At 37.5% G+C, this 57,671-nt stretch carries 52 protein-coding genes and 6 pseudogenes (2 of these 58 cut by a window edge); 52 read left to right on the forward strand and 6 right to left on the reverse strand.

All coding sequences use genetic code 11. The features are described from left to right. The 6 genes in view from BFO_RS00200 to murQ are tightly spaced (at most 7 nt apart) and all read left to right on the forward strand, a layout consistent with a single transcriptional unit that may run on beyond the window. Positions 1–411, forward strand: the final stretch of a protein-coding gene (locus BFO_RS00200; protein WP_014223527.1) for an MFS transporter. The gene continues 891 nt to the left of window position 1, outside the view; only the last 411 of its 1,302 coding nucleotides appear in the window; the start codon falls outside the window, past its left edge; it ends in the stop codon at positions 409–411. 7 nt (positions 412–418) lie between these two features. Next, a complete protein-coding gene (locus BFO_RS00205; RefSeq protein ID WP_014223528.1) occupies positions 419–1,657 on the forward strand; it encodes an exo-beta-N-acetylmuramidase NamZ family protein in 1,239 nt (412 codons plus the stop codon). Position 1,658: 1 nt separating this feature from the next. Continuing rightward, positions 1,659–1,976: a hypothetical protein gene (locus BFO_RS15400; protein ID WP_157755256.1), complete on the forward strand. Its 318-nt coding sequence runs from the start codon at positions 1,659–1,661 to the stop codon at positions 1,974–1,976. A gap of 5 nt (positions 1,977–1,981) precedes the next feature. Then, the gene (locus tag BFO_RS00210; RefSeq protein WP_157755330.1) at positions 1,982–3,145 is read left to right on the forward strand and encodes an acyltransferase family protein; all 1,164 of its coding nucleotides are present in this window, start codon (positions 1,982–1,984) and stop codon (positions 3,143–3,145) included. Then, complete coding sequence (locus tag BFO_RS00215) at positions 3,142–3,993, forward strand: ATPase (RefSeq protein ID WP_014223530.1); 852 nt, start codon at positions 3,142–3,144, stop codon at positions 3,991–3,993. Before BFO_RS00210 ends, BFO_RS00215 begins: the two co-directional genes overlap by 4 nt. Then, complete coding sequence (gene murQ / locus BFO_RS00220) at positions 3,990–4,823, forward strand: N-acetylmuramic acid 6-phosphate etherase (RefSeq protein ID WP_014223531.1); 834 nt, start codon at positions 3,990–3,992, stop codon at positions 4,821–4,823. The genes BFO_RS00215 and murQ overlap by 4 nt, the downstream gene beginning before the upstream one ends. On the opposite strand, the gene BFO_RS00225 is transcribed toward murQ, so the two are convergent. Together BFO_RS00225 and BFO_RS00230 are read right to left on the reverse strand one after the other, a co-directional pair. Then, the gene (locus BFO_RS00225; RefSeq protein WP_014223532.1) at positions 4,807–6,039 is read right to left on the reverse strand and encodes a Cof-type HAD-IIB family hydrolase; all 1,233 of its coding nucleotides are present in this window, start codon (positions 6,037–6,039) and stop codon (positions 4,807–4,809) included. The two genes, murQ and BFO_RS00225, sit on opposite strands and share 17 nt — an antisense overlap. Before the next feature lie 32 nt (positions 6,040–6,071). After that, a complete protein-coding gene (locus BFO_RS00230; RefSeq protein ID WP_014223533.1) occupies positions 6,072–6,713 on the reverse strand; it encodes a hypothetical protein in 642 nt (213 codons plus the stop codon). 248 nt (positions 6,714–6,961) lie between these two features. Here BFO_RS00230 and BFO_RS14645 point away from each other — a divergent pair, with 248 nt between their 5' ends. The 7 genes from BFO_RS14645 to BFO_RS00265 all read left to right on the forward strand — a co-directional run bounded on the left by BFO_RS14645 (position 6,962) and on the right by BFO_RS00265 (position 13,502). Beyond that, a complete protein-coding gene (locus BFO_RS14645; RefSeq protein WP_157755257.1) occupies positions 6,962–7,198 on the forward strand; it encodes a TIGR04149 family rSAM-modified RiPP in 237 nt (78 codons plus the stop codon). A gap of 310 nt (positions 7,199–7,508) precedes the next feature. Further along, entirely contained in the window at positions 7,509–9,290 is a 1,782-nt protein-coding gene (locus BFO_RS00240; RefSeq protein WP_014223534.1) for a S41 family peptidase, read from the forward strand. A 7-nt stretch (positions 9,291–9,297) separates the two neighbouring features. Then, positions 9,298–9,546 (forward strand): lanthionine synthetase LanC family protein, encoded by a 249-nt coding sequence (locus BFO_RS16335; protein WP_041590482.1) that lies wholly within the window; start codon positions 9,298–9,300, stop codon positions 9,544–9,546. Continuing rightward, positions 9,534–10,430, forward strand: a complete 897-nt coding sequence (locus tag BFO_RS00250) for a lanthionine synthetase LanC family protein (protein WP_014223535.1) — start codon at positions 9,534–9,536, stop codon at positions 10,428–10,430. The genes BFO_RS16335 and BFO_RS00250 overlap by 13 nt, the downstream gene beginning before the upstream one ends. Positions 10,431–11,150: 720 nt before the next feature. After that, a complete protein-coding gene (locus tag BFO_RS14650; RefSeq protein ID WP_074449228.1) occupies positions 11,151–11,402 on the forward strand; it encodes a TIGR04149 family rSAM-modified RiPP in 252 nt (83 codons plus the stop codon). A gap of 85 nt (positions 11,403–11,487) precedes the next feature. Further along, entirely contained in the window at positions 11,488–12,846 is a 1,359-nt protein-coding gene (locus BFO_RS00260; RefSeq protein ID WP_041590483.1) for a hypothetical protein, read from the forward strand. Next, positions 12,843–13,502: a hypothetical protein gene (locus tag BFO_RS00265; protein ID WP_014223538.1), complete on the forward strand. Its 660-nt coding sequence runs from the start codon at positions 12,843–12,845 to the stop codon at positions 13,500–13,502. Before BFO_RS00260 ends, BFO_RS00265 begins: the two co-directional genes overlap by 4 nt. Here BFO_RS00265 and BFO_RS00270 read toward each other — a convergent pair. Then, complete coding sequence (locus BFO_RS00270) at positions 13,455–14,795, reverse strand: IS1380 family transposase (RefSeq protein WP_014223539.1); 1,341 nt, start codon at positions 14,793–14,795, stop codon at positions 13,455–13,457. The two genes, BFO_RS00265 and BFO_RS00270, sit on opposite strands and share 48 nt — an antisense overlap. Before the next feature lie 61 nt (positions 14,796–14,856). Between BFO_RS00270 and BFO_RS00275 the strand changes: the two genes are divergently transcribed. The 3 genes from BFO_RS00275 to BFO_RS00285 all read left to right on the forward strand — a co-directional run bounded on the left by BFO_RS00275 (position 14,857) and on the right by BFO_RS00285 (position 18,217). After that, complete coding sequence (locus BFO_RS00275) at positions 14,857–15,747, forward strand: radical SAM peptide maturase (RefSeq protein WP_014223540.1); 891 nt, start codon at positions 14,857–14,859, stop codon at positions 15,745–15,747. A gap of 10 nt (positions 15,748–15,757) precedes the next feature. Further along, positions 15,758–16,996 (forward strand): TIGR04150 pseudo-rSAM protein, encoded by a 1,239-nt coding sequence (locus BFO_RS00280; RefSeq protein WP_014223541.1) that lies wholly within the window; start codon positions 15,758–15,760, stop codon positions 16,994–16,996. A gap of 69 nt (positions 16,997–17,065) precedes the next feature. After that, entirely contained in the window at positions 17,066–18,217 is a 1,152-nt protein-coding gene (locus BFO_RS00285) for a 6-bladed beta-propeller (RefSeq protein ID WP_041590485.1), read from the forward strand. 195 nt (positions 18,218–18,412) lie between these two features. Here the strand turns inward: BFO_RS00285 and BFO_RS13915 are convergent, their stop codons facing one another. Beyond that, the gene (locus BFO_RS13915) at positions 18,413–18,952 is read right to left on the reverse strand and encodes a transposase (RefSeq protein ID WP_306766688.1); all 540 of its coding nucleotides are present in this window, start codon (positions 18,950–18,952) and stop codon (positions 18,413–18,415) included. A gap of 674 nt (positions 18,953–19,626) precedes the next feature. Between BFO_RS13915 and BFO_RS14655 the strand changes: the two genes are divergently transcribed. From BFO_RS14655 to BFO_RS00325, 10 genes and pseudogenes are all read left to right on the forward strand, one after another. Next, positions 19,627–19,839: a TIGR04149 family rSAM-modified RiPP gene (locus BFO_RS14655; protein ID WP_074449233.1), complete on the forward strand. Its 213-nt coding sequence runs from the start codon at positions 19,627–19,629 to the stop codon at positions 19,837–19,839. 181 nt (positions 19,840–20,020) lie between these two features. Continuing rightward, positions 20,021–21,640 (forward strand): radical SAM protein, encoded by a 1,620-nt coding sequence (locus tag BFO_RS00300; protein WP_014223547.1) that lies wholly within the window; start codon positions 20,021–20,023, stop codon positions 21,638–21,640. A 27-nt stretch (positions 21,641–21,667) separates the two neighbouring features. Beyond that, entirely contained in the window at positions 21,668–22,189 is a 522-nt protein-coding gene (locus BFO_RS00305; protein ID WP_014223548.1) for a hypothetical protein, read from the forward strand. 138 nt (positions 22,190–22,327) lie between these two features. Next, positions 22,328–23,254 carry an IS4 family transposase gene (locus BFO_RS13920; RefSeq protein ID WP_262508927.1) on the forward strand — a complete coding sequence of 309 codons (927 nt, stop codon included), beginning with the start codon at positions 22,328–22,330 and terminating at the stop codon, positions 23,252–23,254. Further along, positions 23,217–23,495, forward strand: a complete 279-nt coding sequence (locus BFO_RS16340) for a hypothetical protein (RefSeq protein WP_262508928.1) — start codon at positions 23,217–23,219, stop codon at positions 23,493–23,495. The genes BFO_RS13920 and BFO_RS16340 overlap by 38 nt, the downstream gene beginning before the upstream one ends. 188 nt (positions 23,496–23,683) lie before the next feature. Then, a complete protein-coding gene (locus tag BFO_RS16495) occupies positions 23,684–23,938 on the forward strand; it encodes a lantibiotic dehydratase C-terminal domain-containing protein (protein WP_394329992.1) in 255 nt (84 codons plus the stop codon). 65 nt (positions 23,939–24,003) lie between these two features. Further along, entirely contained in the window at positions 24,004–24,138 is a 135-nt protein-coding gene (locus BFO_RS16500) for a cysteine peptidase family C39 domain-containing protein (protein WP_231964124.1), read from the forward strand. Beyond that, a pseudogene (locus BFO_RS16505) lies at positions 24,135–24,392 on the forward strand (hypothetical protein); the annotation flags it as partial. The gene BFO_RS16500 and the pseudogene BFO_RS16505, both read left to right, overlap by 4 nt. A 142-nt stretch (positions 24,393–24,534) precedes the next feature. Beyond that, positions 24,535–25,233 (forward strand): lanthionine synthetase LanC family protein, encoded by a 699-nt coding sequence (locus BFO_RS00320; RefSeq protein WP_041590489.1) that lies wholly within the window; start codon positions 24,535–24,537, stop codon positions 25,231–25,233. Then, the gene (locus BFO_RS00325; protein WP_014223551.1) at positions 25,230–26,474 is read left to right on the forward strand and encodes a TIGR04157 family glycosyltransferase; all 1,245 of its coding nucleotides are present in this window, start codon (positions 25,230–25,232) and stop codon (positions 26,472–26,474) included. Before BFO_RS00320 ends, BFO_RS00325 begins: the two co-directional genes overlap by 4 nt. A gap of 134 nt (positions 26,475–26,608) precedes the next feature. On the opposite strand, the pseudogene BFO_RS14665 reads toward BFO_RS00325, so the two are convergent. After that, a pseudogene (locus tag BFO_RS14665) lies at positions 26,609–27,292 on the reverse strand (IS1 family transposase). Positions 27,293–27,696: 404 nt separating this feature from the next. Here BFO_RS14665 and BFO_RS00335 point away from each other — a divergent pair. The 8 genes and pseudogenes from BFO_RS00335 to BFO_RS00370 form a co-directional block, all read left to right on the forward strand. Next, a complete protein-coding gene (locus BFO_RS00335) occupies positions 27,697–27,948 on the forward strand; it encodes a TIGR04149 family rSAM-modified RiPP (RefSeq protein ID WP_041590491.1) in 252 nt (83 codons plus the stop codon). 248 nt (positions 27,949–28,196) lie between these two features. Beyond that, entirely contained in the window at positions 28,197–29,375 is a 1,179-nt protein-coding gene (locus BFO_RS00340; RefSeq protein ID WP_052299210.1) for a 6-bladed beta-propeller, read from the forward strand. A gap of 73 nt (positions 29,376–29,448) precedes the next feature. Further along, positions 29,449–30,386 (forward strand): annotated as a pseudogene (locus BFO_RS13925) (IS1595 family transposase). Between the two features lie 287 nt (positions 30,387–30,673). After that, a complete protein-coding gene (locus BFO_RS00350; protein WP_041590492.1) occupies positions 30,674–30,922 on the forward strand; it encodes a TIGR04149 family rSAM-modified RiPP in 249 nt (82 codons plus the stop codon). Between the two features lie 103 nt (positions 30,923–31,025). After that, a complete protein-coding gene (locus tag BFO_RS00355) occupies positions 31,026–32,204 on the forward strand; it encodes a 6-bladed beta-propeller (protein WP_014223559.1) in 1,179 nt (392 codons plus the stop codon). Between the two features lie 13 nt (positions 32,205–32,217). Further along, the gene (locus BFO_RS00360; protein WP_014223560.1) at positions 32,218–33,714 is read left to right on the forward strand and encodes a radical SAM peptide maturase; all 1,497 of its coding nucleotides are present in this window, start codon (positions 32,218–32,220) and stop codon (positions 33,712–33,714) included. Positions 33,715–33,716: 2 nt separating this feature from the next. Continuing rightward, on the forward strand, positions 33,717–34,940 hold the full coding sequence (locus BFO_RS00365; protein WP_041590493.1) for a TIGR04150 pseudo-rSAM protein: 1,224 nt from the start codon (positions 33,717–33,719) through the stop codon (positions 34,938–34,940). A 3-nt stretch (positions 34,941–34,943) separates the two neighbouring features. Further along, positions 34,944–35,744 (forward strand): annotated as a pseudogene (locus BFO_RS00370) (cysteine peptidase family C39 domain-containing protein); the annotation flags it as partial. 29 nt (positions 35,745–35,773) lie between these two features. On the opposite strand, the pseudogene BFO_RS15285 reads toward BFO_RS00370, so the two are convergent. Next, positions 35,774–36,947: pseudogene (locus tag BFO_RS15285) on the reverse strand (IS4 family transposase). 558 nt (positions 36,948–37,505) lie between these two features. Between BFO_RS15285 and BFO_RS15410 the strand changes: the two are divergent. From BFO_RS15410 to BFO_RS00465, 18 genes and pseudogenes are all read left to right on the forward strand, one after another. Further along, positions 37,506–37,805, forward strand: coding sequence for a Cys-every-fifth RiPP peptide CefA (locus BFO_RS15410; protein WP_087879726.1), 300 nt, complete (start codon positions 37,506–37,508; stop codon positions 37,803–37,805). A 106-nt stretch (positions 37,806–37,911) separates the two neighbouring features. Further along, a complete protein-coding gene (locus BFO_RS00380; protein WP_014223565.1) occupies positions 37,912–39,207 on the forward strand; it encodes a radical SAM/SPASM domain-containing protein in 1,296 nt (431 codons plus the stop codon). Positions 39,208–39,271: 64 nt separating this feature from the next. Beyond that, on the forward strand, positions 39,272–40,855 hold the full coding sequence (locus tag BFO_RS00385; protein WP_014223566.1) for a S41 family peptidase: 1,584 nt from the start codon (positions 39,272–39,274) through the stop codon (positions 40,853–40,855). Between the two features lie 542 nt (positions 40,856–41,397). Beyond that, positions 41,398–42,615, forward strand: a pseudogene (locus BFO_RS00390) (cysteine peptidase family C39 domain-containing protein); the annotation flags it as partial. A 305-nt stretch (positions 42,616–42,920) separates the two neighbouring features. Further along, entirely contained in the window at positions 42,921–43,880 is a 960-nt protein-coding gene (locus BFO_RS00395) for a TraB/GumN family protein (protein ID WP_014223568.1), read from the forward strand. Between the two features lie 9 nt (positions 43,881–43,889). Beyond that, positions 43,890–45,026 (forward strand): TraB/GumN family protein, encoded by a 1,137-nt coding sequence (locus tag BFO_RS00400; protein ID WP_014223569.1) that lies wholly within the window; start codon positions 43,890–43,892, stop codon positions 45,024–45,026. Positions 45,027–45,332: 306 nt separating this feature from the next. Then, entirely contained in the window at positions 45,333–45,866 is a 534-nt protein-coding gene (locus BFO_RS00405; RefSeq protein WP_014223570.1) for a glycoside hydrolase family protein, read from the forward strand. Beyond that, on the forward strand, positions 45,863–47,077 hold the full coding sequence (locus BFO_RS00410) for a TIGR04157 family glycosyltransferase (protein WP_014223571.1): 1,215 nt from the start codon (positions 45,863–45,865) through the stop codon (positions 47,075–47,077). The genes BFO_RS00405 and BFO_RS00410 overlap by 4 nt, the downstream gene beginning before the upstream one ends. Before the next feature lie 37 nt (positions 47,078–47,114). Continuing rightward, positions 47,115–48,044 carry a LytTR family DNA-binding domain-containing protein gene (locus tag BFO_RS00415; protein ID WP_014223572.1) on the forward strand — a complete coding sequence of 310 codons (930 nt, stop codon included), beginning with the start codon at positions 47,115–47,117 and terminating at the stop codon, positions 48,042–48,044. A gap of 283 nt (positions 48,045–48,327) precedes the next feature. After that, the gene (locus BFO_RS00420; RefSeq protein ID WP_041590498.1) at positions 48,328–48,510 is read left to right on the forward strand and encodes a class I lanthipeptide; all 183 of its coding nucleotides are present in this window, start codon (positions 48,328–48,330) and stop codon (positions 48,508–48,510) included. Between the two features lie 362 nt (positions 48,511–48,872). After that, positions 48,873–50,036, forward strand: a complete 1,164-nt coding sequence (locus BFO_RS00425; protein ID WP_014223573.1) for a helix-turn-helix domain-containing protein — start codon at positions 48,873–48,875, stop codon at positions 50,034–50,036. A 346-nt stretch (positions 50,037–50,382) separates the two neighbouring features. Continuing rightward, positions 50,383–51,573, forward strand: coding sequence for a lanthionine synthetase C family protein (locus tag BFO_RS00430; RefSeq protein WP_014223575.1), 1,191 nt, complete (start codon positions 50,383–50,385; stop codon positions 51,571–51,573). A gap of 23 nt (positions 51,574–51,596) precedes the next feature. Next, complete coding sequence (locus BFO_RS00435; RefSeq protein ID WP_041590499.1) at positions 51,597–51,971, forward strand: hypothetical protein; 375 nt, start codon at positions 51,597–51,599, stop codon at positions 51,969–51,971. Positions 51,972–52,209: 238 nt separating this feature from the next. Then, a complete protein-coding gene (locus BFO_RS00440) occupies positions 52,210–54,480 on the forward strand; it encodes a S41 family peptidase (RefSeq protein ID WP_014223576.1) in 2,271 nt (756 codons plus the stop codon). Positions 54,481–55,164: 684 nt separating this feature from the next. Beyond that, positions 55,165–55,847, forward strand: a protein-coding gene (locus BFO_RS14685; protein ID WP_099046126.1) for an IS1 family transposase whose coding sequence is annotated in 2 segments (ribosomal slippage) — positions 55,165–55,492 and positions 55,492–55,847 — 684 coding nt in all. Because the reading frame shifts where the segments join, the coding sequence is not laid out codon by codon here. A gap of 263 nt (positions 55,848–56,110) precedes the next feature. Next, positions 56,111–56,341: a TIGR04149 family rSAM-modified RiPP gene (locus BFO_RS00455; protein ID WP_041590501.1), complete on the forward strand. Its 231-nt coding sequence runs from the start codon at positions 56,111–56,113 to the stop codon at positions 56,339–56,341. A 106-nt stretch (positions 56,342–56,447) separates the two neighbouring features. Further along, a complete protein-coding gene (locus BFO_RS00460; RefSeq protein WP_041590502.1) occupies positions 56,448–57,632 on the forward strand; it encodes a 6-bladed beta-propeller in 1,185 nt (394 codons plus the stop codon). A 4-nt stretch (positions 57,633–57,636) separates the two neighbouring features. Continuing rightward, on the forward strand, positions 57,637–57,671 hold the 5' portion of the coding sequence (locus BFO_RS00465) for a radical SAM peptide maturase (protein WP_014223578.1). 1,426 nt of this gene lie beyond the right edge of the window; the window shows 35 of its 1,461 coding nt (coding positions 1–35); the start codon lies at positions 57,637–57,639; its stop codon lies off the right edge, out of view.

Genomic DNA, 57,671 nt, shown 5'->3' on the forward strand with positions numbered 1-57,671 from the left:
ATCGTCGTTTCACGGCACGGCTTCAAACGCTGGATATTGCCCATGGCGCTGGCGATCAATCTCCCCGACCTGCTCTACGTGTACCTCTCGGCCGCCACGCCCGATGCATGGCTCGTAATTATGTCGGTAGCCATCGAACAGTTCGGATACGGTTTCGGATTTACGGCCTATACCTTATACCTTATTTACATTGCCGAAGGCGAACATAAAACGGCGCATTATGCAATCGGTACGGGCTTTATGGCCATGGGGATGATGTTGCCCGGTATGGTAGCCGGATGGATTCAGGAACACATCGGATATACGAACTTTTTCATTTGGGTGTGCCTCTGTACCCTGCCGGGCATTATCGCCTCCCTCTTAGTCAGAAACAAAATAGCGCCCGGTTTCGGGAAGAAAATCAAATCATAATCGACGAATGAAACGGATTCATATCATTATATGGTGTTTGTGCACGTTGTCGGTACTGGCAACGCAGGCGCAAAAGATCACGATCAAGACCGGTCTGGAAGTACTGAAAGAGCAACGCTTCCAATGCCTTAAAGGCAAACGGGTAGGACTGATTACGAACCCTACGGGAGTAGATAATCACCTTCGATCGACGATCGATATATTACACGAAGCGCCTGACGTGAACCTCACAGCGCTCTATGGCCCCGAACACGGCGTACGGGGCGATGTGCATGCCGGCGATAAGATCGACAGCGGTACGGATCCGGCAACGGGTCTGCCCGTATACTCGCTCTACGGTGCAACACGGAAACCGACCCCCGAAATGCTGAAAGACATCGATGTGCTGGTGTATGATATTCAAGACATCGGATGCCGTTCGTTCACCTACATCAGTACGATGGGACTGGCAATGGAAGCAGCGGCCGAAAATAACATCGAATTTGTCGTGCTCGATCGCCCGAACCCTTTGGGCGGATTAAAAATAGAAGGCTGTATCGTGGAAGACGGTTTCTTCTCTTTCGTCAGTCAATATAAGATACCGTATGTCTACGGCCTGACTTGCGGCGAACTGGCGCTGATGCTGAACGCCGACAAGCAACCCGGTAAGGCATGTAAGCTGCACGTAGTAAAGATGAAAGGATGGAAGCGAAAGATGGATTATACGCAGACGGGGTTGCAGTGGATTCCGCCGTCGCCCCATATCCCGCATGCACATTCGGCGTTCTTTTATCCCGTTAGCGGGATATTCGGCGAACTGGGTTATGCCTCTATCGGTGTGGGATATACCATTCCGTTCCAGATGTTTGCCGCACCTTGGATCAAGGCGGCAGAGCTGACCCGACGGATGAATGCGCTGCGCATACCGGGCGTCAACTTCCGGCCGATCCACCTCAAGCCGTTCTATGCAACGAACAAAGGCGAATTTATACAAGGCGTACAGGTGCATATCACCGACTATCGGCAGGCGCCCCTGAGCGACATACAGTTCCTCGTTATGCAGGAAATCGCGGCGCTCTACCCCGACCGCGCCGTGTTTGCGCACGCCGACTCCGCCCGTTTCCGAATGTTCGATAAAGTATGCGGCAGCAACCGGATACGTGAAGGGTTCATCCGGCGTAACCGCTGGGAAGATGTACGCCCATACTGGTATAAAGACGTTGAACGATTCAAAAAACAGTCGAAAAAATATTACCTCTATCCATAATATGAATTTAACAATCCATTCTTCATTTCCGGCTTCGCACCGTCGATGTAACGACTCCCCCAACTCAAACCGGCGAGACGGCAGACTTGGCACGGCGAGACGGCAGACTCGGCGCAGCGAGACCGCCGTCTCGAAATATCGAGACGGCGGACCCGAATCATCAAGACAGCCATCCCGAATTGTCGAGACGACAAGGCCGTCCGATCGGGGTCGCCGGCCGGTAACACGAAGACCTTCGTCCGGAGGCGTCGGATTCTCCGGCTTAGCAGCCTTCGTCCGTTCGGAACAACGTAAAACGACGGGAGGGACCGGGTTATGAGTCGCCTGCCGGATACCTCGTCCCGCCGTCTGCTGGCGCTCGATATCCTGCGCGGTATCACGATTGCCGGCATGATCATGGTCAATAATCCCGGATCATGGTCGTTCGTATATGCTCCGTTGGGACATGCGGCGTGGCACGGTTTGACACCGACCGACCTCGTATTTCCTTTCTTTATGTTCATCATGGGCATATCGACTTATATCTCGCTCAAGAAATACGATTTTACATTCAGCTATTCCGCCATGCGAAAGATCATCCGGCGAACGGCGGTCATTTTCGCCATCGGGCTCGGGCTTGCATGGCTCGGGCTGACGTGTCGCACGTGGCATGGTCTGGCCGACGGAGGACTGTCGTTCGGAGCGAGGCTTTGGCAATCGGTATCGAACTTCGGCCATCTGCGCATACTGGGCGTGATGCAACGACTGGCGCTCTCGTACGGAGCAACGGCGCTGATCGCTCTGGCCATACGTCATCACCGTATCCCGTATCTGATTGTCGCTTTACTGGGCGGTTATACCGTGCTGTTGCTGGCCGGGAACGGTCTTGCATACAACGAAACGAATATTCTTTCGATCGTAGACCGTGCCGTGCTTGGCGTAAATCATACGTATAAAGACATGGGCATCGAGCCGGAAGGACTGTTAAGTACCCTCCCCGCCATTGCACACGTACTGATCGGCTTTTGCTGCGGTCGGGCAATGCTCGGTGTGACGGAAGTACGCGACAAGATGCTGCGTCTTTTCCTGATCGGAACAGCCATGGCTTTTGCCGGCTGGTTGCTGAGCTACGGCTGCCCGATCAACAAAAAAATCTGGTCGCCCACGTTCGTGCTGATCACCTGTGGCATGGCATCGGGATTACTTGCTTTGCTCATTTGGATAATCGATGTAAAAAGACATACGAAATGGTGCCGTTTCTTCGAGGCCTTCGGGGTCAATCCGCTGTTCATGTATGTAGCGGGTGCTGTTTTCTCCATTCTGTTAGGCAGTATTTACCTCACATACAACGGCGATCCCATTACACTGAAAGGCTTCTTTTACGATGTGTGTCTGCGCCCTTGGGCCGGAGACTATGGCGGTTCGTTTCTGTTTGCCATACTGTTCGTAGCTTTTAACTGGTTAATAGGATTTATCTTATATAAGAAAAAAATATATATCAAAATATGATACTGATTGCAGATAGCGGCTCGACCAAGACACATTGGAATGTGCTGGATCGGGGTCAGGTGGTTGGAGAAATATTTACGAAAGGAATGAACCCGTTTTTTCAGACGCCGGAAGAGATGGGGCGCGAGATTGAGCGGACTTTACTTCCGCAATTGAATTCGAACCGTTTTTGCGAAGTGCATTTCTTCGGAGCCGGATGTATTCCGGAAAAAGTCCCTATCGTACGCAATGTGCTCAAAGGCTGTCTGGATGTGAGTAGTCTGATTGAAGTCGATACCGACATGCTGGCGGCAGCCAAAGCCTCCTGCGGACGATCGCCGGGCATCGTCTGCATCATGGGAACGGGCTCGAACTCGTGCTTTTACGACGGAGAGAAGATTACGGCCAACGTATCGCCGCTGGGGTTTATCCTTGGCGACGAAGGCAGCGGGGCCGTACTGGGCAAACTGCTGATCGGCGATCTGCTGAAAAACCAGATGGGGGAAGAACTGAAAGAAAAGTTCCTCCGGCAGTACGAACTGACCCCTGCCAATATTATCGAACGGGTATACCGACAGCCGTTCCCGAATCGTTTTCTGGCCGGTATATCGCCGTTTCTGGCCGAAAATATCGAACATCCGGCCATCCATTCGCTGGTGTTGAACGCTTTCAAGTCGTTCCTGACCCGCAACGTGATGCAGTTCGACTATACACGCTACAAGGCTCATTTTATCGGGTCGGTAGCGTATTATTACAAAGATATTCTGGAGGAGGCGGCCGCCGCAACGGGCATCCGTACCGGCACAATCGTCCGCAATCCGATGGAAGGATTACGCACTTACTATTCGACCGTTGCAGAAACCGTATGACATTTATCAAAATAACAGAACAGGATTCGCTGTACAGCGATTTAGAGCAGAAAACCGTCCGGCAGATTCTGGACGATATCAATCGGGAAGACCGGAAAGTGGCATTGGCCGTACAGAAGACCATTCCGCAGGTAGAGAAACTCGTCTCGGAGATCGTACCCCGCATGCAGCAGGGCGGACGCATCTTTTACATGGGCGCCGGCACAAGCGGCCGGCTGGGAGTACTCGACGCCTCGGAGATACCGCCTACGTTCGGGATGCCCAATACGCTGGTGATCGGACTGATTGCCGGCGGAGAGACGGCACTCCGCAATCCGGTGGAGAATGCCGAAGACGATACGACACGCGGATGGGAAGAATTGCAGGCGCACCACATCACGCCGAAAGATACGGTGATCGGGATTGCCGCATCGGGCACAACCCCCTACGTGATCGGAGCCATGCGTGAGGCGCGTCGCCACGGCATCCTGACAGGCTGTATCACCAGCAACCCCGGCTCGCCGATGGCTGAAGAGGCCGACATCGCCATCGAGATGGTGGTAGGACCCGAATACGTTACCGGCAGCTCACGCATGAAATCGGGCACAGGACAGAAAATGATCCTGAATATGATTACAACAACCGTTATGATCAAGCTCGGACGCGTGAAAGGCAACAAGATGGTCAACATGCAGTTGAGCAACCGGAAGCTCGTAGATCGCGGCACACGCATGCTCGTCGATGAACTGGGGCTGCCCTACGATCAGGCTAACGCCCTGCTGCTGCTGCACGGATCGGTGAAAAAAGCCGTCGAGGCTTACCGCAAGCCGGGGCCTACCGCTTCTTCATAACACTGTTCACCACGCGAACGGACGAAACGAGCTTATCCGTCGAAGTAAAGATATCGACATTCCACACGTGCGACGAGCGTCCTTTGTGGATAATCGTCGCCACGGCACGCACCGTATCGCCTTCGTGCGCCGACGAGAGGTGATGACCGCTTACCTGCATGCCAACCATCATCTCGTCGGGTGCGCAAAGCACCATCGAGCCAAGACCGGCCACCGTTTCGGCCAAAGCCAGCGTAGCTCCGCCATGCAGAATACCGAATGGCTGACGGGTACGTTCGTCAACAGGCATAGTCGCTTCGATACGGCCTTCCGAGGCATACGTGTATTGAATGCCGAGATTTCCCATCAGAGCGTGCTTGCCGGCCGCATTCAACCGGTCGAGCGGGATATCGGTGGGGCGTATATCGGCAAGGATCGCTTTTTCGAGCGCGACAGCCACGCCGTCTTCTTCGTTTGAAAGAGTGATGACGTCGGCACAGGCCTTGACCGAGTCCTGCGCATTCCCCATGGCAATACCGAGCCCGGCCAGCTGGATCATGGTCACGTCGCACACCCCGTCGCCTATCGCCACGATATCGGCTGACGGGATATTGAGTTTTTCGAGCAGTACGCTGAGCGTATTCGCCTTATCGATAAACTGCGGAACGACTTCGAGAAAATAGGTCTCGGAACGAAACACATCCAAGGTGCCGGCCAACCGTTTCTTCCAATGCTCTTCGAGGCCGACAAGCGCCTTCTCATCATCGCTCGAAAGCATAACCTTCCACGGATGGAAACTGACTTCTTCCGAGAATCGGTCTGTCTCGCGCAACGGCATACCGTTGAGTCGCGCTTCCTGAAGAACACGTTCGTTCGACGCGTCGTTCGTCAACATCTCATCTTCACGATACGTAAAAATCGCAAAACCGTTTTTTTGTGCTTTCCGTTCGAGGTAAGGGATAAATCCGGGATCGATGCGTTTCTCGAAAAGCAGCTCGTTCGTCTGCACATTGATGATCTGTCCGCCGTTATACGAGAGGATATATCCGCCGTTTTTATCCAGCTCCAGTTCCTTAGCCAGCCCGACGACACCATACGTCGGTCTTCCCGAAGCCAGTACCACCTTGATGCCCATTTGCTGCACCCTGATCAGGGTCGCACGAGTCCGTGCCGTAACTGTTTTTTCGTTCGTAAGCAATGTGCCGTCTACATCGAGCACTACCATTTTGTACTTCATATCTCTTGATCGTTAACGGTTATTATTTCCTGTCAGACCGTTTCCGGACGAAGGGCTTCATGATAAAACCTGCGGCATTGGGCGCGGCTGATGGGTATTTCGTCGAACGAGGCTCTCGTCAGGTCGCAAACAAACAGTTCGCTTATTTGCGAGATGTACATGACGTCATATTTCAATACATTTCCTTCTTGCAGTTCCATGGTGTATTCCATCGTTGAGAAGACGGTATCGTCCGTCAGATTCTCTTTCGAGAAGATATACAGTCCGAACTTGCGGAAATGACCGTAGAAGCCATCGGCAACCTTACGCACCTTGCTCCTGATGATGCGCTGCAAAGGCAAAGCTGCCGCCCAGTATTCGTATTCCATTCGCCCGATGATCGTATCGTTGATGCCGTATCCGTATCCGTATTTCGTCATGTCTATCCAGTCTTCTTCCGAGACCTTCATGACCGGACGTCCGGCAATTTCATTGATCAGCGCATGCGCCACGTCGCGATCTTCACGGATGGCACGTGTCACCTCAATACCGATGTTGTGCGCCTCGTCCTGCAAATCCGGACGGTCGTAATTCTTTAATGCCTCGAAGCGGTCGTCCACCAAATCGATCAGCGATTGGCGGGCATACCGCTCGAAAAATGTCGTATCGTATTTCGTTCTTCTTCGTTCCGTCATGACACTGAAATCAAAATCAATCGGATTTCAAAGATACGGTATTTTTTTCGATTCCGCCCGTTATAATGCCGGAAGAAAAACTTGGGTAAATCTATGAAACGGCAGTCAAGGGCAAATATACCGTTTATCGAAAAAAAACGACCGTTCGTTAGGAAAAATGCTACTGTTCGTTAGAAAAGCGGAGTATAAATTGGAGCAAGAGGGAGAGGATGATTATCTTTGCTCCCGACATATTAAAATTTTATCGTATGAAAAAGTTGAAAAAATTAAGTTTGAAAAAAGAAACGATTGTCAAGTTGGAAAATTCTTCTATGTCTATCCTGAAAGGAGGATGTACAAATTCGGTATCATGTGGCAATCCAGGAACAGATAATTTTAACTGTATTACAAAAGGGGATTGTGACCTTCATACTATTGGACATGATGATGGTTCTAAATGTATTAGCAAAACTGATTGGGGATGGTGCTGGTGTTATGGACTATAACCCCTATGTGATACATGCTATCTATAGAAGATGTGTTATTGTTTGCTGATTTGTAGAAAAAGTCTCTTGGCGACGATGTCCAGATGCGGGGAATATGATGGCAGAAAGAAAAGGAAGAGTACCGTCTCTCCCAGATCAGTCTGAATTCCTTAGACACACATACGGAAACAATGCTTCTCTCCTCGAGTGAAATTGTCTCTAAAGTTCGGGACACTACGCCCCTGTCAATTCCAAGACTCTTGTTTTTCCTATATTTAATAGAATAAGATTCTTTAATATTTGTTTTAACTAAATTGATTTGCTTAGTCAGATGAAAAAAAAACACGTGATTTTAAGTATTATTCTAATATTGGTTGCTATAATCTTATATTATCCCGTTAGCAGCTATACAAAAACACTAAAATTGTATTATAAATTTCATTCTTCAATATCTTTTGATAAAGATTCTATTTTTAAGGAGGATGTTTGCCTACAATCCTACATACCAACAGTGTTTAATGATACGACTCGCTTATTTTATCTGTGCAAAATATGGGGGTTTTTAAAATATCATTATGAAAACACGGATGGATATGTTCCTCCAATAGATTCTCTTTTGCTGTATTATATAGACAAAAGTACAAGCGATAAGCTTGCTTTTCAGTCAGATATTTGTGATCTAATATCAAAAGTTCAAACGACGGAGTTGACTGGTAAAAATCCGTACCCTAACATCAATGATTATCATTTGATCAACAATGATTGGATGAATGATATTATTTGCCTTAACAGTGAGATAAGCAGCAAGCTAAAGTCTATTTTCGATCACAGAAGGGGATTGAAAAATCATTTTATATTTAATAAGTCTGTCGTAGGGAATATAAGATTGATGAATGAAATCGCATATAACGAAAAGGAGCTGCCGGATAAAAATATAAGGCTATTAGGCTTATTCAGATTTTGGAATATCATAAACTACTTTTATGTCAGTAAGAATCTGATGGATGATAATTGGGATAAAATTTTATATGAATCGATTCCTCTTTTTATCAATGCTAAGACTACACGACAATATCATTTGGCTATATACTGGATGATAAGCAAACTGAAAGACACACATGCTTCATATCCACATTCAATAGACCCAGTTACAACAGGTGGCTTCCGACCTAACTTTAGAATGTTGCTTATTGATAGTATGTTTGTTATCCATAAAATACGAGATTCAAACCGCAACGATAATAAATTTCAAATTGGAGATATCTTGTTGGAAATAGACGGACAAGATATCTATAGCTTGTATGACAGCCTGCAACAATATACTTGTGGTGGTAATTATTGGTCTAATCAATCTTTTGTTTGTAATGCCGTGCTATCAAGATTCGACACTATTTCTTCCGTTAAGTTAATACGTGACAATGATACGATAGAAGCAGTATCAAAAAACTATTTAGCCTATGACTTATTTCAGGCACAGCGAAAACAAGAACGATTGGAAGAAGATAGTGTCTTATATAAATGGATTAACGATAGTATTGCATATATGGATTTGACCTCTGCTACAGAAAAAAACTTTAAACGAAATTATGACGTTGTCAAATCTGCCAACGTAATTATCCTCGATTTAAGATGCTATCCAGATGTAGATTTAATATTACCTCTTACCAATACATTTGTTCCTCCCAATTCTTTCTTTGCTTACTCAACTTATCCAGATACAAGATTTCCGGGTATGGTAAGATTCCTAAAATCATCTTCTAATAAAATTGGTAGTAAAAACTATTATAAAGGGGAGATTATTGTTTTGGTTGATGAATGGACACAAAGCTATTCTGAATATATAACAATGGCTTTACAGAGGAATGCAAGAACAGTCACGATAGGCCGTTATTCTTCAGGGGCTGATGGGAACTATTCACTTTTTAATTTTCCCGGAAATGTGAAAACTATTTTTACTGGCATTGGAATATATTACCCGGATTTTACACCTACTCAAAGAAGAGGAGTAAAGATTGATTACATAGTAGAACCCAATATAGAGGATATAAAAAATAAGAGGGATGCCGTATATGAAAAAGCAATTGATATTGCCAAGCAAAAGATTACGAAGTGAAATCTTAATGAAAATCGAAGATATAGCTTCGTTTTTAGCAGCTATATCAGACAAAAAAGGGAATGAAACGATTAAACCAGGATTATTTTCGGGGTATGCAGGCGTTGCATTGTTCCTTTTCTATTATTCCAGATTTAAAAAAGATACTTGTATTGCAGATGTGGCTATGAATTATTTAGAAAATACTGTTACTAGCATTGAGAGTGCATTACGGCATAATTTTTGTGGTGGAATTAGCGGTGTATGCAGCATCTAATAAAAGGGGAATTTATTGATAGAGAAAATAGAGAAATATTAGACCAATTTGATCAATATATAGCAAGGTGTGCTTTACATGACACAGCATTGAATTATTTGGATTATTTGCATGGAGCTATAGGTTCTGCTGTCTATTTACTAAGCAGATTACGAAATAATTATATCAGGAATAAAGAAACACAAATTATTGATTTTATAGATTCTTATAAGGTGGTACAAACAAATACTTATACATGGGAATATAAGATTGGAAACAAATATAATATAAGCTTATCCCATGGAATGTCAGGCACTTGTGTGTATTTAGCAAAAGCTTATTATCATGGTATACATAAGCAGAAGATAAAAGATATATTGAGTAAAAGCATTCAGTTTCTATTAGAACAAGAAATAAAAACTCCTCAATTATCTTTGTTCCCTACTTTTTGCACATCTTATGGAGATCAGGTTAGTAGATTGGGCTGGTGTTATGGAGATATTGGTGTCGCTTTAGCTATTTGGCACTATGCAATCGTTGTTGGTGATAAAAGTCTAAGAAAAAAAGCTATAGAGATATTCTTATTTTCATCTAATAGACGAGATTTGAAAGCAAATGCAATTATAGATGGGAGCATATGCCATGGTACAGCAGGTTTAGCATTGATTTTTAGAAGAATGTATTTGTATACTAATATCGAAGAATTTAAAGAATGCTCCGAATATTGGCTTGAACAAACACTCCTTATAGCTAAATATAAAGATGGTATTATTGGGTATAAATTCAATATGAATGATCTCTCAATTGATTTATTAAATGGTATTTCAGGAATCGGTTTGGTTCTTTTATCATTTTTGTCTGATGATCGTTCTCAGAGTTGGGATGAATGCCTTCTGCTTAGTTAGTCGTCCCTTAAGAATCCTTTTAATCTCTGATATTGAGTAAATTAGTTTTCGAAAAACCTTTGTTAAATCTGCAAGTTTTCTTATCTTTATAGCAAGAAACTTGCAGATTTTCATGATTAAAAAGTTCCATCATAGTCCTTCATTATTCAGCAGTCTATCAGACATGCTGAACCAATCGCACCCACTCTACAAATTGGCCGACAAAATAGATTGGGAGAAATTCGATACGACATTTTTTTCGATTCCGCCCGTTATAATGCCGGAAGAAAAACTTGGGTAAATCTATGAAACGGCAGTCAAAGACAAATATACCGTTTATCGGGGAAAAACGACCGTTCGTTAGGAAAAATGCTACCGTTCGTTAGAAAAGCGGAGTATAAATTGGAGCAAGAGGGAGAGGATGATTATCTTTGAACCAATATTTTTATCTAAAATAGATTTGGTGTGAAATATATGTGAAGTATAAATGTGCGGTGTGCATGTATTATTCGTTAGATATGAGAAATGGTATAAGATATTTGAGCGTTTGATGATCGGTTTGAAAGAGTATGCTACTCCAATTTGATACAAGGTTAAGAATTTGCAGAAGACAAGTTTATCTGAAATCAAAGACAAAAGGCTAATCTGAATGACTGATCATGACAAAGCATCATATATAAATGGGGAGAAGCCGCCCCCCCCCTGAAATATAGTAGGCAATAATATAAATAAACTTTTATCATGAAAGTATTGGGTAAAATAAGTTTACATTCATTAGAGGAAAAGTCTCTATCAGATTATTCTATGAGGGGCTTGAAAGGGGGAGCCACATGCACTTGTGGTTGCCACTACGCAAATGGTGGTGGTTCTTCGTCCGGATGGAATGATGCAACAAACTATTGTGATGGCAAGGAATCATATGGTGGAGGTTCTGAGTCTTGTGGCTGTTGTTCTTCCGAAGGCGTAAAACTCAGTGATTTTTGGAAAGGGTGATTATATCGCTCGAAATAAAGATGTCAAGACCTATTTTGTAAGAAGTTTGTTTTGACATCTTTTGCTTATATAATTACTTTTATTCATGATGAAACATGTATATGGTTACATTGCTGTACTATTTATTTTGATCGCTGTTTGTTGTAATAACCATACAAGAACAGGAAAAGTACAGACGACGACGCAAGAGCCTTACCTTAGAGAGGACTCCCCCATTGTGCTGTCGAATGATGAACCGGAAAGTAAAGATAGTATCTGTCTGACCGATATTGCAGACAGTCTCTTCTATATTTCGCTTAAAGAAGGAGGCTTAGATGTGCTTCAACTCTATTACTTCGACAGTTTGATTTTGCTGAGCAATAGAAGAAATCTATATATATTTAACGTAGATGGAGAGGTAAGAAACAAACTGCCGCTTTACAATGGCAGTTTTGATGTTTTACCTGACAGACAGAAGTTATACACCTATACATTCCTGACGAAAGAACTATGCGCTTACGATCTTAACGGGAATAATGTTTGGAAGACAAAAATCAAAGACTTGTCCTCTCCTCCGGAATTGGGATATTATGGCTATTCATTTTTAGCCGTCAACGATACTACATTTGCGATAGCGAATATCAACTTCGGGAATAATCACGACAAGATTGTTTTTGTCAATCAAAAAGGAAAGATCATACATAGCATCGCCAACAATGAACGTTTTACCCCCTCTCCGTCAATTTATTCCGCAAATAGAAGTTGGCAACGTATCTTGTTCAGAAGTAACGGTGAATTATGCTACCATGCGCCTTACAGTGATACGCTCTATGCTATTCATGGGCATACGTTGAATTTATCGCTGGTTGCCATAGAAAAAAAGCTTGCAAAAGTCCCTCTAAAAAAAAGACTTGAATATACGGGAGAAAGAGTAGAAGAACTGCATAAATATTGTACGAACATGTATACCTGTCCGATTGGCTATAATGATATTTGGACGGACAGTAGCAAATATGCTACTCGTTTTTTTGAGACATCCCGTTATTTGATTGTGGGTTATACGCATGGCTCATTGATGCTTCCTGCATCAAATTTTCTGATATATGATAAGAAAAAAAAAGTGTTAAGTCGTACGCATAACGACCTGCAAAAAAGTATCGGTACGAAACGCTTGCATTTTGGAATATTCAATGATTACGACGGTGGGTTAGCATTCGAACCGGAGCATTTGTCAGGAGAATATTTAATCATGGTCAATGCCGGAAAAAGTCAGGGAGGAGCAAAGGATCATCCAAAAAAACTTTATTTGGAAGGACGAAAAGTGGCCGAGAATCAATATACGGTGATAAGTAATGTTTATCGAAAAGAGAAATATAAAAAAAGAGCAGATGACTTTTTTAACAAAGAAGTGGGCGATGAAGATAAGAGCACGGTATTAACAATTATAAAGATGAAATCAAAATGAAATCAACCATTTTTATAGAATCGACGAAAGGGAATTTGTATTTATATGATTTTCTTAAAAAAGAAATTATACCATGTCATCCATTAATACAAGTTTTTGATTTATTGGATAGAAAGAATCTGTTAGATGATTTATATAGAATTATCGATGGAGAAAACAGTGATATGGCTGATAAATATAAAAGAGAGGATATTGATTATTATCTAAATAAATATTTGAATTATAAGAAGTGCGGATATTTCTCGTTTTTTAAAAAAAGAGAGGCTCTTGAATACGATGAACTTGTTATAAAAGAATCTCTGTGCAATATAAATAATATCGTTTTTGAAGTTACAGATGCTTGTAATCTTAATTGTGCGTATTGTACCTATGGTAATATGTATTATGATTATGATCCCCGTAAAAATCAGATGATGGGTTTTGATACGGTCAAAACAGTATTTGATTTTTTTATTCCGTTATGGAATTCTCATTCAAATAAATCTTCCTCTAAAATAACCACCGTAGGTTTTTATGGTGGAGAACCTCTTCTTAACTTTGAATTGATAGAGAAAAGCGTATTGTTCTGTAATCGTCTAAATTTAAGTAATAGGATATTTAAACCCAGATTACGCAATAGGAATTTTTTGGTTCAGATTTATGGGGTAATCCCATAGTCCGATGAACCATTTTCGTCGTTTTTTAGTAAGTGCTATTTTTAGTTTGAGCGTATCGCCGGTCCTTTCAAAATATGCCCCTATAGCAAAGGTTCTGTAACGCAGTGTAGATAGTGTTTTTTGCGTTTTTTCTTGAAGAACAAATAGACGGAACAGAGACATTAAATTGTAGGCTGTCATCGAAAAAATCAAGGCAGCTTCGGTTGCATAAAAGTCTTTTAGATTAAAACTTTCAGCCCCAAAATCCTGCTTCAACTCTTTTATTCTGTTCTCAGCATCTCCCCGCATACGGTAGGTTCTCCAAACATCGACCATTGAGCAGGTTTGATTCGTAAAATAGGCAGAGTATCGGTAGTTACGATGGATTTCATCTTCGGGGAAAAGGCTCAACTGTTTTCCGCCCGCTTGAGGTCTTTTCTCTATTTTTTGCCTTACAATAACGATTCTTCTTGGTTTTTGCCAAGATTGTGCCTGATAGGTTTTGTCGCAAATCTCTATACCGTCATCTACTTTTACCCAAAAATCCTGTTTGTCTATCAGGTGTTGAATGGGGTGTGTAAATCGGGCTGCAACAATGTAAGGTAAAGATTTTTCCTCCAAACAGTCAAATATATTTCCCTGGCAAAAACCGCTGTCAAGTCGTACCAAGCCGACTTTTTTGTTGCCAAACATGGCTAAAGTCTCTTCCAAAAAACCAATGAAATTATGGGAAGCATTCGTGTTTCCGCTACGAAGCCAAAAATTGGCAACCATTTTTATATCGTTGACAAATGCAATGAGGGGATGATGACTTTTTCTGCCCTTTTTCTTAGGATTATAGCCTTTTGTAGCGCCATCCTGTTCCCCATAACGAGTAATTACCGAAGAGTCAATATCGAGTGTAAAAAAGTTAATATTCAAACTCTTGAAAAACCAACTAAAGAAATGACGAGCAACTTCCAAATTGGTTTTGGCATTGAATTTGGAAAAATATCGCTTGTAAACGTCTTGTGCAGGGGTATGTTTCCAACCGAAGATGTGTCCCAATGCCTTATCTGCCCGAGTAACCTCGGTATGCAAAAAGCGGTTGGCACCACACCAAATACTGGTTATAAAAGACTCTAAAATTACGTCCACATCATAAGCACGATTAGAGTTTTGGGTAGGTAAAGAATGGCAAGAAAACACCTGTTCTTTAAACCCGATTTTGTCTAACATTTGCTTCAAAAATACCATTCCGCCCCAAGGCGTAATCTCTTTATTGGTAAAGGATAACTCAAACTTCATACCGGCTTTGTGTCTATCGCTACGCATTAGAAATTATAAAATGCAAAGATAAGATTTTTTCTATCGCGGAATCTGGGTTAAATACACGATGACAACGAATGCAACTTTGATTGACAGGCATATATCCTTTCTTGTTAAAAATGATTTTCATATAACCATAAGCCTTGATGGTTCTAAACAAAATCAAAGTTATCGTGTGTTTCATAATGGTAAGAACTCATTTGACAGAGTGTTCAGAAATATAAAATTGATACGTGAAAAATATCCTGATTTTTTCGAAACAAATGTGTCATTTAATTCTGTGTTACACAATAGGAATTCGGTTGAAGAAATACATAAATTTATCTTTAATGAATTCGGGAAGGTGCCTCAGATCAGCTCGGTAAATAATTATGGAATAAAGCCTGAAATGATAAATGAATTTAAATCTATGTTTATCTTGTATCATGATTCTCTTGGAGGAAACGACTCTCAATTAATATCTGAAAGATTCACGAATGATCCTAACGTATTTCGCCTATGTCAATTTCTTTTGTGGTATAGTAGCAGTCAGTTTTTTGATTATGAATCATTTTTATATGTAAAGGATCAGTTGCCTAGAGCAATTAATGGTACTTGTGTTCCGTTTTCTCGTAAGATGTTCATCACTGTTAATAAAAAAATTATGGTATGTGAGCGAGTTGATTTTAAATATTCATGGGGCATAGTTGATGATGGAAAAGTTAATTTAGATTTAGATTATATCGCAGATAAGTACAATCGATATTATAAGAAGATGTTTAAGCAATGTCATGACTGTTATATGATAAATGGTTGTCATCAATGCATTTTTCAATTGGAAAACTTGGATTCTACTCCACATTGTTATGGGTATAAATCGGAGAAACAAATGATTGATTATATAAAAACATACATTGATATGTTGGAGAATAGAAATATTCCTTTCGAGGAGCTGTTTAATGATGTTGTATTTAGTTAAATCATTGATTATGAAATACAATACGGGTAAATATCTGTTGTATTTAGAACCCAGTGTGTTTGTGTTCAAGCGTAGAAGTCGGATATTGTTATACGATTCTGAATCATCAAAGAAAGTCATATTCGATTTAACAGAGCCACTTAAAGAGATCATCGATAATTTGTCCAATATTAATAATATGTATTGTGTTGTTCTTGATGATGAAGCTTTGTATGATGAGTCTGTGAGAGCGTTTGTTGCATTGTTGAGAGATCATTACATGGCAGATGTTATTCCAAATACCATAATGCCTCCTATTGTCATTCCACCAATAATGAAATGTCATGCAGATAAATCTAAAGAGGACATCATGCATATGCAGGGTACGGATGTTATGCAGATATTGAATGAAATAACTTTTCATTTAAATGGCGAATGTCATCAACAATGTGAATTTTGTCTTGATTATTACAAACAATTTAATTGCTGTTATAAAGATAAGGGAGAATTGCCTATTAAGGACGTGATTAGAATTATTGATAATGTCATATATGGCTCTATATCTAATAAAATAAATTTTAGTGGAGGTAATATCTTTCTTTATTCTAAAATTGAAGAATTATTTGAATATATAAGAAAAACAAAGATAAAATCAAATTTGTATTTTAATTATCTAAATTGGAATGAAAGATACAAAGAAGCAATTATTGACGAAAATTTCATCTTGCATATTTATATTTCTGCTCCAATAAATAAGGAGCAGATAAAAAGCATTATAGATTCATTTAAACAAAAGACGGATTGTTTAAACTTTTCTTTTATATTACGAAGCGAACAGGAATTGTCTTTTATATACGATATTATAGATATTTTTAACATACAACAGTATACTATGTTACCATTTTATGATTATAACAATATTGATTTTTTTAGACGAATGGTCTATACAGACGAAAAAGAATTAATTTCTGTCACTCCTACCAAACGAGATATCTATAAGAGACAGCATGTTAATTTATTTGATCTTGGTAAATTGATTCTATCTAGTTCAGGGAAATATTATTCTAACATAAATTTTACACCGTTGGGAAATATTTCAGATGATATTATTCAAATTGTTGGAAAAGAGTGGATGGTAGGAAAATCATGGAAAAGGATTCGGTCTGGATTTCCTTGTTGTGATTGTATATATCAATATTTGTGCCCTTCACCATCAAATTATGAATTGGTTATTGGCCAAAACAACTTATGTAATGTGGTTTTTGTGTAAACGAATGAAAATTAATAAACACATAGGGGTATAAATGACTGTACAAAAAAACTATTTCATAATTATCAGATGAAAATTAGTCTTGTATTTGCATTATTATTTGTTGTCTTGTGGGGGTGTTCAGACAAGCAAAAAAACGAAGCCCTATATCGGATAACTGACAGTGACACGGTCTATGTATGCGATGCTTCAAAAGTTTTTGAATTGAGAAGGATGAATTTAAGTGAATGGATATCTGATTTTAAGATGATTTGCTTCGAGAATTCGGACACGGCATTCTTTAAGGCATGGAAAGTTTATATTACCGAACATTATATCGGCATATTGCAAGACGCCATGTCTCCTTTCAAATTATTTGACCACAATGGTCGATTTGTCTGCAATATAGGCCGTATCGGAGAAGGGCCGGGTGAATATACCACACTTTATAGTGCTGCAATAGATGAAAAAACAAATAGGGTTTGTCTGGCTCCGTTTAGAGGAAAGAAGCTCTTTATATATGATTTACAGGGAAATTTTATCGGTTCCGTTTATGTCGGGGATATGCAGAAACCGCAGGTTAGATTTGAAGGCGATGGGAGTATATCCTTAATTCATTTATGTCTGAAAGGAATAACGGATTTTCAGTATGCACGCATTGATACCAATAACCATCTTATGCGTACACCTCCAAACAAAAATCGAGCGATTGATCCATACGATAAAGATGGCGCTTTCGTAGGCTACAATCATGAAGTATGGTTTTACAATAATCAGGTCGATTTCTCTTATATGACAACGGCTTCGGATACATTATATCGTATCCATACCCGAAACGGTCAAATAAGTCCGCAATTTGTGATGACAAATCATAAGGGATATGGCTGCACATACAATGAACTACCCTCTTGTTTCATGGTAAAATTATTTTCTCTTGAGCATGAAGCAGAAGAGCTGAAGTCCAATATGATTGTGGTAGATAAAGAACCAAGGCAAGCCTATTATGTAAAAATAACCAATGATAAGGTCGGAGGCATTCCCTGCTTTGCGTTGCCTTATGCAAACAATGGATGGTATCACGAAATGTATGAACCTTCTGATTTGGTTGAAAAAATAGACGAACACCTCAATCGAGGGCATTGTTCCGATAAAGATAAAAGATTCTTACAAGTGTTGAGGAATTCGATAGACGAAGAGGGTAATAATATTATGTTTATAGGAAAATTGTTAAATCAAGAATGAGGATTATGGTTTTCACCAATGGAATTCCTTCTTGAAAAAATAGATGCAAACGAATGCGATTTAGACAAATTGAGACCTCTGCAAAAGCCGTCCCCTCCACTCAATATCTCTTATTATCGGATTTTTGTGGGCTGCTTGACCAAAATATCCGCTACAAAGGCTCGGATTTGACCTATTTCTTATTCATTTCTCCCTTTATTTGATAAAACTAAACGCAATTATCTCCGGTGTCCTGTATAAATTATAGGCGATAGCCTCCATCATATGCTGAGCATGTGTCTCTGCCCATCCTACATACCCGGCCACACCGCTCAGGAACCATCTATGTATAGAGCCGAATGTACGCTCCATGCAATACCTGACTTTGCTGATGGCTACGTTGATACGTTGTTGCCGTTCGGTGAGCTTATGCCCTCTGGTCGTTTTGTGTATGATACGACATTTGAGCTTTATACACTTGAGCACTTCACGGTTTTCTGCCGAGTCGTAGCCCTTGTCAGCAAAAACCGGAATACCCTTGGGTAGATCGGCCTCCAGCAATGGTGTCTCCAAATGTTTGATGTCGCTTTCGTTGGCTGCGGTGGTCTCCAATCTCACCCACTCTACAAATTGGCCGACAAAATAGATTGGGAGAAATTCGATACGGCATTTTTTTCGATTCCGCCCGTTATAATGCCGGAAGAAAAACTTGGGTAGATCTATGAAACGGCAGTCAAGGGCAAATATACCGTTTATCGGGAAAAAACGACCGTTCGTTAGGAAAAATGCTACCGTTCGTTAGAAAAGCGGAGTATAAATTAGAGCAAGAGGGAGAGGATGATTATCTTTGAACCAATATTTTTATCTAAAATAGATTTGGTGTGAAGTATAAATGTGCGGTATGCATGTATTATTCGTTAGATATGAGAAATGGTATAAGATATTTGAGCGTTTGATGATCGGTTTGAAAGAGTATGCTACTCCAATTTGATACAAGGTTAAGAATTTATAGAAGACAAGTTTATCTGAAATCAAAAAGGGGGGAAGATTGAATGTTTGGTCAATGGTGATTGATCAAGGGTGAGGTATACAGATAGGTTGGTGGGGAGAGATTTAGGACTTATAAGCAGAGATACACTGTATTTTATTTTTTTATGAGTATTTTTTTAGATGAAATAAGTGTCGTGTGTTGAGGGCTTAATCAAGGAAGGAGGTTTAATGGTAAAGAGTCTAAATGCCCCCCTGCTATCTTTTTTTGAATGTATAACGCAGATGTTTTTTTTACAATATTTTACAGTTTTAAATTTTGAAAAGATTGTCCATCGATTTATAGATGATGATAATGAGTTCAAAAATTACAATATTGTATAGAAATAGAAGATGGCGTAAGTAATTTTAAATTAGTTTTATTTATTAAATCATTTAAAGAAATGAAACCAAGAAAAAAAATTTTATTGAAAAGGGTTGAAGATCTAAAGCCTCTTAAGGGAGGAGCAAGGGCTTCAGGGGGATGTTGGTGTACTTGCCATTGTATGGAAGCTGGTATTATGGGATTCCAAGCAGGGATGATGGCAACAGTCAGCTCTGGATATGGTTCAAATCCTGTGTGCTCAACAATCCTCTCTTCTATTTGGAATGTATGATATTACATTAATAATAGAGAAGGATTAGTTGTTTTATATTTGTTTCAGAGAGAGGGATATGCTCTCTCTCTCTCTCTGAATATTATTACATGATGATTGATTATTTTTTTTAATTTGTAATTTTAAGGGTTTGAAAATCTTTATTTTATAAATCTGTTTGAGTGATAAAATGGACATTGAAATGAAAGCAAAATTTCCTTTAATACAGCTCCTATATTTTGCTAAATATTGTATTTATGGACTATATGATGGTCATGTAAATAGTTTCCTATTCTTATCAGAGGAAGAATTTTACATTGTAAGAAAATGGGTCTCGGACAATTGTAAAAAAAAATTTTCTTTACAAGAACTGAATTTTATCAAACAAATAAAAAGAGCAGGATTCCTTAAGGATGGTGTAAGAAAAAACAGAGTTGATAGTTCTGATGAGAATATTACGAATGTCTTAAACTACTCACAAGAAAGAGCATCAAGAAGGAAGTTGACATTGGAAATAACAGATAAATGTAATTTGAGATGTAAATATTGTAGGTATACAATAAATGAAATTAAAAAAACCGGAAAAAGTCATGATAACAAGGTAATGAAAAGTAAGGTGTATAAAAAAGCTATTCAGGAATTTATTGAAGACTATTGCCGGACTATTGATAGGCTTCCTATTGAACTTCAAAAGGATTATTTGATAAAAAATCCTCCCATTATAGGATTGTATGGTGGAGAAGTCCTAATTTATAAGAGAGTAGTGCGAAATATAGTTGATTTCATCAAAAAAATTCATTTTCCTTTTGACAAGAAATATATTTGTATTGCTATCACTACAAACGGAACTCTTCTAGATGAAGATTTTATTGAATTCTGTATAAAAGAGGAAGTGTATTTGCAAATAAGTATTGATGGCCCCAGATCAGAGCATGATAAAAATAGAGTATTTGCATCGGGTAGAGGATCATTTGAAAAGGTGTATAATGCGATTGAAATTTTAAGAAATAAGTATCCGGATTTTTTTAAATCTCATGTTTCTTTTCAAGCTGTTCAAGCTCCTAACTATGATAAAAAAGAGGTATTAGATTTTTTCAGGACGATGAATTCAAATGGGCGTTTTGCTGGCGTTAATAGTTTTCGATTTCTTGAATTTGCAGATTATTATTTAAGCTCTATCGGTTTTAAATCTAAAAGTAAAAGAAACATCTTAGAAATATATAATAATGTTGTTTATGATCTGATGGATAGAGTAGAAGAGTATGAAAGTAATTGTAAAGATGAAGCATCTCTTATTAGATGTTATCAATTGGATATTGAGTTAAAAGACGTTTTTAGTAAAGTTTATGAGATGCTAACAAGGATATTTGAAACTCCTAAATTGGCAGACAACTTCTTTAATTCCTGTTATCTGTTAAAAACCAACACCTTCGTTGCTTGTAATGGGGAGATACATATTTGTGAAAGAACAGATTTTTCACAGCCTGTTGGAGATATTGGAAATGGTATTGATGTTGAAAAGATATTTGATTTGTATAAAAAATTCTTTCAAATAATGAATAGTAGTAAATGTAAAGCATGTTGGGCAGCGACTTTATGTCCTATATGTATAGCTCAGCTTATTCAAGATGGAAAAGTTGGTTATCCGGAAGATGAAAGGTGTATAGCAATAAGACAAAATAGCCGGATATTGATAGAAATACTTTTTATATTATCTTCAAAATATCCAAGAACTTTTAACGCCATTCAAGAGATATTTTCGGTATCAACAGATGCGTCGTTGGATGAGTTTATCACACAGCAAGAATTTGAGATTGAATAAATAAATTAAATTTTGTAGATAAATATCATGTGTACATCAAGAGAATTAAAATATATAGAGTGGTTGAAAAAATCAAAATCTCCTTATGTTGGTATTTCATTATTTGTTTTTATGCTACTCTTGTTTTTATTTGTTGTTGTGTATATGTCTACACATATACACATACAGATTTTTAATGATAGTGTTTTTATTTGGGGAATATTAATGGTGGGGGGAGTAGCATTTTTTACATATAAATACCTTACTCGAAAAATAGATCATGATATTAAAAATCTGTCTTTTAAAAAGAAAGAAATAATAATTGCTTATATATTCTATAGTGACGATGTAGAATCTGGCAGTGGCATGTTGTATATTCCGATATTAGGGCATTTTTTTCCAAAACTTTGGGGGCAAAAAATGAGACGGATAAAGCGTTATTATATTGTTTCAAAAGAGGGAGTTAGATACGAAATAAACAATCAAGACTATGCACTTCTTTCGGATAAATCAAGTTGTCATTTTATTTATGGGCAAGAATCTGATATCTTGGTTGGTGTAGAGTTATAGATATTTGACTTCAATACTGTCCCATTAAAGTGGTCTAATCGGTCTTTTAAATAATAGAAATATAGTCTATTGTGAACAAATTCGGGAGTCAACGGACTTGAATTGATTTCTTTTCGTTCTTTGATAAAAAGGACGATTATGTTTCAAGATAAGTTCATCTTCTCTCAGTTGGCGTCATTCCTTGATAGGAACCACTTCAACTATCTTGTTCACAAGTACTCTGGCGACAAGTATGTCAAGCATTTCACTTGTTGGAACCAGTTGCAGGCCCTGATGTTCAGTCAGCTCTGCAATCGCGAGAGTCTGCGTGATTTGATTGTAGCATTGGAGGCTCATCGGTCAAAATGCTACCATCTTGGAATGGGAAGGAAACCGGTAGCCAAGACCATATTTGCTATAGCCAATCAGAACCGCGACTACCGTATATTTGAGGATTTCGCTTTCTTACATGATGGACTTGGCTCGCAAGAAGCGGGTGGTGGACATCTTCAAACTCTGGTGGGCAATGTGTATGCCTTCGACTCTACTACGATTCCACTCTGCTTGTCGGTGTTCTGGTGGGCAAAGTTTCGCAAGAAGAAAGGCGGTGTCAAGATTCACTTCCTTTACGACTTGGAGACATCTGTGCCAGCGTTCTTCCATATCACGACAGCCTCTGTACACGATTCCAAGGCAATGGATAAGATTCTATGTAAATCAGGCTCATACTATGTATTTGACCGTGGCTACAATGCGTTCAAACAGTTGTATCGTATCCATAAAGTGAAAGTTTTTTTCGTGGTCAGAGCAAAGAAGAATCTGCAGTACAGGAATGTCAAATGGAAGCGTAGGCTTCACAAGAATATACTTGCAGATGCTGTAATCGAAGTGGCGGAGTATGCCTCTAACAAGAAGTATCCCGAGAGACTTAGACTGGTGCGCTATCATGACGATGAGCAAGACCGTGACTTTGCTTTTCTCACGAACTTGAAGGCATTTGAAGGCACTCGACGTAGCCAACCTCTACAAGAATCGGTGGCAGATAGAGTTGTTCCACAAGTGGCTGAAGCAGCACCTCAAGATTAAGAAGTTCTGGGGAACAACCGAAAATGCCGTGCGTATTCAGATTTGTGCTGCCATCATCACTTACTGCCTTGTGGCAATTGTCCAACATGACATGAAACTGCAGCGCTCGACCTATGAGGTCTTGCAAATCCTCAGCATCTCATTGACAGACAAAACTCCACTGCAAGACATGTTCAACAAGACTATTTTTAACGATACCAAAGAGCACGATGCCCCACTTATTCCGGGGTTGTTCGATTAATGTTTAACTCGTCCCAAATTTTAACGGGACACTAATGAGTTGATGATTTTAAGTTCCGTATAGAAGATCGAAGTGAGATAATGATAAAAATGAGTGATTCTTATAAAAAAGAGTTCGGTTTTAACATGTACAATGCCAAATAATTCAATACAAAATATCGTCAGAACAGGTTAATAATAGAATCGGTATTGGCCAATACAATTTCAGATAATAGGTTTGGCATATTATGTGTATTAAAACGGAGTAAGGACATTTGTCCCATCGTTTCAGATATTCAAAGAATCTGTAATCGGTATAAGATTAATATACAAGATTTATTGCATAGCTATGTGCATATATCTTTAAATCGATTGTTTCGTTCGAGAAATCGTATACATGAACTTGTATTGTACGATTTCATGAAGCGATATTACAATGGAATGCTTGCACGAAAAGATGCTTGACAATGAGCTCTTTTCATCAATTCATTCAACTTGATTCCATGGACTGCGGTCCTACCTGTTTGCGCATGATAGCCAAGCATTACGGGAAGCATTATAGTCTGGAAACGCTCCGTCAACATTCGTTTATTACGCGTGAGGGAGTTTCCATGCTCGGCATAAGCGATGCGGCAGAATATATCGGGTTTCGCACATCGATTTAGCTATTCTTGGCATTTTTCTTGTCGGTAATGTTGTATGGATACTCTCTTTTATGAGGTATCGCCGCGAGTTGGATCACAGACGTTTTGCCCAATCCACTGAAGAACAGTGCAGTATCATTCAGTTCATCACCGGCATGCAGGAAATCAAACTGAACAACTGTGAAAAGCAGAAACGCTGGCAATAGGAACGTGTCCAGGTAAAACTGTTCAAGATGGGGATGAAAGGATTGGCTTTGAGACAGTTTCAACAGGTCCCGGCTCAGTGATATTGTTCGGGATGAGGATATGTAATAAAAAAGTTAACTAAAGTTGTTGTTGGTCATTTTTTTAACTTGGAAAATTTGCATACATGGAAAATATGTTCTAAACTTGTAGCCGGATATTATATGATCATATATGCAATCACAACATGAAAAAGTACGTGTGCTTGAAAGAATTGCTAACCACTTGATAATAAATAGCAGTTTCTTGAATGACCTTGGATTATTCCATGGGAAGATGGGTATTGTGATTTTCTTTTACCATTATTCACGCTATACAAACAATCCGATTTACGAAGAATTTGCCGGAGAATTATTGGATGAAATTTTTGAAGAAATTCATGATAAATTACCGATTGATTTTGAAAATGGTTATCTAGGTATCGGTTGGGGAATTGAATATTTGGTCGAACAAAAATTTGTTGACAGAGATACAAGTGATATTCTTGAAAATGTTGACAAGAAGGTTATGGAACGAGATGTTAGAAGAATATCGGACATGTCGTTGAATACCGGTTTGGAGGGTGTCTTTCATTATGTTCTTGCTCGTTTGCAAAATAATTATGACGATAGTAATCTTTTTGATGTGGAATATTTATCCGATTTAAAGAAGATTACATCTAACATTGAGAGGAAATCTTTGCCGGAATCTCTACTATATCTTATAAATGATTATCGTTTGTGGACTGAATCAAAACAACTTAATTACAGATATTTGGTTTGTTTAAACGATTTCTTTTGTAATGAAATAAATACAGACAACAATGTTTATGAGTGGAAGCTAGGGGTAAAGAATGGATGTGCTGGTATTGGACTAAATTTAATTCATAAATGACAAATAAGGTTTTTATATTCAATGAGGTTTGTCCCGGAGGAAACTATGGAATTAAAACTTATATTGAACAACTTTCATGTTCTTGCTTCAATATGAAGAATTTTGAAGTTCACATTGTGAACTTACGGTCTAATGTGAATGAGTTTACTATAAATCATGAATCAGATGCTGTTATATACGAAATTCCAAGGGAAAAATATTGGCAAAAGAGTCAAGAGGCTTATTACCGAAATGTGCTGTTCTTATTAAAACGACATATAATAACAAGCGGTTCAGAGAATATCCTTTTTCAAATAAATTATTTTGAGCATAAACCGTTGATAGATTATCTAAAAAAATATTTTCCAAAAGGGAAAATGATTTTCACATTACATTATTTGGACTGGAGTTTTATTTTACAAGGCAACACTTCACGTTTTAGAAAAATAATTAACGCAAAGGAAGAGGATTACCATAAGAATAGTACGGAATATCAGGTCATTCATTTGTTTAACAGAGATAAAGTGTTGTTTGAATTTGTTGATATCATCCTTTGCTTATCAAGATACGCAAAAAGTCTTCTTATCAATGATTATGAAATTTCCGATGGTAAAATTGAATTGATTTATAATGGACTCTCTGAAAGTACAGAAAACAAAAAAATAACAAAGAAAACCTTGCGGAGAAAATATGCCTTTGGGCAAAATGAAAAGCTGATATTGTACGTAGGTCGTTTAGACAAAGCAAAAGGAGGCAGGGAATTGATACAGGCTTTTCAATCTCGCTTAAAGAAACATCCGAAAAGTAGGCTTATTATAATAGGAAGTGGTAAAGAAAATATATATTTTGAAGAAACTATGGGCTGTTGGAGCAAAATAACATTTACCGGACAAATAGATAGAAAAGTTGTATATGAGTTTTATCAAATGGCAGATGTGGGAGTGTTACCATCATTCACAGAGCAATGTAGCTATGTCGCTATTGAAATGATGATGCACGGTTTACCTGTCGTAGGGACTACTTCGACAGGATTGTCGGAAATGATTATAGACGGAGTTAATGGGTATAAGGTAAATATTGTAGAAAAGGATGATGATGTTGAAATGAATGCACTGGAATTAGCTGATAGAATAAACAGTATTTTAGATGTAAGTGAAGAAACATACGCAACGATGTCTCTAAATTGCAGAAAAATATATAGGGAAAGATATAATATTATTCAAATACAGGATCAATTAGCCAGGGTTTTTAGAAAAATTTAACTATATTAACTCAAAGAATTAATATCACATATTTTAACTATCCCTTCATTAGGTTTTTGAAATTTGGAGAACATTTTCCAAAAGCACTTTAACCTATGAGCTATCGTATGAATGTATCTATTATTATGGTATTGTTAAACACATATAGCCAGCTCGTTGTTTAGTTTTAGAAAAAGTAATTTTAGGGATTTTTCTATCATATGTTTTGCCTTACTATAACACTTCCCTTTTCGTTTGAACCTTGCTAAATAATGCCTTATTCTGCTATTATAACCTTCGACTGTATAAGTTTCTGCCTTCGTTTGAATGTGTTTTACATTAGGAAGAAATTCCTTATAGCTCTTCCAATAGTCAGAATAATACACAGATGCAGGAATGTTTTTTATCTTCTTCCAAAGCTTCATCCCTGTATCTGTGCTTCTCTCCCCACAGACAAAAGAGATAAATCGTTTTCCAAATCGATCAACAGCAATCCATACCCAACAGTAGTTTTTTTGAACCTATATATGTGTGCATCTCATCTAATTCAACAACTGAAACAGGTCCCTCTTTTTGTGGTAAAGCCACCCTTTCACCCCATTCTTTTACCCAATAGTAAACAATTGTATGACTTATTTTCAATATGCGTCCGATTGCTCTAAAACCTAAGCCCTCCAAGTGTACATCTCCAAAGCTAATCTACGAGTAGCAGCTGATTTTGTATTAGATTTCTGTTGAACAATATAACGATAATGACAATCTTTACAATAATGGCGCTGACGACCACCGACAATGCCATCTTTACGATGATTTATGCTTCCACATCTTGGACAATCCATAGTTTTTTTTCAGCAAAGATAATAGTACTATATAAATTTAACAATACCTGGAATTTAAAATATTGTGCATAAGTTGATATAAACGAAATTCGATAATTTTAAAACACTATTAAAAATTTATCATCCTGACATTACATCCACTCAACGATGCGGAGTGCAGATCGACTATTTCGTGAAGTTTTCTCTTGTTTTTTCCATCCGTCAAATTTTTTATTTCCGGATAAAGATAGCGTGTGTTTGTGTGGATTTATGAAACACTGGTCAAGAGCAAATATACCGTTTATCGGGAAAAAACGACCGTTCGTTAGGAAAAATGCTACCGTTCGTTAGAAAAGCGGAGTATAAATTAGAGCAAGAGGGAGAGGATGATTATCTTTGCTCCCAATATATTAAAATTTTATCGTATGAAGAAGTTGAAAAAAATCAAGTTAAATCAGCTAAATCACGCTGAAATGGAAGACCGGGCAATGAATATGCTTCGGGGTGGGAACACTTGTGGATGTGGATGTAACGGTCCAAGTAGTAAGGAAAAGAATTACAGCAGTAATTGGGATGGCAATTTATATTCCCCAGACGGCAGCATCATCTGTTCATGGCCTGGCACAGGAGGAGGAATTGTAGTTTACGGAGGAAGTAAAGCGCCTGGAATGCCGTAACTAGTTTATTTTATACAAGAATTTCTTTGGATATTGTTTTTTTTAATTATTCAAAGAAATTCTTGTCTTTACTTAGTGTAATCTTTTTTACTTATTGTTTGAGTCTTCCCCATAAGTATTTTGAAAATTACACAAAACAATCATTCGTCTACAATAAGTTGTAAACAAATAAAATAAATTGGTTTTAGTGTTTTTAGAGCAGATTTATTATTTTTTTTTAAAATATATTAAAAATGACGATACGGAGAATGCAAAACTTGGGTATAGCTTACATGTGTTTAATAATTACAAGTTGTACATTTAATAACAAACAAGAGAAAAAAACGGCAGAAGAATTATCGTTTTTTTCAGTAAACAATAGTGATGTAAAAAGCGAAACAGAATTACCGCTATCTCAACTACTGGAATCACTGGAGATAATACCGCTTGAAAATAAAGATGAAGCTTTTAGTAAGATAGGTGTTATATATATTTCGGATAATTACATCGGTTGCCAACCTTATGACCAATCCCCATATAAACTTTTCGACAGAAAAGGTAAATTTATAGGAGATATTGGAGCAATAGGGCAAGGTCCTGGAGAATATCGAAATGTATATTTTTCCCAAATTAATGAAAAAAAAGAGCGTATTTATATCGTTTCTCATAATGCTAAAAAGATTCTAACGTATGATTTAAAGGGAATATTTTTAGAAAACGAGTGCATTCCGTTAGTAGCGATGTTACCTAAAGGAAATTGCTATGTGGACAATGAGCACAAAACAGTTACTGTTATTAACTTGCCATTTCAAGGTAAACAAAAGATGGTATGCTGGACACAGGATTTTAGCGGGAAGCTTCTGCAATATGTTTCAGCAGCACAATACGCAGTCATTCCCGATTACAGCAATGAGGTATATTCTTTTCGGAACACATCGTCCTATGATTTTCAATTGGGAGTTTTTTATCAAGAAAAACCGGATACACTTTACCATTACAATGTAAAAAATAACAGCGTGAATCCTGTTTTTACGTTAAATGCACCCATTAAGGCGGGTACTCTTGGATATCGGTATATGGAACTCCCTGATGATTATTTGGTAGCAAGATTAAATTTGAGAATGGGAGCTAATCCTGATAACGATGTAGAGTCTACAAAATTAATTTTAACGAACAAAAAAACTAAGAAATCTCAGTACGTTCGCATCATAAATGATTACTTAGGCGGTTGGGAATTTGATCCGTTCTTCCTTTCGTTTCGTATTCGAGATGGTTATTTCACTTACGCAATGGAACCAATAGAATTAAAAGAACTATTGGAAGAGTCGCTCAAAAAAGATGATTTACAACCCGAAGTACGAAAAAGAATAACGGAACTCAACGCAAAGTTAGATATCAATGATAATAATGTTATTTTGGCGGGGAAGCTAAAAAAAATAAAAACTTAACAGTTATGCTTAAAAATAAATGAATCTCCGCATATTTACCTAAAATGATTATCTTTGCAAAAAAAATAAGGCAATGACACTGATCGATTTTCTATCTCACTTTCCAGACGAAGAAAGCTGCAAGCAAAAGTTTAAGGCATATCGCGACCAAGTAGGAGTTGTTTGTTCCAAATGCGGAGGCACGGATCATTATTGGAAAAAAGACAAGGAGCAATATGAATGCAAACACTGCAAAACGCGCACCACGCTAAAAAGTGGAACGGTAATGCATAAATCGAAACTTCCTTTTCGTTATTGGTTTATAGCCATGCATCTGCTCACGTCAACGAAAAAGACATTTTCGGCCAAAGAAATCCAGCGTCAATTGGGACATAATCGTTATCATCCTATTTGGCATATGGTTCACAAACTTCGCGAGGCCATGGGTAAAAGAGATGATGAATATGTCCTTGCAGGTTGTATAGAATTGGATGAGGGTTATTTTTCCACAGAGATGAGTCAAGAGGAAAAAGATAAACCCTTGAAGCGTGGACGTGGCAGTCAAAAGAAAAGCAAAGTTTTAGTAATGGCAGAAAGTGAAATGGTTGAATTTCCGAAAACCGGTCAAAAACCACGAAGAGTCGGCTATTTGAAAATGAAAGTAATCGATGATTTGAAGAAAGAAACGATCAATAAGGCGGTTAAGGAATTAGCCGCAGATGTGCGGGAAGTTGACACGGATCATTCTACCTCTTATGTAGAATTGAAAGATTTTGTACCTAGAGACACCACTCTCAGGTTATCCCCAAAGAGAAAGTGGGCGAGGTCTTACCCTGGGTCCATATCGCCATCAGCAATGCCAAGAGACAGTTGATAAATACGTTCCATGACATCAAGCCCGAATTCTTACAAAATTACTTAGATGAATTCTGTTACAAGTTTAATCGCCGATATTTGGGAGAAGCTCTTTTTGGAAGATTGCTCGTAGCTTGTGTAAGCTATAGAAATGAGTTTAGGTATAAGTGCGGATAATCATTAAACGATATAATGATATATTTTGAAAGGTATTTTCTATGGGGCGGTGAAAGTGCGCAATGAATAAGTGTTTTTTCAATCGGTCACTCGGTATTTCCGGATAAAGATAGCGTGTGTTTGTGTGGATTTATGAAACACTGGTCAAGAGCAAATATACCGTTTATCGGGAAAAAACGACCGTTCGTTAGGAAAAATGCTACCGTTCGTTAGAAAAGCGGAGTATAAATTAGAGCAAGAGGGAGAGGATAATTATCTTTGCTCCCGACATATTAAAATTTTATCGTATGAAAAAGTTAAAAAAAATCAAATTAAATCAGCTAAATCAAGCTGAAATGGAAGACCGGGCAATGAATATGCTTCGGGGTGGGAACACTTGCGGATGTGGATGCGATGGTCCAAGTGGAGATGAAGATAACTACAGCAGCAATTGGGATGGTAATTTATATTCACCCGGCGGAAACCAGCATTGTTCCTGGCCCGGAAGTGGAGACGTGACAGTATATGGAGGAAGTAAAGCTCCCGGTATGCCGTAACTCGTATCTTTATACAAGAATTTCTTTAAATTTTGATCCCTGTATGTTTTAAAGAAATTCTTGTATTTCACATTTGTAGAAACATGCTACTCGGAAAAATAGAATGAAAACAAGACCAAAAATAATCGTATTTACATTTATCTTTTGTCTTATTATCGGTTGTACTTCTGGTAATAAAAAGAAACAGGACATTAAAGAAACATCTTTTTTCTCCCTAAACATCAACGATGTAAAAAGCGAAATAGAATTTCCGCTCTCTGAATTGGTGGAGTCATTGGAAGTAATACCATTGGAGAATAAAGATGAAGCTTTTAGTAAAATAGGTGTAATTTATGTTTCGGATAATTATTTAGGAATGCAACCATATGGACAGTTTTCGTATAAATTATTCGATAAAAACGGAAAATTCATTTGCGATGTTGGAGCAAGAGGGCAAGGCCCCGGAGAATATCGAAATGTATATTTTTCCCAAATTAATGAAAAAAAAGAGCGTATTTATATCGTTTCTCATAATGCTAAAAAGATTCTAACGTATGATTTAAAGGGAATATTTTTAGAAAACGAGTGTATTCCTCTTGCAGCAAAGTTGCCTAAAGGTAGTTTTTATGTAAATAACGAACGTAAAGAGGTTACTGTTATTAGTCTTCCATTCCGAGGCGAGCAAGAAATGGTATGCTGGACACAGGATTTTAGCGGAAAACTTTTGCAATCAGTACCGGCAGAGCAATACGCTGTTATTCCCGATTACAGCAATGAGGTATATTCTTTTCGGAACACATCGTCCTATGATTTTCAATTGGGAGTTTTTTATCAAGAAAAACCGGATACACTTTACCATTACAATGTAAAAAATAACAGCGTGAATCCTGTTTTTACGTTAAATGCACCCATTAAGGCGGGTACTCTTGGATATCGGTATATGGAACTCCCTGATGATTATTTGGTAGCAAGATTGAATTTGAGAATGGGAGCTAATCCTGATAACGATGTAGAGTCTACAAAATTAATTTTAACGAACAAAAAAACTAAGAAATCTCAGTACGTTCGCATCATAAATGATTACTTAGGCGGTTGGGAATTTGATCCGTTCTTCCTTTCGTTTCGTATTCGAGATGGTTATTTCACTTACGCAATGGAACCAATAGAATTAAAAGAACTATTGGAAGAGTCGCTCAAAAAAGATGATTTACAACCCGATGTACGAAAAAGAATAACGGAACTCAACGCAAAGTTAGATATCAACGATAATAATGTTATTTTGATGGGGAAGCTAAAAAAATAAAAACTTAACAGTTATGCTTAAAAATAATATCATATTCTTTTCAAATAGTGGAAATTCCTATCTTTTTTCCTACAAAGACAAAGAATTCATTCCATTACATCCCGTACTTAAATCAATTATCCTTCTTAAACAACAAGACATTACTGATAATGAGTTATATTCCCATATAGAATTAGAAAGCTATCCTACTGAAATCATCAAAAGGTATATTGATAAGTATAATTATTTGGTGGATAACACCTTCCTTACTAATGAAGATATTGGAATAAAAGAGTTCGGTAAACTTAACAAACACATAATAGACAGACAAATTAATGACTTAAAGGTACTTACTTTTGAAGTTACTGATAAATGTAATTTACGGTGTCGCTATTGTGCCTATGGTGACATGTATAGCGGATACGATGAACGCAAAAGTAAAAACATGAGTTTCGAAACAGCTAAACATTTACTGGACTATTTATTCAATCGTTGGGAAAATTCTATCTCGATATCAGAGGAACGCAATATTGCAGTTGGTTTCTATGGAGGAGAGCCGTTGATGAACTTTAAGTTGATACAGAAGATTGTTGAATATATTTCGAAAAATCTACCTTCAAGTATAAATGTAATGTACAATATGACAACCAATGCATTACTTTTGGATAGGCATATTGATTATTTAATTAAGCATAACTTTAAACTTCTTGTCAGTTTAGATGGAGCTGAAGAAGATAATTGTGAACGAGTAACACCTAAAAACAAGAACTCTTTTTCCATTATATATCGAAATTTAAAGAATATTCAAATAACAAATCCAGAGTATTTTAAAAAAAACATTGCGTTTAATAGTGTTTTTCATTCTAAAAGCGATGTAAATAGAATTGTGGATTTCTTTAAAAGAGAGTTTGATAAAACGACTCAATTATCAGAAATCAATAATTCGGGGATAAAAGACGAAAAGAAATTCAGTCTGCTACAGAAAAGTGTATTCAAGAGTATTGATAATTCATCCAGATCATTGAAAATAGACAAGGAGCTTATGTATAATTCGCCTCGCATCTCTAATTTAACATATTTCTTACATCATTTAAGCAATGAAGTGTATAAGGACTATCGGTTGTTATTGTATGGAGATAAGAAATACTCATTATTGAACACGGGTTCTTGTGTCCCTTTTGAAAGGAAGATGTATCTTACAGTAAACGGTCGTATTTTAGTTTGTGAAAGAATAGACCATGAATTTTCTGTGGGATATGTAACTGAAAACGGGGTTGAACTTGACACTGATAAGATAGCTAAGAAATATAATTATTATTGCAAAAAACTACACCATCAATGTCGAAGTTGTTATTCTCAAGCATCTTGTTCACAATGTATGTTTTACTTGAATATAAAAGAAAAAAACGTGAAATGTCATAATTATAAATCAGGTACAAAATTTGCCGAATATCTTTCTTTGAATGTTACTTATTTAGAAAACAATTCTTGGGCTTACAAAAGGGTTATGAACGAAATTACAATTTTTTAATCATGAAAAACTGGCTATATATCGAACCTTATACTTTGCTTTTTAAAACAGACAAAGAATGTTTATTGTATAATACTCTTGATGGAAGTAAACTTATTATTCCCGTAAACGGTAAAAATCGAGATTTACTATATGCTTTAGCGGAACAAAAATGCATTGCGATTTCAGACACATTAGCAGATCATCAAACTTTGTCTGATATTATTGCATTGGTTCAAAACACTTTTAACGGAGATGTTATTCCGATTGAAAATGACAGCTGCAGACCCGCTGTATTTAAGCCAATTATAAATAATCAACGAGCCTTTGAAAAGTTAGATACTTATGATTGGATAAATATAAATAGTGAGGTAATGAATTATTTAGAGGAAGTTTTTATTTATATCAATGGAGGCAAACAAAATAACCTGAGAAACATTAAATTATTTAATCAAATTCACTCGTATATTGAATCAAATCTTGAAATAGACAGTCAACTTCTTGCCGAGTTTTTTAAACGTGTTATTGACAAACAGATAAACCGTATCAATATACTAGGTGGAAATATAATGTCGCATGCTTTTTTGTCTGACATAATTCGTATAATGCGTGAGAAAGCGCATATTATTAATTTTCATTTCAGATTTGACGAATGGAAAGCAGAGTATAAAAAAGTACTTGAATCAAAATTTGACGAATTAACAATAATATGTCCGATATGTCTCTTAATGGAAAATCCTTTTAATTTGGATGGATTATTCAATCAAAAATATGCCAAAAAGACAAAATATATTTTTATTATCCAAAATGAGAAGGAGTATAAAAGATACGAGGAAATTGTTAGTAATAATCCATATGTAATTAAATATCGATGTCTGCCTTTATTTAATGGTAGTAATATTAAATTTTTCGAGGAAATAATTTATAGCGATGAATCAGATATTGAAGATATTAAGCTTACAAAAAGAGAGGTGTATTCTAACCAAAAAATTAACAATATTGACTTTGGACGAATTACGATACTTCCCAATGGAGCTATTTACGCCAATGTAAATCATCCACCCATTGGCGACCTTAGAGATAAAATACATGATGTTTTATATAACGAATTAAAATTTGGGAGATCTTGGCTTCAAATTAGAGATATGGAGCCCTGTTGTCACTGTGTATATCAATTTTTATGTCCGCCACCATCAAATTATGAATTGGTTATTGGAAGACCGAATCTATGCCATATCCACCCATAGCGAATGAGCTCTTTTCCTCAATTCATTCAGCTTGATTCCATGGACTGCGGTCCAACCTGCTTGCGCATGATAGCCAAGCACTATGGCAGGTACTACAGTCTGAAAACCCTTCGTCAACATTCGTTTATTACGCGTGAGGGAGTTTCCATGCTCGGCATAAGCGATGCGGCGGAATATATCGGGTTTCGCACATCGGGAGTAATGATTTCATTCGAACAATTGGTGGAAGAAGCCCCGTTGCCCTGCATCGTACACTGGAATCAGAACCATTTTGTGACGGTCTACGATGTTAAAAGAAATAAAAAAGGATATCGTATCCGTGTTGCAGACCCCGCGTTGGGATCAGTTACATATCATGAAGCGGAATTTAAAAAGTGCTGGCTGAGTACGAAGGAAGAAAACGAAGATCGGGGAGCTGCTCTGCTTCTGCAACCCGGGCCGGAGTTTTACGATCGCGAGGATGAAAAAGAAAATCGCAATCGCAGTCTCCGGTATTTCCTACGATACCTGACACCTTATAAGAGCCAGCTTGTTCAACTAATACTGGGAATGGTTGTGGTGAGTCTTCTGCAACTGATTTTTCCGTTTCTCACTCAGTCCTTAGTGGATATCGGTATCCGTGACGGTAACATGAGTTTTATCACGCTGATCTTATTCGCACAGCTCGTTATCTTTATCGCCCGCCTTTCCGTGGAATTTATTCGCAGCTGGATATTGCTGCATATGAATACACGGATAAACATCGCCTTGATTTCAGATTTTTTAGCCAAATTGATGAAATTGCCTCTTCGCTATTTCGACACACTAGTGTCCACTAAAAATTATCGGACAGGTTAAAAATTAAAATTATCAAACAAACTAAGTCCATCAAGACCACTTTGATCTTTGACATTATTGAATTTAGATTGACTGAAGAGATCAACCCAATGAGACTTGTCGGTAAGTGAAATGCTAAGGATCTGAAGTACCTCATATATGCTTCTTTCAAGTTGCATGTCGTGCTGAAGGACAGCAACAAGACAGTACGATATGATGGCGCAATAGACCTGGATTCGTACTGCATTCTCTGACGTTCCCCAAAACTTTTTTATCTTCAGATGTTGCTTGAGCCATTTGAAAAATAACTCGACCTGCCATCTGTTTTTATAAAGTAGGGCAACTTGAAGAGCGGTCAAATCAAAAGCATTTGTAAGGAAAACGAATTGACGATTCTGTTCTTCATCCCAATACTCAACCTTACGGATTTTGATTGGATAGTCCTTTGAGGACTTATAAACAGTCAATATCCCTTCTGAGTCGGAAAGGACATTTTTAGGCATTCACCTTTTCCATTTGATAGACTTGAATTGAAGACTTTTCTTCGCTCTCACAACAAAGGAAGCATCAGCCATATCAATCTTATACAAATCCTTGAAGCTGTTATAGCCTCTATCGAAAATGTAATAAGAACCTGATTCATAAAGAATCTCACACATCGCCCTGCTGTCATGTACCGAGGCATTGGTGATATGGAAAAATGTCGGTACCTGAGTTTCTATATCGTATAGGGTGTGTATCTTGATACCACCTTTATGCTTACGGAATTTAGCCCACCAGAACACATCTAGACATAAATCTATCGTTGTAGAATCAAACGCATAGACGTTGCCACCAAGATTGAATATATTCGTCTTTCGTTTTGTTCTAGCTTGCTCGACCATGTAAGTATGCGAAGTCTTCAAAGATATGGTAATCTCTGTTTTCATTAGCTTTCGAAAGATTGCTACGAGTAACGGATTTACCCAATCCAAGATGGTACCACTTCTCTTGATGTGCTTGCAATGCAACTATGAGGTCTCGAAGACCTTCACGATTACAAAGCTGGCCAAACATCATAGCGAGGAGTTGATTCCAACAGGTGAAGGACTTGACGTATTTGTCGACTTGATACTTGGCAACAATACGATTAAACTTACTTCTATCCAAGAAGGATGTAAGTTGAGTGAATACATACTTATCTTTAAACATATCATAAGATATGAAAAAAGATTGTGCCCCTTGCCAATTCAAGTCCGTTCTCTCGGATTTTCTCTACAATTATCTAAATATCAATGATCTAAAAAAAACGCTTAGCGATTTTTAGTGGACAATAATGATAAAAAGTATATTCTAAATTTGTACCATAAGCAAAGTGTCCGACATAAAAATGGAGAAATGATTGTGGTAATGCAATATGATGACGAATTGTATACTGTTGCTCGCCGACGGATGCGTGATTTTAAAAACAAGTGGTGCGGATTATAAAAACGATATAATGATATATTTTGAAAGGTATTTCTATGGGGCAGTGAAAGTGCGCAATGAATAAGTGTCTTTTCAATCGGTCACTCGGTATTTCCGGATAAAGATAGCGTGTGTTTGTGTGGATTTATGAAACGGCAGTTAAGGGCAAATATACCGTTTATCGGAAAAAAACGACCGTTCGTTAGGAAAAATGCTACCGTTCGTTAGAAAAGCGGAGTATAAATTGGAGCAAGAAAGGGAGGATAATTATCTTTGCTCCCGACATATTAAAATTTTACCGTGATGAAAAAATTAGAAAAACTAAGATTGAAAAAAGGAAAATCTTTTGAGGTTATTGACTATGGATTGTCTAAAAGTCAATTGTCCCATATGGAACAGTCTTTTCTTATTGGAGGGGTATATGCTTGTGCAGGCAATGCCTGTGGAGGTGATGCTTGTGTAACTGATGCATGTGGAGGTAATGCATGCGGTGGTGACGGTTGTCTAATAAACGCATGTGGTGGAAACGCATGTCCTGTACAATTGTGTCCCATTGACGCTTGTTCTGTTGATGGTTGCTGGATTGATGCATTTCATTCATAAGTGTAGTGTATAATGTGTGCTCAAAAAAAGGCATAGTTGTTTGATTTATTGCAATATAAATATTGGCAAGGCTGTTTTTTTGGGCGCTTTAAACAAACTGTTTATTATGGAATGGAGTATTTATAACTATATGTATTATTCAGAAAAAGCACAAGCATATCTGTTATATAGTTCTTTGTCAAATATGTTTGTAAAGTTGAATCAGGAAGGTTATGAGACTATTATAAAAATAAAAAATGATCCCAATTGTATTGAAGCAAAAGATAGACAATATCGTTTTTTGTTTGATAAACGTTTTATTGTAGAATCAAATGAAAATGAAAGAAATAAAATAGTGTTATCCGCCATTACTCAAAGGTTTAATCCAGACGTTATGTCATTGACAATTGCCCCCACGCAAGCGTGCAATTTTAATTGCCCTTATTGTTATGAAGGTAATAAAGCTAAAAAGAAGATGACCGACAGAGTTCAGAGTGGCATTATTGATTTTTTGAAGCGAAAAAAAAATATTAAAAAGCTTAATGTAATATGGTATGGTGGAGAGCCTACTCTAGCAATAGACGTTATTCGAAAGCTGTCAAATAATATGCAAGCAATCATAAATAATTATAGCTCATATATGATCACAAATGGATATAATATAGATAAAATAGTAGATTTTGTAGATGAGCTTAAAATAGGTGGTATGCAAATCACATTGGATGGGACGAAAAAATCTCATGATAGTACAAGATATCTAGTGAATGGAAAAGGTAGTTTTGATAAAATATTATCAAATATTGATCTCTTGTTGTCGGTGTCTAATAAGGTTAATATAACAGTAAGAATGAATGTTTTGCAGGAAAACTCAAAAGAATATGAACCTTTATATAGATTATTGCGTTTAAAATATAATAAACGAGTGAATTTGTACCCTGCATTTGTCAAGAATTACATAGGGAGGGAGGAGTTGGGAGAGTGCTACGATGACAGTAGAAGTAAGGCGTCTTTTCTTAAAAATCTATATTATAATAACAGGGTATATGCGCATTCTTTATATCCGACAAGAGTGGGAAAGGGGTGTATGTGTCAATCTTTAAATGCTTTTGTTGTGGGTGCAAGTGGAGAGTTATATAAATGCTGGCATCATTTAGGTTTAAAGGATAAAATTGTAGGTAGTATTTTTAAACCAGATATCATAACTGATTACGCATTATTTGCGGATATGATGATTAAAAACGATGCTTTATTCGATGAGAAATGTAGATCTTGTGTTTTATTTCCATCCTGTGATGGTGGTTGTACAGATTTAAGAAACACAAAAGAAGATTGCTGTATTCCAGCAAAATCCATGTTAGAAGATTTCTTGGACATACGTTATCTATTATGGGCGCAAAGCCGGGGTATTGATGGTTTGCATTAGTCGTCGTCTTTTCCTGATCATGCGTTAACAAATTTCAAATTTTCAAACATTTAAACATAAAGACATGAAGTTAAAGCGTTATAATATGGTTTTATTGATTGGTGTATTGAGCTCTCTTTTGTTAAAAGGACAAAATATTCAATTTAATAAATATTCGAATAAGATAGTGGAAGATTTAAATATATATTTAAATGGAAATGTTTATCAGAAAGATTTTCTTTTGTTTGTAAATATGATAGAGACGACTCATCCTGCATTTTCAAATACTCCACCAATTGACATTGATAGTTTAAGAAAAGACGGATATACGAAGATGGCTTTGTGTAAGAGTGTTGCTGATTTTAGATTTTATTTACAATCTGCACTCTCTCATTTGAAAGATGGACATAGTACTTTGTTGCCTGATTATAAAAAAAGTATGATATATCCATTCGCAGTTTTCTTAGATGATGATAAAAAAATATATTTAAGAGGGATAAGTGAAGGAATGGAAGAGTATCTTGGTAAGGAGATTTCAGAAGTTAATGGTCACACGATATTGAAGGTAGTAGAAAGTTTTAAAACTCTAATAAGCGGTGATAATATTTTCTGTTTTTATAAGAATGTTGTCAATGTTTTACCCGTCTTTTCTTTATGGAAAAATACATCGAACTGTTTTGCGGATTCTTCTTTATGCTTTACATTTTCTGATAGTACTAGAATGACATTAAAACCAGTACATATGAATGAGCTTAATATTATATGGAAGCGACCTGATAGTTGCAGAAATTCTGTTAGGCAAGATACAAAAATGCCGTTTATTTATAAAATATATTCTGATAAGAGTATTTGTTACTTGCAATTTAATTCCTGTATTGATCAAAAATCTCTTCTACAGCAATACTATCAAAGTAGGGGTATAGGCTGGAAGGATATTTCAGATGAAGTAGAAAAAAAAATTCTTTTATACCCAAGGTTTGATAGCTTTTTAGAGAATATGTTTAAAGAGGTGGAAGCAGGTGGTATAAAAACATTGGTTGTGGATGTTAGGAATAATCGGGGGGGGAATAGTATGTTATGCAAACAATTATTGTCATGGCTAAAACCTATAAAAGAAATAAATAAATCAAAAGTTCAAATACGGTTTTCAAAATTATGGGAGCAGCAATACCCCTTGCTATCAGAGAAATATAAAAACATTTTATCCAATAAAGGTGATGATTATGAGTTAGGGCGCTTATATGATGTATCCTATTTATCAGAAAAAAAAGACTCTTTTCCATTTCAAAAAAACGAAAATATCTACACTGTAAATACGGATAGCGATAAAGTCTTTAATGGTAACGTTATTTTTATCCAAAATAGCAATACGTATAGTAGTGCTGGTATGCTTGTGACTGAATCGATTGATAATGAAATAGGTCTAGTGGTTGGTGGTAACAGTTCTTACAAACCTTGTAGTTACGGGGATTTATTGGCTTGGGAATTGCCGAATACAAAGGTAAAAGGTTATGTGAGTCATAAGGTTTTTAATCGTCCCAATATGGATGAATGCGATGAGTCTCATATTCGGCCTACTGTTTATATACCAAATAAATGGTCGGATTTTCTTGTCGGTAATGATGCTTGTTGGGATTGGATAGTAAAGATGTATTCAGAAGGCAGATAGTCCTTGTGAATATATTCTCGATTAAAATTGGAATTGATTTACATGTAATTCGATATTTGGTTTTTGTTTGCTAAGAAGGGTTAGTATATCCGCTTTTTGAAATTAATAGTTGTATTTTTTTATTTATACAAATGGCTTGAGAGGGAGAATAGGAGTGTAAAGTTTTTATATTTACGTTGTTCTGATAAGTAATTCAAGAAAATTACTTTTAATGACAATAATTCTCGGATCCCAATGTATTTTCCAGTATTAGCATCAATGATAAGTGTGTTGGAGGTTGAAAATTGGCTATTAATTATAAAATTTTTCCAAGTATAATTTCTTTAATAGTGTGTAAATTTCATTTTTTGCTAATTTGCTTATGTGTGGTGCGATAGTCCTGGTGGTGAGAATGTTAAAGGTTGGATAAGATATTCCAAGGGAATTTATGTCTATATATTCGCAATAAACACTTTCTGTTTTGTTATTTATTGTGATAGCTTTATTATCCTCAATCGAATTCTGAACCTTTATATAGCAATTAAATTTGTGTGATTTAATGTATGTTGATATTATTTCCGTATTCTCTTCAACTAGACTCCATAGATTGCGGTCCAACCTGCTTGCGCATGATAGCCAAGCACTATGGCAGGTACTACAGTCTGAAAACCCTTCGTCAACATTCGTTTATTACACGTGAAGGAGTTTCCATATTGGGTATAAGCGATGCGGCAGAATATATCGGCTTTCGTACATCAGGAGTTATGATTTCGTTCGAACAGTTAGTCGAAGAAGCTCCGTTGCCATGTATCATACATTGGAAACAAAACCATTTTGTGGTGGTTTACAATATAAAGAAGAATAAAAAAGGCGGATATCGAATTTATGTGGCCGATCCGGCACTAGGATTAGTAACCTACGACGAAGCCGATTTAAAAAAATGCTGGCTGAGTACAAAGAAAGAGAACGAAGATAAAGGAGCTGCTCTGCTTCTACAACCCGGACCGGAGTTTTACGATCGCGAGGATGAAAAAGAAAATCGCAATCGCAGTCTCCGGTATTTCCTTCGATACTTGAGACCTTATAGAAGTCAGCTTGTTCAACTAATACTGGGAATGGTTGTAGTGAGTATCCTGCAACTGATCTTCCCGTTTTTGACCCAGTCACTGGTGGATATCGGCATCTGTGACGGGAACCTGAGTTTTATCACGCTGATTCTGATTGCTCAACTCATTATTTTTATCGCCCGCCTTTCCGTGGAGTTTATCCGCAGCTGGATATTGCTGCATATGAATACACGAATAAACATTGCCTTGATTTCGGATTTTCTGGCCAAATTGATGAAATTGCCTCTTCGCTATTTCGACACGAAAATGACAGGCGATATCATGCAGCGTATCGGTGATCACGGACGTATCGAATCGTTTCTTACGGGCAATTCCATCAGTACGCTTTTTTCATTTGTCAACTTCTTTGTGTTCGCCATTGTGCTGGCTTATTATAATTTAGTTGTTCTTGGCATTTTTCTTGTCGGTAATGCCTTGTATGTGGTATGGATACTCTCTTTTATGAGGTATCGCCGTGAGTTGGACCACAGACGTTTTGCCCAATCGGCCGGAGAACAGAGCAGTATCATTCAGCTCATCACCGGCATGCAGGAAATCAAACTCAACAACTGTGAAAAGCAGAAACGCTGGCAATGGGAACGAATCCAGGTAAAACTGTTTAAGATTGGGGTGAAAGGATTGGCCGTGGGACAGCTTCAACAGGTCGGCTCGGTGATATTGTTCGGGAAGTGTATATATGAAAAAGTTAAATAAAGTTACTATGAGGCGTTTTTTCACTTGGGGAATTTGCATGTGTGGAAAATATATTCTAAATTCGCGACCGGATGTTTTATGGTAATATATATGCAGTTACAACATGAAAAAGTACACTTGCTTGAAAGAATTGCGAATCACTTGATAATAGAATCTTTCGCTGTTTACAGGTTTTCCCGGAAGTCTTTTATCCCTGTTTGCTTCCGATATAGAAAATGACAGGTGGGCTAAAATCCTTTTGTTATAATGATAAAAACACAGAAAAAATGAAGAGAATCTTAATTACCCTATTTTTACTCTCGTCCTTCTCAATAGGGATTTGTTCGGCTCAATCAACACAAGAGGCCGAATCGAATAACAATGAAAACAGTTTGCTCTGGAGAATTTCAGGCAACGGTTTACAACATGATTCATATCTTTTGGGAACGATGCACAATGTTGGCCGAACATTCTTGGATAGTATTTCGGGATTCGGAAAAGCTTTTAATGCGGCCAAGCAGGTGGCGGTAGAATGTGACATGTTTACAGCAGAGTCTAATAGAAACTCTAAACCTAAAGAAGAACTAAAAGACTATATCTTTATGCCCCAAGATACGACCTATGCCATGCTTTACAGCGGTGATGACTATCAGTTTGTCGATTCCATAATGAGAAGTGGCAACCGTCAATATTTCAAGTATAAACCGTTTTTTTGGAATACGATCTTAGCTAAGATAGTAATATATGACAGCATCAAAAACATACAGAGTTCTATGGATGGATTTATCTTATTAATTGGTTATCAGAATAATAAGAAAATCTGTTTTATGGAAACTCTTGAAGATATCGGTCGAAAAGCAACTGAATTTGATTCATTAGGGTATGTGATGGACTTACACTATCAAGCTAAAATGTTGCAAAATACATTAAGGCATCCCAATAGTACACGTTCTTTCGTGAATCAAATGAAGAAATATTATTTCAAACAAGCATTAACTCAGTTATCGATAGATTCTTTAACTAAACAGCTAAAACTTGAGGATACTCCGCAAATCATACGTGATTATTTTAAATATATGAATGATGTATTAATTGTTACCCGAAACGAAGAATGGATGAGTAACATTATTCCGATGATTCATGAAGATTGTTCGTTAATTGCGGTCGGAGCATTGCATCTGATTGGCCCCGACGGATTAATTGCCAAGTTAAGGGATCGCGGATACAAGGTTGAACCGATGAGATAAGGCTAAGTTATGAAAACCGTCGCGATATGTAATTCTTGCATGCAAGATATTGCTTGTGATAGTTTCTTTGATGAATTTCTCATCGATGAACATAAACTTACTGTATCTTTATTAGAAGTGCCTGATCCGGATTTTACGTCTTTATTCACCCCCACATTTTATAATTATAAAAAAACAAAGAGAATCTTAATTGCCCTATTTTTACTTTCGTCCTTTTCAATAGGGATTTGTTCGGCTCAATCAACACAAGAGGCCGAATTGAATAACAATGAAAACAGCTTACTTTGGAGAATTTCGGGCAACGGTTTACAACATGATTCATATCTTTTGGGAACGATGCACAATGTTGGTCGCACGTTCTTGGATAGTATTTCGGGATTCAGAAAAGCTTTTAACGCGGCTAAGCAGGTGGCAATAGAATGTGATGCTTATGATTTGGATAATCAGGAAATAGATCTTGCTGAATATGTTTACATGCCCCAAGACAGTACTTATGCAACATTATATAGCGATAGTGACTTTCAGTTTGTCGATTCAATACTAAGAGAAGGGAATCCTCAATATTTCAAATACAAACCAATGTTCTGGTGTTCGTTCTTTATAAGTATGATAGCCCATCAAAATATTAGAGGAAAAGAGACGGGTATGGATCGATTTATTTTACTAATCGGGAAGCAAAATTACAAAAAGACACTCTTTATGGAAACCTTAGAGGAAGTAAATAAGAGAACCGCTTATTTGGATTCTCTTAGATATTCGATCAATCTGAAATACCAAGCCGCCTCTTTAAAAGCAATATTGCAATATCCTGAAACGTTTTCTGCTTCAATGAACCTTGCATCCAAATTATATAAAGAGCAAAGCATGAGCGGTTTGATGGCTATTGATTCGCTGAATAAACAGAACATGAATTTTTCAGAGCTCGAAAACATTCAAAATGAAGAGAAACAACATTTCAAAAAAATGACGGAACACTTTTTTGAAATATTAGGCTCCAGACGCAATGAACAATGGATGAGTAACATTATTCCGATGATTCATGAAGATTCTTCGCTAATCGCAGTCGGAGCAGGACATCTGATTGGCCCCGACGGATTAATTGCCAAGTTAAGGGATCGTGGGTATAAGGTTGAACCGATGAGATAAGGCTAAGTTATGAAAACCGTTGCGTAGGGGTGAAAGGATTGGCCTTGGGACAAGTGCAACAGGTCGGCTCGGTGATATTGTTCGGGAAGTGCATATATGAAAAAGTTAAATAAAGTCACTACGAGACATTTTTCACTTGGAAAATTTGCATGTATGGAAAGTATGTTCTAAATTTGTGATCGGATGTTTTATGGTAATTATGCTATGCAATTACAACATGAAAAAGTACACTTGCTTGAAAGAATTGCTAACCACCTGATAATAAATAGCAGTTTTTTGGATGACCTTGGATTATTCCACGGGAAGATGGGTATTGTGATTTTCTTTTACCATTATTCACGCTATACAAACAATCCGATTTACGAAGAATTTGCCGGGGAATTATTGGATGAGGTCTATGAAGATATTCATAGAGGAATGTCATTCGATTTTGAGAACGGACTGTGCGGTATCGGCTGGGGAATCGAATATTTGCTGCAAAACGGTTATATAGAAGGTGATTCGGACGAGATATTGGAAGATATCGACCGAAAAATTATGGAGTATGATCCACGGCGTATCACCGATACAACCTTCCGTTCGGGCTTTCCCGGACTTTCATGTTATATCCGGACTCGTTTGAATTCACCATGCCGAAATCCGGATACTGTTCCTTTTGATGCGTTGTATTTGTCGGAATGGGAAAATATACCGGACAATTCGGAAGAATGGCAGGGGGCTACCGAGCAGATATTGATCCGTATATCAGGCACTTCTCCGCCGAATAAAAATATTACAGATGGGCCGCCGGGATTGGAAAACGGATGTGCCGGATACGGACTGAACATACTATTGAAATGATCCATGTGTATTTATTGAATGAGGGAAGCCGGGCTGCTGCATATGGCATAGGTACTTATGTTCGGCAGATGATGGAATGTCTACAAGGCTTGGAAACCGTTACATTGCATGTCGTTAACCTGTCTTCGGATGAAAAAGAGTCTGTCGTAAAAAATGAGAAGGAGGTCGAAATGTTTTATGTTCCTTCCATTCCACCAGTTTTCTCCGGATACAACAAACGATATATCCGGCATGCCTGGTTCTTGATACGTCAATTTATCCGTATAGAAAAAAATGATCGTTTGATATTTCATTTGAACTATTATCAGGAATATTCGCTTATACCATGTATACGAGAGGCATACCCCGATAGCCGCATCTTCTTTACCGTACATTTTCAGGAATGGTGTTTTCAGATATTTGGAAATACGACTTATTATAAAGAAATCCTTCATCGTAAGAAGGAGGAAACCCTTAAGACCGACAAAGAGCGAATGATATGCGATTTATACGACAAAGAGCAAATACTTTTTAAAGAAACAGATAAGGTTATCTGTTTAGCTCGATATACATATGCTCTTATGCGAGAAGAATATGGAATACCGGAAGAAAAACTTGTGTTGATCCATAACGGATTGAAAGACGAATACGTTCCGCTATCTCCGAAAGAACGTTTGAGTATAAGAAAAAAGCTCTTTTTTAAGGACAATGAAAAAATCATTCTGTTTGCAGGCCGGTTAGATGAAATAAAAGGATTGGATTACCTGATACAGGCATTTAAAATACTTTCGTCCCGTATGGAATGTCGTTTGGTGATTATCGGAGACGGAGATTATAATATCTATTTAAAAAAATGTAAAGGTTATTGGAATCGGATTACGTTTACAGGTCGTATAGAGAAGAAAGAATTGTATCGTTTTTATCAGATCGCGGATGTTGGCGTAATGCCTTCTTTTCATGAGCAGTGCAGTTATGTCGCGATTGAAATGATGATGTTCGATGTTCCGATGATTATATCGACAACAACAGGACTGAATGAAATGCTTGATGAGGACGAATGCAAAATAAGCATTGAGGAACAAGAAGATGGAGCAATCCTTTCGGTAGAAGAATTAGCCGGTAAGATCGAGCAGAAACTGCTGCAGAAGAATTGCGGATATAGGGAAATTTATCTTCAGAAATATGAGATATCCTCCATGAAACAAAATATAAGGAGCTTATATGAATCTTAAGTCGTAAAGAATTATATCTATTAAATACCTGTCAATTATGGATAACATGAAGAATTATTTTTGTTCCCCGGCAATGGATCGCTTGCTCAGTCAGCACATCCTTCGAGTAGACGAAATGCCCCATGTCGGTTTGTATGGCGGAAAATTAGGCTTGATCATTTTACTGTATCATTATGCACACTTCAATCGGAATAAGCCATATAAGGAGCTTGCAGACAGGCTAATGGAGTCATCCTTAGTCATCCCTTCGGACTTTTCATATCGATTTTCCGATGGACTGTCCGGTGTCGGTTGGGGGCTTTTGCACTTGATGAGACAAGGCTTTGTGCAAATAGATGAGGATGTTTGGCATGAATTGGACAGGCGATTGATGAATCTTAACCGAATGCAAATACAGAAAGAAGATGCTATTGATGAGTTGGCCGGATTAATTTCTTATGTGGAAATTCGAGAAAAACACTTGTCTGATCGTGAACAGATGTCATCTTTTTCTCCGGATTTCGGGCTACTGATAAAGTCCCTAAAACAGAAGATCGGATATAAGGCGGTAGATGATGGTACTGTACTGCGAAACATTGCAGTGCATTTACAGAGAGAGAGACAACTAAAATTGACAAAAAGCAAAATGGTCTTTTATCCAACGCATATGGTTGTGAAACAAAATGACGGATATATCAAGCTAAAATATCGCGATATTTTGTCCTTGCGATGGGAACAGGGATATACGGTTATCCGCTTGCTGTCAGGCAAAGAACTATTAGAGGATCAATCATTAAAGGAAATAGAAACTTGTTTGCCGGAATATTTTTGTCGTATCAATAAAAAGTATATTCTAAATTTGCACTATATGCAAAGTGTCCGACATAAAAATGGAGAAATGATTGTGGTAATGCAATATGATGACGAATTGTATACTGTTGCTCGCCGACGGATGAGTGATTTTAAAAACAAGTGGTGCGGATTATAAAAACGATATAATGATATATTTTGAAAGGTATTTTCTATGGGGCGGTGAAAGTGCGCAATGAATAAGTGTCTTTTCAATTAGTCACTCGGTATTTCCGGATAAAGATAGCGTGTGTTTGTGTGGATTTATGAAACAGCAGTCAAGGGCAAATATACCGTTTATCGGAAAAAAACGACCGTTCGTTAGGAAAAATGCTACCGTTCGTTAGAAAAGCGGAGTATAAATTGGAGCAAGAAAGGGAGGATAATTATCTTTGCTCCCGACATATTAAAATTTTACCGTGATGAAAAAGTTGAAAAAATTGTCTTTAAACAAAGAAGTTGTGACAAAACTTCAAAACGATGAGATGAAAAAATTGGGTGGAGGACATGTTACTTGGCTAACAATTAGTACCATTGGATTTACGAACACAATGGTGTCTTGTGATGGTTGTAGTATGGATGTGAATAAATGCACCTATGCATAATTCATAGGTATAGATATCCACATGGTTATTGCATAAAATCTGTTTACTAATGGGCTTTAATAATAAAACCAAACTATTTGTTAAAAACAAGAATGGGAGATTATTGATAATCTCCTCTTGTTTTTATAGGTGTATTTTTGACGATTGAAATGAAAAAGGTTGATTTTTTTTAATTATTATATGATAAATATCATAAGTTCGTTGACACTTTTGTATCATAAGTTCGTTTACATCTAAGTGTGTAAATTATATCATAAGTTCGTTGACGGTTTAATTACCAATTTGTATCACGAGTTCGTTTACCCGAACTTAAAAAGTTCTTTGACCCACTGTTTACATTAATTGTTTATAGTAAAAAAACTATGAACAATAAAGAAGAAATTTTAAGAAAACAAGCCATTGTCCTTCACTTGCAAGGCCTGTCTGTACAGGAAATAAGTTCACAATTGAATCGCAGTCGTCAATGGGTGTACAAATGGATTAAACGGCATTCGGCATCACCGGAGAAAGAGAATTGGCATCAGGCCCATTCCAATGCCCCAAAGAATATTAGAAACCGCATTCCTAATGAAACGGAAACGGCCATTATCAACATTCGCAAGGAACTTGAGTCAAACCCTTACCATCAGAACGGAGCCGTCAATATCTTTTACAAGTTGAATGAGGCGGGGATAAAACCACCCTCTACGGCCACCATCAACCGGGTCATCAAACGCAACGGACTGCAAAACAAATCACGCGGCAAGATGCGGAAAAACGCAGAATATCCGTCAAGTTTCATTAATGTACAACAAATGGATTTAATCGGTCCTTGCTACCTGAAAGGTGGATTTAAATTTTACTTTTACTCGATAATGGATGTGGAAACCCACCATGCGGAAGTTTATCCGGTCAAAAACAAATCGGCGAAAAGCATTGTTCCCTGCCTGATAGATTTTTGGGAGAATTTTCAGTTACCCGATTTTTTGCAAATGGACAACGAGCTTTCTTTCAGGGGAAGCAACAAACATCCCAGGAGTTTGGGGCTATTGCTTAAAGTGGCACTTTCGTACGGAGTTACGCCCGTTTTCATTCCTCCGGCAGAGCCTTGGCGAAATGGTGTTATTGAGAAGTTTAATCACAACGTGGAGAAACGCTTTTTTGCTTCACGCATTTTTTCCGGTTTTGAGGAAATCAAAGATGAAGCTGCAACTTTCAGTAACTTCCACAACGCCAATCACCGCTATGGGTGCATCCGGAACCGAACTCCGAATCAAGTGACTGATCCGCCTGAAAAACGATGGAAACTATCACGGAAAATTGACTTGAATGCCAAAATTCCTGTCGAGGAAGGTTCCCTGATTTTTATCCGCTTTATACGAAGCGATTTAAAATTACGTATCCTTGATGCTGTTTTCATCGTAAACGAGGAATTGAAATATTCGTATGTTATGGCTGAAATCATCTTGGATAAATTTGTTCTGGTGGTTTCTCGAAACCATATAATATTTCATTATTTCCCCTTTGCTATGAATCTTCCAAAGTAAACAATATGTCAACGAACTCCTGATATTTTAGACGCCCTAATGGGCGGCCAACCCCATGGGGTTGTCAACGAACTGCTGATACAGTTCCCGGATTAAGATGTCAACGAACTGCTGACACACTTTTGTCGCTTAAAAATGTCAACGAACTGCTGATACATAACAATTATAGATTAATGAGGCGGGGGTTGATTAAAAATAAGATAGATTATTTATATATGTCTCCATTTGGGGAGATTAATTTATTTGTTTTTTATTTGATTAAATATTGTAAAAAAATAAAATCTTATTTTGACAACATTAAATTTCCACGGTAGGAATATGTAAAAAATGAGAAAATTATACGATTATGACAAATAAAAAAAACGGTATTGTTGATCAAAAAATAAACTTGATAGCAGAAGCTGTTTTTGGAAAAAAACAGCAAGGAAAAACTTTAGGTTTATATATGGGAGAATATGGTATTTTATTGTTTGTGTTTTACTATTTGAAATACTCTAAAAACAAAACACATATTTTATTGGTAGATAAATATGTTGAGACGTTAATCAATCGCCTTTCTGAGGAGATGCGATTATATACTTTTTGTGATGGTTTGACTGGAGTTTTATATTTGCTTGATTTTATGCGTGATAATGATTTTTTGAGGGTGGATATAAGTAGAATTCAGCCAATATTGGATAAATATATTACTACATTAATGAGATATGATATTCAGCGTAATTATTATGATTTTATGCATGGAGCTTTGGGGGCTGGATTTTATTTTTTAAAAAGGGAAGATGCCATCGAATACATTTATGAATTGATAGATTTTCTGTATAATACAGCAATAAAAGATAAAAAATCTTGCTATTTTAAATGGGGTACAAGGATAATTAATGAAAAGAAGTCGGTGTATAATCTTGCTTTATCTCATGGTATTTCAAGTATTATTGTCTTTTTATCACGGGTTTTAGAAAAAGGTATTACAGATGAAAGGGTTGTAGACATGCTGATAGGCTCTGTTGATTATATATTATCACAACAATTTGATTCTTTACATTACGACTATTTTTTCCCCGATTTCGTATATAATGATGGGTTAAAAAATAACAAAAGAAGCCGCTTGGCATGGTGTTATGGTGATCTTGGGATTGGTATGGCCATATGGCAATCTGGGAAGATACTCAAAAATGAAGAATATAAAAAAGCAGGATTGAGAATTTTAATGGAGTCAACTAAACGTCGGAATTTAAAAGAAGAAGGAGTGTTGGACGCAGGTCTTTGTCATGGGAGTTCAGGAATTTCCATGATATTTCGTAGAATGTATATAGAAACTCAACAAAGAGAGTTTGCTGATGCTTGGGATTATTGGATAGAAAAAACGTTGAATTTTTCCATTTTTAATGATGGTCTAGCTGGATATAAAACATATGTACTGAATGGTTGGGAATGTGATTATTCACTATTAACTGGGATATCTGGAATAGGGCTTGCATTAATCTCATATATAGCTCAAGATGAGCAGAATTGGGATGAATTGTTTTTGCTGTCATAGATGGAATACATATTATATACGTAATGGAATACAATGAATGGTTAGAAGATGTAATTCGATTGGAATGTTTGTTGTTTGTAAAAACGGATATTTATCTGTTAGTAGAAAGAAAAAAAAGAAGTAAATGCCTCACCTTTAGTGAGAGAAAGCAGTTGTGTGTGGATGTTTTTGAGATTTTCCAGAGGTTAATTGGAGTCTTGCAAACATCGTGTCCGAAATTGACAAAGGAAGATATTCTTTTTTGTTGCCTCTTTAAAGTTGGGCAAGATTGCTCTTTTATAAATTGTTGCATGGGAAGCATAAGTCGTCCAGCATTTAATCAGCGGAGATATCGTATTAGAAAAAAAATGACACAAGCAAAAAGTGAAAAATTGTTTGAATTGATTTTTGGGGCTTAATGCAATGTTGTCCTAACTAGAGTTTGCTGAATAACGCATTTTGCCAATTAAACTATTGATTGTTAAGATAATATGAGCAATCAGTCAAAATTAAGCGACATGTTTAGAAAAATTTACATACAGCCCATTTCCTATATCCGACAAAGCTTTATTTGTGGTATAGAAAAGCATCTCAGAAACTATCTTTGTAGAATTAATTAAATAAGCTTTATTTAAAAGAATAAAACATGTAAGAGGTATGAGAGTGACACAATCTATATTCGTATTATTACTTTTGTTATCTATCAATGGGCAAGCCCAGCAGACGAGTTCATACAATTTGGATTTTGAAAAAGTCGAAGCCGGATTTCCTCAAGGCTGGTCCGGCTATGGCACAGGCAAACCTTCCAACTACAAAATTTCCTTGGATTCCGTCCATACGAGATCGGGGAAGTATGCCGTTTCCCTCGAATATGTTGGAGATAACCCGGATTCAGAAATAGGAATCCTGTTTTTTGTACCGAATACTTATCAGGGAAAAAAGATCACATTGTCGGGATATATCAAAAACAAAGAGGTAACAGATGGATTTTCTTCTTTATGGATGGGCATTGATCATCCGGATGGGAAAAACTTTGTTGCGTCCGGCACTGTAAAGAATGTAAACGAAACATCCGACTGGCAAAAATATGAGCTCACGTTGGATATGAATCCGGCCAATACCCGACAGTTTATACTAAGCGTCTCTTTATCGGGTGGCGGAAAAGTATGGTTCGATGATTTGAAGTTGACTGTAGACGGGAAGGACATAGAGGAGCTTACACCTTACGAAATTCCTCCTTTTGCCGCCGAAAGCGACAAGGAGTTCGACAAAGGCGCCATGATCGACTTTCCCGACCTGAATCAACAGAAGATAGACGACTTGGTTCTTTTGGGAAAGATATGGGGATTTCTGAAATATCATCATCCCGCCATCGCAAAAGGCGAATATAATTGGGACTACGAACTCTTTCGTTTTCTTCCTGATTATTTACAAGCGGATGATAACAAACAACGAGACCGTTTGATATCCGAGTGGATTGATAAACTCGGTTTTGTCCCGTTAAATACGATCGATCGCCCGGTTTTAGGGGAGGTATTTATAAAGCCCGATTTGACATGGGTCGAAAACAGCGATATGGACAACGATTTGAAAGAGAGACTTCGGTATATCTATCAAAACAGGCATTACGGACATCATTATTACGTGCTGATTGAACATTTCGGAAGTCCGCTGTTTTTGCACGAAAACAAATATGAGCAAATGTCCGTTCCCGATGCCGGATTTCGACTCTTGGCTTTGTATCGCTATTGGAATATGGTGCATTATTTTTATCCTTCCAAATATCTGACGGATAAAAAGTGGGATGAAGTACTTGCTGAGTACATCCCATACTTTATGGATATAAACGATCGATTAGGATACGAACGGACTGTTTTGCGGATGATTGCGGAGATACGCGATTCGCATGCGGCTAACTTGCTCGAAGGAGGCGATCAAATACGGCGGTCTGGGGGCCAGTGGAATTCTCCGATAAAAGTCCGTTTTGCGGAAGACAAATTAGTCGTTTCGGGATATCGGGCGTTGAGAGACACGGTACTGACTACCGAAGCGGCGGATAGCGTGATGGGGCTGAAAAAGGGAGATATCATTACTCATATTGACGGAAAGCCGGTTCAGGCCATCGTCGACAGTTTACGTATGTATTTTCCGGCATCGAACGAGCCGACCCGATTGAAAAATATGGAGTTTGAGATGCTTCGATCCAATCGGTCTGTTATTCGATTAAATTATCTTTCATCGGGAGAAAGCCGAAAAAAAGACATTCGTTTATTGCATCCTTACTATGTCGAATTTTATCCTAGTGATACGACTCGTTATACATTGATAGGCAAAAGAAAAGACATCGGATTTATTCGGGATGAGATTTTAAGAGAAGAGGATGTTCCCGTCATCCGGAAGGTGTTTGCACATACGAAAGGCATCGTAATCGATCTTCGGTGTCGCCCGGTTCTTGCAGGTCGAGCGTTAAGTTCATGGTTTGTCTCGTCTGAAACACCTTTCAGAAAATGCACGCGAGGAAATCCGAATCATCCCGGAGAGTTTTATTTTACGCCGTGCGATACGGTCTACCCGTCCAAAGGGCCTTCTTATAAAGGCAAAGTCGTTGTTCTTGTCGATGAAAACACATTAAGTGAAGGAGAATATCAGGCTATGATGTTTCGAGCCGGGCAAAACACGGTGATCCTCGGTAGCCAAACGTCCGGAGCAGATGGTAGAGTATCGGATATTTTTCTTCCCGGCGGAATAAAAACATGGATTTCAGGCTTTGGTGTTTATTATCCTGACGGAGGTCAGACCCAGCGTGTCGGTATTGTTCCGGATATTGAAGTCAAGCCCACTGTAAAAGGACTTGCCGAAGGACGTGACGAACTGCTCGAAAAAGCGATCGAGGTGGTTGAGAAGGAATATAAATCGAATGGGGCGTAATTATTTTATAATAATGTTGATAAGGTGGGGTTGGGTGTTTTGTTATATTCTATACAAAGAGTTTTCTAAGCCATAAATTCTTGGAATAGGACGACAATAAGAGGGGGATTTTAGTTCCTCTACCGTTCCAGTCAGTCAGGTTATCGTTGATTAGTTGCTCCACACCAGACTTTTTTTTATTTGACGGTGCAATATTTTGGTAATGATGGGATAATCATTTCTTTTTTGTGAGAAGAATGCTGTCCAACCATGTCTGCATTGGTCTTTTTCCAGAACAATTCTGGCATTGTTGTATTAGTATATGTTTTGTTTTTTTAGAATTTTACAGTCTTTAATGACTTTGTTGCAACGGATAAATCCGTGAAAAACAATGATATATTTTGCCTGTAATAAAATATTAATTTTGCTATATTGCTGATTATTAAACGGCTGTTTTTTTTTAGGTTGTTTTTTATATACACCTATATCTTTTGATAATCAGACGTCAACCGTTGCAACAAAGTCGTTTTTAATTATTAGATCGTTAAGGCTGGAATGTTTGCAAGAACTATCGCAACTTAACAATAGTTTTTAATGCAGTTGCTCTGTTGTGCTGCCAACAAAGCATTAGCAGGCATGCATCGAAAAAAAAAGAGGGTATTGTTAAATTTATATAGTACTATTATCTTTGCTGAAAAAAAAACTATGGATTGTCCAAGATGTGGAAGCATAAATCATCGTAAAGATGGCATTGTCGGTGGTCGTCAGCGCCATTATTGTAAAGATTGTCATTATCGTTATACTGTTCAACAGAAATCTAATACAAAATCAGCTGCTACTCGTAGATTAGCTTTGGAGATGTACTTGGAGGGCTTAGGTTTTAGAGCAATCGGACGCATATTGAAAATAAGTCATACAATTGTTTACTATTGGGTAAAAGAATGGGGTGAAAGGGTGGCTTTACCACAAAAAGAGGGACCTGTTTCAGTTGTTGAATTAGATGAGATGCCCACATATATAGGTTCAAAAAAAACTACTGTTGGGTATGGATTGCTGTTGATCGATTTGGAAAACGATTTATCTCTTTTGTCTGTGGGGACAGAAGCACAGATACAGGGATGAAGCTTTGGAAGAAGATAAAAAACATTCCTGCATCTGTGTATTATTCTGACTATTGGAAGAGCTATAAAGAATTTCTTCCTAATGTAAAACACATTCAAACGAAGGCAGAAACTTATACAGTCGAAGGTTATAATAGCAGAATAAGGCATTATTTAGCAAGGTTCAAACGAAAAGGGAAGTGTTATAGTAAGGCAAAACATATGATAGAAAAATCCCTAAAATTACTTTTTCTAAAACTAAACAACGAGCTAGCTATATGTGTTTAACAATACCGTATTTTCTATGGGGCGGTGAAAGTGCGCAATGAATAAGTGTCTTTTCAATTAGTCACTCGGTATTTCCGGATAAAGATAGCGTGTGTTTGTGTGGATTTATGAAACAGCAGTCAAGGGCAAATATACCGTTTATCGGAAAAAAACGACCGTTCGTTAGGAAAAATGCTACCGTTCGTTAGAAAAGCGGAGTATAAATTGGAGCAAGAAAGGGAGGATAATTATCTTTGCTCCCGACATATTAAAATTTTACCGTGATGAAAAAGTTGAAAAAAATCAAGTTGAATCAGTTGTGTAAAGCGGAGCTGAATTCAAGAGAAATGGCCCAATTAACGGGCGGTTTATGTTGTGGTTGTGGTTGCCACGGTCCGTCTTCTACAGTGGATAACCAAAACGCTAATGCTGAAAATGGTTATGGCTCTATAGGAGGCAATAAAATTTGTTGGTGTTGGGATGGAGGTGCTTGGGTTAAAACAGAAACCAAGTAACTATGGTGTTTAGGTTTGCCTTATTGAGATTTTCATATAAGGCAAACTTTATTTAATTTATGCGTTTTGTATGAGGAATTTACATGTTTTTTTTAGCCTCTTCTGTATGACGACTCTTGTTATCTTGAATCTAGTAAATTGCTCGTCTTTAGAAAAAAAGTATAATATTTCGACAGAGGCGTGCATACCTGTTATCGACTTGGCATATGCTGTGGAGAATTCCGGAGAATCGCTTCCTTTGAGTGATTTTGTTGAAGATATTGAATATATCCGTCCCGAATATCCCGCCACGTTGGTTGATATAATCTTTGGAATATCCTTTAACCGCAATTATCTGTTATTGGAAGTCAGGGATAGGCTGTTATGTTATACACGCGAAGGAAAGTTTATCTGTGAAATAAGCCGTAAAGGACAAGGTCCTAAAGAACATTTGGGTATTCGTTCTTCTGATTTATATCACAATCTTGTTGCTATTCACAGTAATTATAGTTGTAAGATATTATGGTATAATGCGGATGGAGAGTATATAAGGGAAACTCCGGTATCAAATAGTGTTTTTAAAATAAATATTCTGGATACAAACAGAGTGGCTATCCATTTACACCATGGCACCGAAATGGATAATCCCGGGCTTTTTATTGCGGGTATTCTGAATAGCAACGGCGATACGGTTCAAATAAAAAAAAGTGAACCGTATTATCCTGAGGGAGTCGCAAGTAGTCCATCTATATGGAAATATAACGATACGGTTCGGGTATTGACGTGTATAAACGATACGGTGTATGCTATCTCAAGGAATGAAATTGTTCCGAGATATGTGATCAATTTTGGAAAATATAAAATCAGTCGTGACGCTTTTGCAGATATTCGATTATTAGAACAAGAGCGCAATAAATGTATTTCTATGCCATCCTTTTGCGAAACAGCGACACATCTTTTGGTCATATTCCCATACAATAGGAAGCGATGGTTTGCAGTATACGATAAACAGACGGCCAAAATATCAGCATGGAGTTCTGAGCCTGACAATATCAACAAATATGGTTTCTTGGAAGGTGGGGGATGGATAAACAATATTGACGGAGGAGTCTCGCCGACTGCTTTTTTTTCTGCCTCCAGTGACTATTTTACGGTCAATGTGGAACCGGAAAATCTAAAAACATCTTTTATCGAGAATAAGGGGCATATCGACGTTCAATATCCGGAAAAACAGCAGAAATTAGAACAGCTCATCCACTCTCTCGATGATGAGGAAAATCCTGTAGTAATACTCTATAAACTAAAAAAGTAAAAAAATGAAAGAAATATGCTCTTTTCAGTTGCAAAACAG

The sequence above is a fragment of the Tannerella forsythia 92A2 genome, assembly GCF_000238215.1.
Classification (GTDB): Bacteria; Bacteroidota; Bacteroidia; order Bacteroidales; family Tannerellaceae; genus Tannerella; species Tannerella forsythia.

Coding starts and splice junctions, on each gene's coding strand:
- BFO_RS00205 (WP_014223528.1), top strand. CDS start 419: ATGAAACGGATTCATATCATTATATGGTGTTTGTGCACGTTGTCGGTA.
- BFO_RS15400 (WP_157755256.1), top strand. CDS start 1,659: ATGAATTTAACAATCCATTCTTCATTTCCGGCTTCGCACCGTCGATGT.
- BFO_RS00215 (WP_014223530.1), top strand. CDS start 3,142: ATGATACTGATTGCAGATAGCGGCTCGACCAAGACACATTGGAATGTG.
- murQ (WP_014223531.1), top strand. CDS start 3,990: ATGACATTTATCAAAATAACAGAACAGGATTCGCTGTACAGCGATTTA.
- BFO_RS00225 (WP_014223532.1), bottom strand. CDS start 6,039: ATGAAGTACAAAATGGTAGTGCTCGATGTAGACGGCACATTGCTTACG.
- BFO_RS00230 (WP_014223533.1), bottom strand. CDS start 6,713: ATGACGGAACGAAGAAGAACGAAATACGATACGACATTTTTCGAGCGG.
- BFO_RS14645 (WP_157755257.1), top strand. CDS start 6,962: ATGAAAAAGTTGAAAAAATTAAGTTTGAAAAAAGAAACGATTGTCAAG.
- BFO_RS00240 (WP_014223534.1), top strand. CDS start 7,509: ATGAAAAAAAAACACGTGATTTTAAGTATTATTCTAATATTGGTTGCT.
- BFO_RS16335 (WP_041590482.1), top strand. CDS start 9,298: ATGAAAATCGAAGATATAGCTTCGTTTTTAGCAGCTATATCAGACAAA.
- BFO_RS00250 (WP_014223535.1), top strand. CDS start 9,534: ATGCAGCATCTAATAAAAGGGGAATTTATTGATAGAGAAAATAGAGAA.
- BFO_RS14650 (WP_074449228.1), top strand. CDS start 11,151: ATGAAAGTATTGGGTAAAATAAGTTTACATTCATTAGAGGAAAAGTCT.
- BFO_RS00260 (WP_041590483.1), top strand. CDS start 11,488: ATGATGAAACATGTATATGGTTACATTGCTGTACTATTTATTTTGATC.
- BFO_RS00265 (WP_014223538.1), top strand. CDS start 12,843: ATGAAATCAACCATTTTTATAGAATCGACGAAAGGGAATTTGTATTTA.
- BFO_RS00270 (WP_014223539.1), bottom strand. CDS start 14,795: ATGCGTAGCGATAGACACAAAGCCGGTATGAAGTTTGAGTTATCCTTT.
- BFO_RS00275 (WP_014223540.1), top strand. CDS start 14,857: ATGACAACGAATGCAACTTTGATTGACAGGCATATATCCTTTCTTGTT.
- BFO_RS00280 (WP_014223541.1), top strand. CDS start 15,758: ATGAAATACAATACGGGTAAATATCTGTTGTATTTAGAACCCAGTGTG.
- BFO_RS00285 (WP_041590485.1), top strand. CDS start 17,066: ATGAAAATTAGTCTTGTATTTGCATTATTATTTGTTGTCTTGTGGGGG.
- BFO_RS14655 (WP_074449233.1), top strand. CDS start 19,627: ATGAAACCAAGAAAAAAAATTTTATTGAAAAGGGTTGAAGATCTAAAG.
- BFO_RS00300 (WP_014223547.1), top strand. CDS start 20,021: ATGAAAGCAAAATTTCCTTTAATACAGCTCCTATATTTTGCTAAATAT.
- BFO_RS00305 (WP_014223548.1), top strand. CDS start 21,668: ATGTGTACATCAAGAGAATTAAAATATATAGAGTGGTTGAAAAAATCA.
- BFO_RS13920 (WP_262508927.1), top strand. CDS start 22,328: ATGTTTCAAGATAAGTTCATCTTCTCTCAGTTGGCGTCATTCCTTGAT.
- BFO_RS16500 (WP_231964124.1), top strand. CDS start 24,004: ATGATAGCCAAGCATTACGGGAAGCATTATAGTCTGGAAACGCTCCGT.
- BFO_RS00320 (WP_041590489.1), top strand. CDS start 24,535: ATGCAATCACAACATGAAAAAGTACGTGTGCTTGAAAGAATTGCTAAC.
- BFO_RS00325 (WP_014223551.1), top strand. CDS start 25,230: ATGACAAATAAGGTTTTTATATTCAATGAGGTTTGTCCCGGAGGAAAC.
- BFO_RS00335 (WP_041590491.1), top strand. CDS start 27,697: ATGAAGAAGTTGAAAAAAATCAAGTTAAATCAGCTAAATCACGCTGAA.
- BFO_RS00340 (WP_052299210.1), top strand. CDS start 28,197: ATGCAAAACTTGGGTATAGCTTACATGTGTTTAATAATTACAAGTTGT.
- BFO_RS00350 (WP_041590492.1), top strand. CDS start 30,674: ATGAAAAAGTTAAAAAAAATCAAATTAAATCAGCTAAATCAAGCTGAA.
- BFO_RS00355 (WP_014223559.1), top strand. CDS start 31,026: ATGAAAACAAGACCAAAAATAATCGTATTTACATTTATCTTTTGTCTT.
- BFO_RS00360 (WP_014223560.1), top strand. CDS start 32,218: ATGCTTAAAAATAATATCATATTCTTTTCAAATAGTGGAAATTCCTAT.
- BFO_RS00365 (WP_041590493.1), top strand. CDS start 33,717: ATGAAAAACTGGCTATATATCGAACCTTATACTTTGCTTTTTAAAACA.
- BFO_RS15410 (WP_087879726.1), top strand. CDS start 37,506: ATGAAAAAATTAGAAAAACTAAGATTGAAAAAAGGAAAATCTTTTGAG.
- BFO_RS00380 (WP_014223565.1), top strand. CDS start 37,912: ATGGAATGGAGTATTTATAACTATATGTATTATTCAGAAAAAGCACAA.
- BFO_RS00385 (WP_014223566.1), top strand. CDS start 39,272: ATGAAGTTAAAGCGTTATAATATGGTTTTATTGATTGGTGTATTGAGC.
- BFO_RS00395 (WP_014223568.1), top strand. CDS start 42,921: ATGAAGAGAATCTTAATTACCCTATTTTTACTCTCGTCCTTCTCAATA.
- BFO_RS00400 (WP_014223569.1), top strand. CDS start 43,890: ATGAAAACCGTCGCGATATGTAATTCTTGCATGCAAGATATTGCTTGT.
- BFO_RS00405 (WP_014223570.1), top strand. CDS start 45,333: ATGGGTATTGTGATTTTCTTTTACCATTATTCACGCTATACAAACAAT.
- BFO_RS00410 (WP_014223571.1), top strand. CDS start 45,863: ATGATCCATGTGTATTTATTGAATGAGGGAAGCCGGGCTGCTGCATAT.
- BFO_RS00415 (WP_014223572.1), top strand. CDS start 47,115: ATGGATAACATGAAGAATTATTTTTGTTCCCCGGCAATGGATCGCTTG.
- BFO_RS00420 (WP_041590498.1), top strand. CDS start 48,328: ATGAAAAAGTTGAAAAAATTGTCTTTAAACAAAGAAGTTGTGACAAAA.
- BFO_RS00425 (WP_014223573.1), top strand. CDS start 48,873: ATGAACAATAAAGAAGAAATTTTAAGAAAACAAGCCATTGTCCTTCAC.
- BFO_RS00430 (WP_014223575.1), top strand. CDS start 50,383: ATGACAAATAAAAAAAACGGTATTGTTGATCAAAAAATAAACTTGATA.
- BFO_RS00435 (WP_041590499.1), top strand. CDS start 51,597: ATGGAATACAATGAATGGTTAGAAGATGTAATTCGATTGGAATGTTTG.
- BFO_RS00440 (WP_014223576.1), top strand. CDS start 52,210: ATGAGAGTGACACAATCTATATTCGTATTATTACTTTTGTTATCTATC.
- BFO_RS00455 (WP_041590501.1), top strand. CDS start 56,111: ATGAAAAAGTTGAAAAAAATCAAGTTGAATCAGTTGTGTAAAGCGGAG.
- BFO_RS00460 (WP_041590502.1), top strand. CDS start 56,448: ATGACGACTCTTGTTATCTTGAATCTAGTAAATTGCTCGTCTTTAGAA.